Annotated in this window: 53 protein-coding genes, 1 tRNA gene and 1 pseudogene (2 of these 55 running past the window's edge); 52 read left to right on the forward strand and 3 right to left on the reverse strand. The window is 27.7% G+C overall.

Annotated features, from left to right (window positions below; translation table 11 throughout):
- The 14 genes from ACYUEW_RS07650 to ACYUEW_RS07715 all read left to right on the forward strand — a co-directional run.
- On the forward strand, window positions 1-122 hold the end of the coding sequence (locus ACYUEW_RS07650) for a M50 family metallopeptidase (RefSeq protein ID WP_043032248.1). Its footprint begins 730 nt before the window's first position; the window shows 122 of its 852 coding nt (coding positions 731-852); the start codon falls outside the window, past its left edge; it ends in the stop codon at window positions 120-122.
- A gap of 112 nt (window positions 123-234) precedes the next feature.
- Entirely contained in the window at window positions 235-2,085 is a 1,851-nt protein-coding gene (locus ACYUEW_RS07655; protein ID WP_003483907.1) for a TIGR03960 family B12-binding radical SAM protein, read from the forward strand.
- Window positions 2,063-2,776, forward strand: coding sequence for a TIGR03936 family radical SAM-associated protein (locus tag ACYUEW_RS07660; RefSeq protein ID WP_460276537.1), 714 nt, complete (start codon window positions 2,063-2,065; stop codon window positions 2,774-2,776). The genes ACYUEW_RS07655 and ACYUEW_RS07660 overlap by 23 nt, the downstream gene beginning before the upstream one ends.
- Window positions 2,777-2,944: 168 nt before the next feature.
- Window positions 2,945-4,384 carry an Rne/Rng family ribonuclease gene (locus tag ACYUEW_RS07665; RefSeq protein WP_003483911.1) on the forward strand — a complete coding sequence of 480 codons (1,440 nt, stop codon included), beginning with the start codon at window positions 2,945-2,947 and terminating at the stop codon, window positions 4,382-4,384.
- A gap of 123 nt (window positions 4,385-4,507) precedes the next feature.
- Window positions 4,508-4,822 (forward strand): 50S ribosomal protein L21, encoded by a 315-nt coding sequence (gene rplU, locus ACYUEW_RS07670; protein WP_003496805.1) that lies wholly within the window; start codon window positions 4,508-4,510, stop codon window positions 4,820-4,822.
- Between the two features lie 2 nt (window positions 4,823-4,824).
- A complete protein-coding gene (locus tag ACYUEW_RS07675; protein ID WP_003483915.1) occupies window positions 4,825-5,151 on the forward strand; it encodes a ribosomal-processing cysteine protease Prp in 327 nt (108 codons plus the stop codon).
- 2 nt (window positions 5,152-5,153) lie between these two features.
- On the forward strand, window positions 5,154-5,456 hold the full coding sequence (gene rpmA, locus ACYUEW_RS07680) for a 50S ribosomal protein L27 (RefSeq protein ID WP_003357774.1): 303 nt from the start codon (window positions 5,154-5,156) through the stop codon (window positions 5,454-5,456).
- Window positions 5,457-5,835: 379 nt separating this feature from the next.
- Entirely contained in the window at window positions 5,836-7,110 is a 1,275-nt protein-coding gene (gene obgE / locus ACYUEW_RS07685; RefSeq protein WP_003483917.1) for a GTPase ObgE, read from the forward strand.
- A gap of 26 nt (window positions 7,111-7,136) precedes the next feature.
- Window positions 7,137-7,430, forward strand: a complete 294-nt coding sequence (gene yhbY, locus ACYUEW_RS07690) for a ribosome assembly RNA-binding protein YhbY (RefSeq protein ID WP_003483919.1) — start codon at window positions 7,137-7,139, stop codon at window positions 7,428-7,430.
- 135 nt (window positions 7,431-7,565) lie between these two features.
- Window positions 7,566-8,171, forward strand: coding sequence for a nicotinate-nucleotide adenylyltransferase (nadD, locus tag ACYUEW_RS07695; protein WP_003483921.1), 606 nt, complete (start codon window positions 7,566-7,568; stop codon window positions 8,169-8,171).
- Between the two features lie 82 nt (window positions 8,172-8,253).
- Window positions 8,254-8,823: a bis(5'-nucleosyl)-tetraphosphatase (symmetrical) YqeK gene (gene yqeK / locus ACYUEW_RS07700; RefSeq protein WP_003483930.1), complete on the forward strand. Its 570-nt coding sequence runs from the start codon at window positions 8,254-8,256 to the stop codon at window positions 8,821-8,823.
- Window positions 8,824-8,833: 10 nt separating this feature from the next.
- Entirely contained in the window at window positions 8,834-10,108 is a 1,275-nt protein-coding gene (locus tag ACYUEW_RS07705) for an LCP family protein (RefSeq protein WP_003483932.1), read from the forward strand.
- A gap of 15 nt (window positions 10,109-10,123) precedes the next feature.
- Complete coding sequence (locus ACYUEW_RS07710; RefSeq protein ID WP_003483933.1) at window positions 10,124-10,504, forward strand: RidA family protein; 381 nt, start codon at window positions 10,124-10,126, stop codon at window positions 10,502-10,504.
- A gap of 245 nt (window positions 10,505-10,749) precedes the next feature.
- Complete coding sequence (locus ACYUEW_RS07715; RefSeq protein WP_460276538.1) at window positions 10,750-11,649, forward strand: RluA family pseudouridine synthase; 900 nt, start codon at window positions 10,750-10,752, stop codon at window positions 11,647-11,649.
- Between the two features lie 114 nt (window positions 11,650-11,763).
- On the opposite strand, the gene ACYUEW_RS07720 is transcribed toward ACYUEW_RS07715, so the two are convergent.
- The gene (locus ACYUEW_RS07720; RefSeq protein ID WP_003483937.1) at window positions 11,764-13,020 is read right to left on the reverse strand and encodes a D-alanyl-D-alanine carboxypeptidase family protein; all 1,257 of its coding nucleotides are present in this window, start codon (window positions 13,018-13,020) and stop codon (window positions 11,764-11,766) included.
- Window positions 13,021-13,208: 188 nt separating this feature from the next.
- Here ACYUEW_RS07720 and ACYUEW_RS07725 point away from each other — a divergent pair.
- The 12 genes and pseudogenes from ACYUEW_RS07725 to holA form a co-directional block, all read left to right on the forward strand.
- Window positions 13,209-13,409, forward strand: a pseudogene (locus ACYUEW_RS07725) (hypothetical protein); the annotation flags it as partial.
- A 93-nt stretch (window positions 13,410-13,502) separates the two neighbouring features.
- Window positions 13,503-14,111 (forward strand): helix-hairpin-helix domain-containing protein, encoded by a 609-nt coding sequence (locus tag ACYUEW_RS07730; protein WP_043032243.1) that lies wholly within the window; start codon window positions 13,503-13,505, stop codon window positions 14,109-14,111.
- A gap of 106 nt (window positions 14,112-14,217) precedes the next feature.
- A complete protein-coding gene (gene selD / locus ACYUEW_RS07735; RefSeq protein WP_093481300.1) occupies window positions 14,218-15,297 on the forward strand; it encodes a selenide, water dikinase SelD in 1,080 nt (359 codons plus the stop codon).
- 66 nt (window positions 15,298-15,363) lie between these two features.
- Window positions 15,364-16,752, forward strand: coding sequence for an L-seryl-tRNA(Sec) selenium transferase (selA, locus tag ACYUEW_RS07740; RefSeq protein ID WP_043032242.1), 1,389 nt, complete (start codon window positions 15,364-15,366; stop codon window positions 16,750-16,752).
- Window positions 16,753-16,770: 18 nt separating this feature from the next.
- Window positions 16,771-18,678 carry a selenocysteine-specific translation elongation factor gene (gene selB / locus ACYUEW_RS07745; RefSeq protein WP_042384390.1) on the forward strand — a complete coding sequence of 636 codons (1,908 nt, stop codon included), beginning with the start codon at window positions 16,771-16,773 and terminating at the stop codon, window positions 18,676-18,678.
- A 1,428-nt stretch (window positions 18,679-20,106) separates the two neighbouring features.
- Window positions 20,107-20,203 (forward strand) — tRNA-Sec (locus ACYUEW_RS07750).
- 536 nt (window positions 20,204-20,739) lie between these two features.
- Entirely contained in the window at window positions 20,740-22,008 is a 1,269-nt protein-coding gene (locus tag ACYUEW_RS07755; protein WP_242867258.1) for an MBOAT family O-acyltransferase, read from the forward strand.
- A 15-nt stretch (window positions 22,009-22,023) separates the two neighbouring features.
- Complete coding sequence (locus ACYUEW_RS07760) at window positions 22,024-23,421, forward strand: hypothetical protein (RefSeq protein WP_003483950.1); 1,398 nt, start codon at window positions 22,024-22,026, stop codon at window positions 23,419-23,421.
- A gap of 302 nt (window positions 23,422-23,723) precedes the next feature.
- Complete coding sequence (locus tag ACYUEW_RS07765; RefSeq protein ID WP_003483951.1) at window positions 23,724-26,318, forward strand: P-type ATPase; 2,595 nt, start codon at window positions 23,724-23,726, stop codon at window positions 26,316-26,318.
- A 104-nt stretch (window positions 26,319-26,422) separates the two neighbouring features.
- Window positions 26,423-26,653, forward strand: a complete 231-nt coding sequence (locus ACYUEW_RS07770; protein ID WP_030036445.1) for a hypothetical protein — start codon at window positions 26,423-26,425, stop codon at window positions 26,651-26,653.
- A gap of 11 nt (window positions 26,654-26,664) precedes the next feature.
- On the forward strand, window positions 26,665-28,452 hold the full coding sequence (locus ACYUEW_RS07775; RefSeq protein ID WP_003483953.1) for a ComEC/Rec2 family competence protein: 1,788 nt from the start codon (window positions 26,665-26,667) through the stop codon (window positions 28,450-28,452).
- Between the two features lie 28 nt (window positions 28,453-28,480).
- Window positions 28,481-29,512, forward strand: coding sequence for a DNA polymerase III subunit delta (gene holA / locus ACYUEW_RS07780; RefSeq protein ID WP_003483954.1), 1,032 nt, complete (start codon window positions 28,481-28,483; stop codon window positions 29,510-29,512).
- Between the two features lie 34 nt (window positions 29,513-29,546).
- Here the strand turns inward: holA and rpsT are convergent, their stop codons facing one another.
- Entirely contained in the window at window positions 29,547-29,813 is a 267-nt protein-coding gene (gene rpsT, locus ACYUEW_RS07785) for a 30S ribosomal protein S20 (protein WP_003483955.1), read from the reverse strand.
- A 209-nt stretch (window positions 29,814-30,022) separates the two neighbouring features.
- Between rpsT and gpr the strand changes: the two genes are divergently transcribed.
- From gpr to ppdK, 26 genes are all read left to right on the forward strand, one after another.
- On the forward strand, window positions 30,023-30,997 hold the full coding sequence (gene gpr, locus ACYUEW_RS07790; RefSeq protein ID WP_043032240.1) for a GPR endopeptidase: 975 nt from the start codon (window positions 30,023-30,025) through the stop codon (window positions 30,995-30,997).
- A gap of 172 nt (window positions 30,998-31,169) precedes the next feature.
- Window positions 31,170-32,261, forward strand: a complete 1,092-nt coding sequence (locus ACYUEW_RS07795; RefSeq protein ID WP_003483957.1) for a stage II sporulation protein P — start codon at window positions 31,170-31,172, stop codon at window positions 32,259-32,261.
- Window positions 32,262-32,331: 70 nt separating this feature from the next.
- Entirely contained in the window at window positions 32,332-32,727 is a 396-nt protein-coding gene (locus tag ACYUEW_RS07800; protein ID WP_003483958.1) for a hypothetical protein, read from the forward strand.
- 140 nt (window positions 32,728-32,867) lie between these two features.
- Window positions 32,868-34,676 carry a translation elongation factor 4 gene (lepA, locus tag ACYUEW_RS07805; RefSeq protein ID WP_043032239.1) on the forward strand — a complete coding sequence of 603 codons (1,809 nt, stop codon included), beginning with the start codon at window positions 32,868-32,870 and terminating at the stop codon, window positions 34,674-34,676.
- Window positions 34,677-34,702: 26 nt separating this feature from the next.
- Entirely contained in the window at window positions 34,703-35,845 is a 1,143-nt protein-coding gene (hemW, locus tag ACYUEW_RS07810; protein WP_042384395.1) for a radical SAM family heme chaperone HemW, read from the forward strand.
- Between the two features lie 200 nt (window positions 35,846-36,045).
- Window positions 36,046-37,077 carry a heat-inducible transcriptional repressor HrcA gene (hrcA, locus tag ACYUEW_RS07815; RefSeq protein WP_003483966.1) on the forward strand — a complete coding sequence of 344 codons (1,032 nt, stop codon included), beginning with the start codon at window positions 36,046-36,048 and terminating at the stop codon, window positions 37,075-37,077.
- A 30-nt stretch (window positions 37,078-37,107) separates the two neighbouring features.
- Window positions 37,108-37,743, forward strand: coding sequence for a nucleotide exchange factor GrpE (gene grpE / locus ACYUEW_RS07820; RefSeq protein WP_003483968.1), 636 nt, complete (start codon window positions 37,108-37,110; stop codon window positions 37,741-37,743).
- Between the two features lie 54 nt (window positions 37,744-37,797).
- Complete coding sequence (gene dnaK / locus ACYUEW_RS07825) at window positions 37,798-39,669, forward strand: molecular chaperone DnaK (protein WP_003483970.1); 1,872 nt, start codon at window positions 37,798-37,800, stop codon at window positions 39,667-39,669.
- Window positions 39,670-39,811: 142 nt separating this feature from the next.
- Window positions 39,812-40,957, forward strand: a complete 1,146-nt coding sequence (dnaJ, locus tag ACYUEW_RS07830; protein ID WP_003483972.1) for a molecular chaperone DnaJ — start codon at window positions 39,812-39,814, stop codon at window positions 40,955-40,957.
- A gap of 360 nt (window positions 40,958-41,317) precedes the next feature.
- The gene (gene prmA, locus ACYUEW_RS07835) at window positions 41,318-42,256 is read left to right on the forward strand and encodes a 50S ribosomal protein L11 methyltransferase (RefSeq protein ID WP_003483973.1); all 939 of its coding nucleotides are present in this window, start codon (window positions 41,318-41,320) and stop codon (window positions 42,254-42,256) included.
- A gap of 96 nt (window positions 42,257-42,352) precedes the next feature.
- Complete coding sequence (locus tag ACYUEW_RS07840) at window positions 42,353-43,111, forward strand: 16S rRNA (uracil(1498)-N(3))-methyltransferase (protein ID WP_042384401.1); 759 nt, start codon at window positions 42,353-42,355, stop codon at window positions 43,109-43,111.
- Window positions 43,111-44,409, forward strand: a complete 1,299-nt coding sequence (gene mtaB / locus ACYUEW_RS07845) for a tRNA (N(6)-L-threonylcarbamoyladenosine(37)-C(2))-methylthiotransferase MtaB (RefSeq protein WP_003483975.1) — start codon at window positions 43,111-43,113, stop codon at window positions 44,407-44,409. Before ACYUEW_RS07840 ends, mtaB begins: the two co-directional genes overlap by 1 nt.
- A gap of 56 nt (window positions 44,410-44,465) precedes the next feature.
- Entirely contained in the window at window positions 44,466-44,810 is a 345-nt protein-coding gene (locus ACYUEW_RS07850; RefSeq protein WP_042384404.1) for a histidine triad nucleotide-binding protein, read from the forward strand.
- Window positions 44,811-44,946: 136 nt separating this feature from the next.
- Window positions 44,947-45,123 (forward strand): 30S ribosomal protein S21, encoded by a 177-nt coding sequence (gene rpsU / locus ACYUEW_RS07855; protein ID WP_003357777.1) that lies wholly within the window; start codon window positions 44,947-44,949, stop codon window positions 45,121-45,123.
- A 42-nt stretch (window positions 45,124-45,165) separates the two neighbouring features.
- Window positions 45,166-45,612, forward strand: a complete 447-nt coding sequence (locus ACYUEW_RS07860; RefSeq protein WP_003483978.1) for a GatB/YqeY domain-containing protein — start codon at window positions 45,166-45,168, stop codon at window positions 45,610-45,612.
- Window positions 45,613-45,728: 116 nt separating this feature from the next.
- On the forward strand, window positions 45,729-46,025 hold the full coding sequence (gene yqfC, locus ACYUEW_RS07865) for a sporulation protein YqfC (protein WP_003483979.1): 297 nt from the start codon (window positions 45,729-45,731) through the stop codon (window positions 46,023-46,025).
- On the forward strand, window positions 46,015-47,175 hold the full coding sequence (gene yqfD, locus ACYUEW_RS07870; RefSeq protein ID WP_080333574.1) for a sporulation protein YqfD: 1,161 nt from the start codon (window positions 46,015-46,017) through the stop codon (window positions 47,173-47,175). The genes yqfC and yqfD overlap by 11 nt, the downstream gene beginning before the upstream one ends.
- 22 nt (window positions 47,176-47,197) lie before the next feature.
- Window positions 47,198-49,285, forward strand: a complete 2,088-nt coding sequence (locus ACYUEW_RS07875) for an HD family phosphohydrolase (protein ID WP_003483983.1) — start codon at window positions 47,198-47,200, stop codon at window positions 49,283-49,285.
- Entirely contained in the window at window positions 49,282-49,782 is a 501-nt protein-coding gene (gene ybeY, locus ACYUEW_RS07880) for an rRNA maturation RNase YbeY (protein ID WP_003483984.1), read from the forward strand. Before ACYUEW_RS07875 ends, ybeY begins: the two co-directional genes overlap by 4 nt.
- Window positions 49,783-49,822: 40 nt before the next feature.
- Window positions 49,823-50,521, forward strand: a complete 699-nt coding sequence (locus tag ACYUEW_RS07885) for a diacylglycerol kinase (RefSeq protein ID WP_003483985.1) — start codon at window positions 49,823-49,825, stop codon at window positions 50,519-50,521.
- Between the two features lie 83 nt (window positions 50,522-50,604).
- Window positions 50,605-51,003, forward strand: a complete 399-nt coding sequence (locus tag ACYUEW_RS07890; protein WP_003483986.1) for a cytidine deaminase — start codon at window positions 50,605-50,607, stop codon at window positions 51,001-51,003.
- 15 nt (window positions 51,004-51,018) lie between these two features.
- The gene (gene era / locus ACYUEW_RS07895) at window positions 51,019-51,909 is read left to right on the forward strand and encodes a GTPase Era (RefSeq protein ID WP_003483987.1); all 891 of its coding nucleotides are present in this window, start codon (window positions 51,019-51,021) and stop codon (window positions 51,907-51,909) included.
- Between the two features lie 21 nt (window positions 51,910-51,930).
- Window positions 51,931-52,674 (forward strand): DNA repair protein RecO, encoded by a 744-nt coding sequence (gene recO, locus ACYUEW_RS07900; protein WP_042384410.1) that lies wholly within the window; start codon window positions 51,931-51,933, stop codon window positions 52,672-52,674.
- 2 nt (window positions 52,675-52,676) lie between these two features.
- Entirely contained in the window at window positions 52,677-53,297 is a 621-nt protein-coding gene (locus ACYUEW_RS07905) for a DUF4342 domain-containing protein (RefSeq protein ID WP_003483989.1), read from the forward strand.
- A 510-nt stretch (window positions 53,298-53,807) separates the two neighbouring features.
- Window positions 53,808-54,449 carry a helix-turn-helix transcriptional regulator gene (locus ACYUEW_RS07910; protein WP_003483990.1) on the forward strand — a complete coding sequence of 214 codons (642 nt, stop codon included), beginning with the start codon at window positions 53,808-53,810 and terminating at the stop codon, window positions 54,447-54,449.
- 81 nt (window positions 54,450-54,530) lie between these two features.
- Entirely contained in the window at window positions 54,531-57,164 is a 2,634-nt protein-coding gene (ppdK, locus tag ACYUEW_RS07915; protein ID WP_003483991.1) for a pyruvate, phosphate dikinase, read from the forward strand.
- A 46-nt stretch (window positions 57,165-57,210) separates the two neighbouring features.
- On the opposite strand, the gene ACYUEW_RS07920 is transcribed toward ppdK, so the two are convergent.
- Window positions 57,211-57,671 carry the final stretch of a CotS family spore coat protein gene (locus ACYUEW_RS07920; RefSeq protein ID WP_003483992.1) on the reverse strand. It continues 610 nt past the right edge of the window, so the window shows 461 of its 1,071 coding nt (coding positions 611-1,071); its start codon lies off the right edge, out of view; the stop codon is at window positions 57,211-57,213.

A 57,671-nucleotide genomic window follows, 5' to 3' on the forward strand; every position in this document is an offset into this window, starting at 1 on the left:
CAGTGCTAGACGAAAATATGAAAATATTAGATACCTTATATGAAAATGAAATATTAGAAGCTTTAAAAAACTATGGTAATATAAAAATAGGTGAATTTATTAATATAAAAAGTAAAAAATAAATAAGAAGGTTTTTATAAGCATGGATAATACAATGGATTCTTTTGTAATTGTTTTTATTCATGCTTATGTGTTAAAATGTAATAATGTGATAAACCATGAGGAGGAAGTTTGATGAGCAGAATATCGGATGATGTACTATTCAGAGTAGAAAAACCTGCCAGATATATAGGAGGAGAATTAAATTCTTATAATAAAGATTTAAAGGATATAGACATAAGATATGCATTTTGTTTTCCAGATGTTTATGAAGTTGGAATGTCTCATTTAGGTATGAAAATACTTTATTACATATTAAATGAAAGAAAAGATACTTTCTGTGAAAGGGTTTTTGCACCTTGGCCAGATATGGAAAAAATAATGAGAGAAGAAAACATTTCACTATATGGTTTGGAAAGTAAAGATCCTATAAAGGATTTTGATTTTATAGGATTTACCCTTCAATATGAAATGAGTTATACTAATATATTAAATATGTTAGATTTAGCAGGAGTTACTATAAAAGCTTCAGAAAGAGGAGAAGAGGAACCAATAGTAATGTGCGGAGGACCTTGTGCCTACAACCCTGAACCACTTTATAATATAGCAGATATGTTTGTTTTAGGAGAAGGGGAAGAATTAAATAGTAAGATATTAGATTTATATAAAAAATATAAGGGCAAGGGAAAGAAAAAGGAATTCCTAAGGAAAGCATCTAAAATAAGAGGTGTATATATACCTTCTCTTTATGAAGTTACTTATAAAGAAGACAATACTATAAAAGAATTTAAACCTATATATGATGATGTTCCTAAAAAAGTAAAAAAAGTTATTGTTAATAATATAAATGATGTAGTTTATCCAGATAAGTTTGTTGTGCCTTATACTGATATAGTTCATGATAGAATAGTTTTAGAAACTTTTAGAGGATGTACAAGAGGCTGTAGATTTTGTCAAGCTGGAATGATATATAGACCTGTAAGAGAAAAGAAAACAGAAGCATTGTTAGAACTATCTGATAAATTAATAAAAAATACAGGATATGATGAAATAACACTGTCATCTTTAAGTATATGTGACTATTCAGATATACAAAACCTTGTATTTTCAATGGTGGAAAGACATAAAGAAGGTAAAGTAGGGGTAACATTACCTTCCTTAAGAATAGATTCTTTTTCAGTAGATTTAATAAAAGAAATACAAAAGGTTAGAAAAACAGGACTTACTTTTGCACCAGAAGCAGGAAGTCAAAGAATGAGAGATGTTATAAATAAGGGTGTAACAGAAGAGAATTTAATGACTTCAGTGAAAAGTGCTTTTGAAGCAGGGTGGTCTACTATAAAATTATACTTTATGTTAGGATTGCCTTATGAAACTCTAGAGGATGTTATGGGGATAGCAGAGTTAGGTCAAAAGGTTGTGGGAAAATATTATGAAGTTCCGAAGGAAATAAGAAAGAAAGGGCTTAAGGTTACGGTAAGTACATCTATTTTTGTACCAAAACCATTTACTCCATTTCAATGGGCACCACAGGATACCATGGAGGAAGTGAGAAAGAAAATAGAAGCGTTAAGAGGAAATATAAAAAGTAAACAAATAACCTATAACTGGCATGAATCCTTAGTAAGTTATATGGAAGCTATATTTGCAAGAGGAGATAGAAGACTTTGTGATGTTTTAATAAAAGCTTTTGAAAAAGGTGCTAGATTTGATGGTTGGAATCAATACTTTGACTTTAATATATGGAAAGAAGCCTTGGAAGAATGTAATGTAGATGGAGATTTCTATGCTTATAGACAAAGAGAATATGATGAAATACTTCCTTGGGATTTTGTAGATACGGGAGTTTCAAAGGAGTTTTTAATGAGAGAAAACGAAAGAGCTAAAAAGGCAGAAGTAACTCCAGATTGTAGACAGGGCTGCAAAAACTGTGGAGTAAATGTTAATTTAGAAGGAGAGTGTTTTGAAGGTGCGATATTTAATTAAGTTTTCAAAGGAAGGTAATATAAAATTTGTATCTCATTTAGACCTTCAAAGAACTCTACAAAGAAACTTTAAAAGAAGTGGATTACCTGTAGAGTATTCAAAGGGATTCAATCCTCATATAATTATGTCTTTAGCACAACCTTTAGCAGTAGGACTTTACTCTAAAGGAGAGTATTTAGATGTATCATTTATAGAAGATGAGGATGAGGACATAATTATAGATAAATTAAATAATACTGCTCCTTCAGGTATAAAATATTTTAAAGCTGTAAAATTAAAAGAGGGTACAAATAAAAAAGTATTTAAGTCTATGGCAGCAGTAGCAGCAGCAAAATATATAATAGAAATAAAATATAAAAATACGGAAAAGTTAAAAGATGAGTTAAAAACATTATTAAATATGGATAATTGGGATATAATTAAAAAAGGTAAAAAGGGAAGTAAAAATGTAAATATAAGACCTATGATTAAAAATATAGATTATTCTATAGAAAGTAATTTATTAAAAATAAATATTTTGGTAAGTTGTGGAAGTATACAAAATCTTTCTGCAGATCTTTTAGCCCAATTTATAAAGGAAAATACATCTGATATAAAAGAAAATAGTTTTGTAGATATAGAAAGACAAGAAATATACGGAGAATATGAAAATAAATTAGTAGCTCTTTCTGATTATGCTATGTATGTATAAACAGAGTTCTTAGGTTCAGAGGGAATTTTTACTCCCTCTAAAGCTTAGAAATCGTTATCCAGGGGCGTAGTCGCTCTTTGCTCCCACTTTAAAGAAGATGGGAGTATTAGAGCGAATAGTCATCGGATAAATTATTTTCTTTATTTAAAGAAGGGAAGTGCCTTTAAAGTGAAAGAAATATTTATAGAAAGGCAAAGGGAAAATGTAAGGATAGTTTTAAGAGAAAATAATCACATAAAAGAATTATTTATAGAAGAAGATAATAAATCTCCTCAAGTTGGAGAGATATATGTAGGTATGGTTAAAAATATAATTCCTGCTATAAAGAGTGCTTTTGTAGATATAGGTTGGAACAAAAATGCCTATCTTTATTTAGATAAAAAATTTAATAATACCCATATAAAAAAAGGGGACTATATTTTAGTAGAAGTAGTTAAAGAGGACTTAAATAAAAAAGGCCCTAAAGTAACTAATGCTATAACTATACCCGGCAGATATACAGTCCTTCAAATTTTAAATAATGAAATTACATTTTCTCATAAAATAAAAGATGAAAAAATAAAAAGAGAAATACAGAATAATATAGTAAAGCCTAAAGAGGTAGGAATTTTAATAAGAACGGAAGCCATAAATGCAAGTATAGAAAATATAAATGATGAAATAAGAAGGTTATCTGATGTATACAGTTCATTAATAGAAAAATCTAAATATAAAATGAATACAGGACTTCTATTTCAAAACGGAGGAATAGTAGGCAAAATACTAAGAGATAAATTAACTGATAATATATCAAAGATCTATTTAAATTCTAGAGAAGATTATGTTTATGTAAGTGAGTTTTTAAAGGAATACGGAGAAAACAATATAAAGCTAAATATTTATGAGGGAGAAAGAAATCTTTTAGATTATTATGCTATAGAAAAAGAAATACTTTCCCTTAGAAATAAAAAAGTTTATTTAGATTGTGGAGGCTATATTATAATAGATAAAACTGAAGCAATGTATGTGGTGGACGTTAACTCTGGTAAAAATGTAAAGGGCAATTCCATGGAGAAAACTATTTTTACTACTAATATGGAAGCTGCGGATGAAATTTGTAATCAAATTATACTTAGAAATTTAAATGGGATTATTGTAATAGATTTTATAGATATGAATAATGAAAATCTTAAAGAAAAAGTCTTAGATAAACTAAAACAAGGACTAAAAAGAGATAAAAATAAATCTGTTGTTTATCCCTTTACCGAATTAAATTTGGTTCAAATAGCTAGAAAAAGACAAGGTAAAACCATATATGATTATATAGAGCAGCCTTGTAAATGTTGTAGTGGAAAAGGTTCTATAGTTAGTTTTAGTTATATGAAGCTATTAATTAGAAATGAAATAATAAATATTTTAAATATGAGAGAGATAAAGGATATATATATAGAACTAAATAAAAGATATAAAGATTATATAGATAAAAATAGAATACAATTCATATCAGAAGTTGAAGCTTTAGAAAAAAATATTTATATAAATTATATAGATGCTGAAAATCAGTATAAGGTAGAACCATTAATATTTAAAAATCAAATAAAAGATGTGGAAGACCTTAAGATTTATTAATAAAATTTCTTTACAAAGCAGGGTTACTGTGGTAAAATGGCTTTTGTAGACCGCTCAGAAAAGGTATTAAACATGGTTTTCATGTACCTTAATTGGCGAGACTGGAATGAGGAGGTGTTTTTAATGTACGCAGTTGTAGTTACTGGAGGAAAGCAATATAAAGTTGCTGAAGGAGATGTACTATATGTTGAAAAATTAACAGCTGATGTTGATTCAACAGTAGAATTAGACAATGTTCTTTTAGTAGGAAAAGACAACGGAGAAACTGTCGTTGGAAAACCAATGGTAGAAGGTGCTAAAGTTACAGCTAAAGTATTAGCACAAGGAAAAGCTAAAAAAGTTGTTGTATTCAAATACAAACCAAAGAAAGACTACAGAAAGAAACAAGGTCACAGACAACCATATACAAAAATCCAAATAGAAAAAATTAACGCATAATTATGGTTAATGTAGTATTAAAAAAAGAAAATAATGATATAGTATTAGTTAAAATGAGTGGTCATGCAGAGTCTACAGACCAAGGGTATGACATGGTATGTTCTGCTATATCTGCTATATCAATTACAATAGCTAATGGTATAACAGAAGTATTAAAAATTAATCCTTTGATAAAAGAGGAAGATGGCTTTTTAAGTATAGATTTAAGATCCTGTATTAAAGAAGACATACATAAATGCCAAGTGCTTATGAATACTATGTTGTTAGGATTAAAAAGTATAGAATTTAATTATGGTGAATATATAAAACTTACAATGGAGGAGGTGTAGTAATGTTAGTAATGAACCTTCAACTATTTGCTCATAAAAAAGGGGTAGGTAGTTCAAAGAACGGAAGAGATAGTGAAGCTAAAAGATTAGGAGTAAAATGCTCTGACGGACAATTCGTTTTAGCTGGAAACATATTAGTTAGACAAAGAGGAACAAAAATCCATCCAGGTCTAAACGTTGGAAGAGGTGGAGATGATACATTATTTGCTAAAATCGACGGTGTAGTAAAATACGAAAGACTTGGAAGAGATAAGAAAAAAGCTAGTGTATATCCAGTAGAAGTTGAAGAAGTAGTAGCTGAATAATTAAAAGCACCCTTATAAAGGGTGCTTTTTTAGGATTCAATTAAATAATTTTTTATTTAGGAAAAGGTTCACTATTATAATACATACTTTACCTCTTATAGTTAAAAAATAAAATAATTAAAAAAATAATTATATAAATCATTAAAAATATATAAATATTTTATAAAATAATATTTATATGCATAAAATAAGATATAATAATAATTGATTTTAAATTAAGAAAACAACATTTATGTTAATATAAATATAAAATTTTCTGATAAATAATATGATAAAAATTATAGAATTAACACAATTGACTATATCTTTAAATTAGTATAGCTAAATTTTATAAAAAATATTATATATTAATTATCGAAATAAAGAGGAGTGAAAAACTTTGTTTATAGATACAGCCAAAATTTTTGTAAAATCAGGAAAGGGAGGAGATGGATCCATCTCTTTTAGAAGGGAAAAATATATAGCTTTTGGAGGACCAGACGGTGGAGATGGTGGTAAAGGCGGCAATGTAGTACTAGTAGTAGACCCTAATATGACAACTCTTTTAGATTTTACTTATAAAAGAAAATACAAAGCAGAACCAGGTGGAAATGGGGCTGGGTCAAAATGTTTTGGTAAAAATGGAAAAGATCTTTATATAAAAGTTCCTATGGGAACTATAGTGAGAGATGCAGAAACAGACAAAATAATGGCAGATTTATCAAAGCCAGAGGATTCTTATGTGGTTGCTAAAGGTGGAAGAGGTGGTAAAGGTAATTGTAGATTTACAACACCTACAAGACAGGCACCAGATTTTGCAGAACCAGGTATGCCAGAGGAAGAAAGATGGATTAGGCTTGAATTAAAGCTCTTAGCAGATGTAGGTCTTATAGGATTTCCTAATGTAGGAAAATCTACTTTGTTGTCAGTAGTATCTAAAGCTAGACCTAAAATAGCTAACTATCATTTTACTACATTAAAACCTAATTTAGGTGTGGTAAGTATTGAAGGTGTGACTAATTTTGTAATTGCAGATATACCAGGAATAATTGAAGGTGCTTCAGAAGGAGTAGGGTTAGGATTAGATTTTTTAAGACATGTAGAAAGAACAAGAGTATTAATTCATGTAATAGACATATCTTCTGTAGAGGGAAGAGATCCTTATGATGATTTTTTAAAGATAAATGAAGAACTAAAAAGATATAGTGTAAAGCTTTATGATAGACCTCAAATAATAGCTGCTAATAAATCTGATATGTTATTTGATGAAGAAAAGTTTGAAGAATTTAAAACAAAAATAGAAAAACTTGGTTATAATAAGGTGCTTAAGATATCAGCAGCTACAAAACAAGGGGTAGATGACCTTATGAAGGAAGCTGCAAGACTTTTAAGTACTATACCTGTTACAGAGCTAGAAATATCAGCAGAAGATAGATTTGTGGAAGAAGAAAAGAGATTTACATACTCTATAAGAAAAGAAGACAACACTTATATTGTAGAAGGAAGTTTTGTAGATAGACTTTTAAATGCAGTTAATGTAAATGATCCAGATGATTTAAGATATTTCCATAAAGTACTTAAAAATAAAGGCGTAATGGAAGAATTAATGAAAATGGGCATTGAAGATGGTGATGTTGTACGATTAAATGACTTTGAATTTGACTTTTTATTATAATATATGGCTTTAGGAGGAATACAATAATGATAACAACAAAACAGAGAAGCTATTTAAGATCTTTAGCTAATAAAATGGATGCTATATTTCAAGTAGGTAAAGATGGATTAAATGATAATTTATTAAAACAAATAGATGATGCATTAGAAGCTAGAGAATTAATAAAGATATCTGTTCTAAAAAACAGTTTTTATACAGCAAAAGAAGCCTCAAGTGAAATATGTGAGGAATTAAATTGTGAAGGGATACAATGTATAGGGAGTAAAGTGGTCTTATATAGAAAATCAAAAAAGAAACCTAAAATAGAATTACCACAATAAGTTAATTAGTTCTAAAACTAATTTTAGCTACCTATACTCTATATACAAAAAAATACTCAATAATCATTGAATATTTATCATTGAGTATTAGGTAGTTAATAATTATAAGTAGTTCATAATAATGGGGGCGTTTCTATGATTAATAAAGCTATACTTGGAGGCACCTTTGATCCTATTCATAATGCGCACATAAATGTAGCCTATGAAGCTCTTGAAAGATTTAATTTACAAGAGGTTATATTTATGCCAGCAGGAAATCCGCCACACAAGATAAACTTAAAAAAGACACCAGCCTATATAAGATATGAAATGGTTAAGATTGCAATAGAAAAAGAAAGAAGATTTAGTATAAGTGATTTTGAAATAAAAGCAGAAGGTCTAAGCTATACATACAAAACTTTAAAACATTTTAAAGAAAAGGAACCGGAAACAAACTGGTATTTTATAACTGGTGAAGATTGTTTATCCTATTTAGAACATTGGAAACATATAAATGAAATACTTAATATGTGTAACTTTGTTATATTTAGCAGAGAAGGATTTAAAAAAAGGGAAGAAATAATAAAAAAGAAAAAATCCATATTGGCGAAATATGGGAAAAAAATATTATTTATGGATGCTTCTATATTAGATATATCTTCTACAAAAATAAGAAATCGTATAAAAGAAAGAAAAGAAGTAAGTTTTTATATACCAGATGAGGTTTATAAATTTATTCTTAAAAATAATTTATATAAATAATAGGTTTAATATTAAATTATAATTATATTTATGCATAAATTTAATTTATGTGTTAATTATTTTCTTTGGGGAGGGGTAAAATATGTGGACTGAGGAACAAATCCATGCATATTTAAAAGAAAATTTAAAAGAAGATAGATATAATCATGTAATAAGTGTAAAAGAAACAGCTATAAAATTAGCAGAAAAATATAACATTGATGTATATAAGGCTAAAATAGCAGCTTTATGTCATGATTGTGCTAAAAATATGAGTGATAATGAATTATTAAATATGATAAAAGAACATAATATAAATTTAGATTGGATTTCATTAAAAAATTTACAAATAACTCATGGATTAGTGGCAACAATAATAATGAGAGAAAAAATGGGTATAGAGGATATAGATATATTAAATGCAGTAGAATATCATACTACAGGAAGAAATAATATGAGCATGTTAGAAAAAATTATTTATTTAGCAGACATAATAGAACCATTAAGGGAATTTAATGGAGTTGAAAAATTAAGAAAATTAGCATTAATAGATATAGACAAAGCTATGATAGAGTCTTTAAATTCAACAATACAATATGTGGTTGGCAAAGGAGAACTGTTACATATCAATACAGTGATAGCTAGAAATTGCTTAGTAAATGATAAATTGTAGGTGAAATGTTATGGGGAATGATATTAAAAAGAAAAAAAAGACTAGTAAAAGAAAAAAAAGTAGAAGTTTAAAAATTATCATTATACTCTTTTCTTTTATTATACTATTAGGAATATTAGGTTATTTTTACCTTTTGGGATTTACTAATAATTCAAAATTAGGAGAGGGTAAAATAAATACTAAGAAAGCAGAAGCAGGAGAACCTGTAAATATACTTGTAATGGGTGTGGATATTGGAGATCCTGGTTCTAAAGAAGCATCAGACCCTAAAAGAACAGATACTATGCTTGTAGTTAATTATAATCCTAAAACTAAAAATATAAATATGGTTTCCGTGCCAAGGGATACTCGTGTAACTATGAATGGCAAAAAAATAAAAATAAATTCAGCTCATGCTATAAATGGAGTAAACGGTTCTATAGCAGCTGTAGAAAACCTTTTAGGCATAGAAATAAATAACTATGCTAAGATAGATTATGAAGGATTTAGAAAGGTTATAGATGCTATAGGCGGAGTAGAGATGGATATAACAAGAAATATGAATTATGATGATCCATCTCAAAATTTACACATACATTTTCAAAAGGGTACTACAGTGCATTTAGATGGAAAAAAGGCAGAAGAATTTTTTAGATGGAGAAAAAATAATAATGGCACAGGTTTTGCAGATGGAGATTTAGGTAGAATAGAAAATCAACATAAATTTATATCAAAGGTAGTGGAAAAAGTCAAAAGCCCAAGTATAATACCTAAAATTCCAAATATATTAAGCACTATACCAGATTATGTGGAAACAGACATGTCTCCAGAAGAAATAATTAAATACGGGTATGCTGTAACTAAAGGGGATAAATCTAGCATTAACATGATTACTCTTCAAGGTGAAGCTAAATATATAGGTAATGTTTCGTATTTTATATATGATAGAGAAAAAAATAGAGATATAGTATATACTTTAAAAGCAGGAGGAACATCACAAAAGGATAACAATACGGAGATAGATAAAAGTGAAATTAAAATTAAAGTATTAAATGGTACAAAAGTTAATGGTTTGGCTGCTGATTGCGAAAGAAAGTTAAAAGAAATGGGATATAGTAATATTGTTACAGGTAATGGAGAAAGAAGAGATTTCACAAAAGTTCGTCTAAAAAAAGATAGTTCTATATCTACAGGAGAAATAGAGAATTATTTAAATATTCCAAATATAGAGAAAAATATCCAATCAGATGAAAACTTTGATATAATAATATTATTAGGAAAAGATTTTGCTAATAATAGGAATTAAGAGGAGGATTATTTTATGGAAAAAGTAGTTATAAGTACAAAAAAAGCTCCAGCAGCATTAGGCGCATATTCACAGGCTATAAAAATAGGAGATTTATTATTTACTTCAGGACAAATTCCACTAGATCCAGCAACAGGAGAATTAATTTCTGATGATATTACAAAAGCAACAGAAAGATCTATGGAAAACTTAAAAGCTGTTTTAGAAGAAGCAGGAACTTCTTTTGAGAAGGTTGTAAAGACAGTTATCTTCTTAAAAGATATGAATGATTTTGCAGCAGTAAATGAAGTGTATGCAAAATATTTTAAAGAAAATCCACCTGCAAGATCTTGTGTGCAAGTTGGTAAATTACCAAAAGATGCTTTAGTAGAAATAGAATTAGTGGCTATGATATAGCATACATAAAATGAAGGGAGTTTTTCCCTTCATTTTTTTTATAGAGATTGATAAAATCTTTAATTAGCGAGTATGGCTACAGTGTTTCATAATTCGCTAATAAAAAGTTTACTTAAAAGAAAAATAGATGTTATAAATTATTAGTAAGAAAGATTTGCATTTATAGCAATGTATGATTTTCTTTTACTTTGATGTTATAATACTATAGTAAAATATTATTATAGGACTTAAAAGGAGAAAAATTAATGAATAATAAATTAATTTTTGTAGTTAAAGAAATAAATCACAATATTGATATAAAAGATTATTTAAAAGAAATAGAAAATTTATCAGGAAGATTTGTTAGGAAAGCTGTTAGGGATGGAAGAATTTTTGTGAATGGGGAAAAAGTAATAAAGAAGCACAAATTGTCACAGGATGATTTAATAGAAATTTATATGCAAGAAGATGAGCATCAAAATATAGAGCCAGAAGATATAAATATAGAAATAGTGTATGAAGATAGTGACATTATAGTTATAAACAAAAAACCTGGTATAGTAGTACATCCTACTAAAAGTCACCCTACAGGAACTTTATCTAATGGAATATTATATCATTTTAAGAAAAAGGGAGAAAAATCTATAGTAAGATTAGTTAATAGATTAGATAGAGATACATCTGGGTTAGTAATATTAGCTAAAAATCAGTTTTCACATATGAGATTAGCTTCAGACATGAGTAAAGATAGTTTTAGGAAAATATATATAGCAGTAGTGCATGGAAGTATGAAAGAAAAAGAGGGAAGGATTAATTTACCTATATATAAAGAAGAAAATGAATCTATTAAAAGAATAGTAGATGAGAGAGGACAAGAAAGTATAACTACATATGAGGTTTTAGAAGAATTATCTAAAGGTAGTGTAGTTAAGTTAGAATTAGAAACGGGAAGGACTCATCAAATTAGAGTACATATGTCTCATTTAGGGCATCATCTTTATGGGGATTCCTTATATGGAATGGGAGAAGAAGAGAAAGAATACATAGAAAGGCAAGCCCTACACGCTTATAAATTAGAATTTCCACATCCTAGAACAGGAAATATTTTAAAATTACAATGTAGTTTACCAGAGGATATAAAAAAATTAATAGAAAGGATAAAATAAAAAAGCTATGTGAGAATAGCTTCTGCAAAAATTTTGAACAGTTACGATAAAAACATAAAAAATAAAAGCTATGAAATTAAGATGTTATTAAATCTATATTTCATAGCTTTTGTATTAAAAGTAGTATTTATTATTGTTTTTTTTGGACTTTGAATTTTTTTTTGTGATTTTAAATATCAAAAATATTATACAAAGGGATGCTAAGCATATTAAAATTATGTTTTTGGTATTTAAATGTTTAGTAATAACATTATTCTTGAATAAGTTAACCGATTCATGATCTACACCACTTTTTAAAGTTAAACTCCCTACACTATTAGAACCTCGACTTAAATTAGCACTTAAAACTACATCGCCTTTTTTAAATTTAAGATTTTTTAAATTCGTATTTTCTAATCTTAAATCAGGAGTTGTATTATCATCTTTGGGTTTTAAATAATAAAAGTCTTCTGAGGCATATAACGGAACTTTTAAGTTGTCATTTGTATAAGTAGTTACATAAGAGTCTTTAGAGTATAAAAGATTTAATGTAAAATTATTAAATCCGTAGTTAAATAGTTTTACTGCATCATCAAAAAAATTTTTTTCTTTATCATGAACAAGAGCTACTATAAGTCTATGATTATTTTTGTTAACACTAGCTACATAAGAATGATCTGATTGAACAGTATATCCTGTTTTCCCGCCTTCACAACCTTTATAATAAAAATTTGAATGTTTTTGTATTAGTCTATTTTCATTCCACAAAGGTCTCTTTTCTTTTGATTTGTTTGTAGGTGGAATATTGTAAGAAAGAGTTGTGGCTATTTTACTATATTCAGGTTGTTTAACTAGCTCATTCATAATAATAGCTAAATCTCTAGCAGAAGTTCTATGCTTATCATTATATAATCCACTAGGATTTACAAAATTAGTACTCGTACAGCCTAATTCTTTAGCTCGTTTATTCATATCTTTTGAGAAATTATCCAAAGATCCACTGAGATATTCAGCTAATGCTTCAGCACAATCGTTAGCTGAAGCTAGTAAAAGCCCATATAATAGATCTCTTACTTTAATTTTTTCGCCTTCCAATATGTATATTTTGCTTCCGTCTGCCAAAGGGGGCTTACGACCTATAGTGACGATGTCATCTAAGTTACCTCTTTCTAAAGTTAAAAGAGCAGTCATTATTTTTGTAGTGGAAGCTGGAGGATATGGTTTATCTGGATTTTTCGAATAAATTATTTTACCGGTTTTTGAATCCATTAATACAACACCATCAGCAGCTATTTTTAAGTTTTGTTTAGAATCCTTTGCTAGAGCTACATTGGGAAAAAATAAGGATAATAATAAAATGGAACATAATATTTTATAAAAAATGGGCTTCATTATATTAAGTAAACCTCCTGTTTCTACATAATAATAATTTTTATTATATCAAAAAAACCGTTAATATGCGAATTAAAATTATAAATATGTCAATAATTAGAATAATTAAAGGATTATATCCTATTTAGACACATTATAATATTTGACAAAGTGTAATATAAATAATCATATTATGGAGTAATAAGCATATGAAAGATAAGAAGAAGATAATAGGATCTATAGTAATAGTTTTCATTTTAGCAGTCAATTTCGTAAGTAATTTTAACAAAGGGAAGTTTCTAAAACTTTTATTACTTGTTTCATAGTTGTAAAATTTATATTTTACAGTAATAGGATATGTATTATCAAAACCAGAAAAAGCTAATATAAATGAAGAAGAAATATTTATATGAAATGTTAAAAGTACAGAAAAAGAAAATTTAAACATATATAATATTTTACAAAGTGTAATATAAATAATCATATTATGGAGTGATAAGCATATGAAAGATAAAAAGAAGATAATAGGATCTATAATAATAGTTTTTATTTTGGCAGTCTTTACAGTAATAGGATATGTACTGTCAAAACCAGAAAAAACTAATATAAATGAAGAAGAAATATTTGTAGAAAATGTTAAAAGTACAGAAAAGGAAAATTCAAAATCAGAAAAAGAGATAACTGTTTATGTAAATGGGGAAGTTAAGAATCCAGGTGTATATAAGCTCAATGAGAACAGCAGAGTAGAAGAACTTATAAAAATTTCAGGTGGATATACTAATAATGCAGATAAAGGTAAATTAAATTTAGCAAAAAAGCTTAAAGATGAGGATTATATTTATATAGAAAAAAAAGGAGAAAATAATGGAGGGGCAAATAATAGCACAGCACCAACTAATTCTGGAATTAGTGCAGAGGGAAAAGTAGATTTGAATACTGCATCTAAGGAAGAACTAAAAACCATATCAGGCATAGGAGATGTAACTGCGCAAAAGATACTAGATTATAGAGAAAAACAGGGAACTTTTAAAAATTTTGAAGATTTAAAAGCTATAGGAAGAATAGGAGATAAGACTATAGAAAAAATAAAAGAAAAAGCTGAAATAAGGTAGTATTCGTTATATTTCTTTTAAATTTTTACAAAATAATATATAATGAGTATTGAATAATTTATTATTTTTTAATGTAGTTGGGTTTTTAAAAAGAGAGGTGCTTAAAATGTCAAATAATATAAATATTAAAGAAGGGGAAGCTTGTTCTATAGAAAAAAAAGAGATAAGGCTTACAGAGCTTTCCAGAACATCAGGATGAGCGGCTAAGATAGCACCGGGAGTGCTCTCAAAAATACTTTCAAAATTGCCTAAAATGGAAAGTGAAAATTTAATAGTAGGAATAGAAACTGCAGATGATGCAGCCGTATATAAAATAAATGATGATACAGCTATAATACAAACATTAGATTTTTTTACACCTATAGTAGATGATCCATACATGTTTGGCCAAATAGCTGCAGCTAACTCTTTAAGTGATGTTTATGCTATGGGAGGTAAACCAGTAGTAGCGCTAAATATAGTTTGTTTTCCCTCCTGTTTACCTATAGAAGTTTTAGGGGAAATATTAAAAGGTGGAGCGGATAAAGTTATGGAAGCAGGAGCTGTAGTAATAGGAGGACATACTGTTGATGATAATGAGCCTAAATATGGTTTGTCAGTAACAGGTACTGTACATCCAGATAAAGTTTTAAAAAATTATGGATGTAGAGAAGGGGAAGTTTTAATTACTACAAAGCCTTTGGGAATAGGTATTATAAATACTGCAATAAAAGGAGATATAGCATCTAAAGAAGCAAGAGATGAAGCAGTGAAATCTATGAGCACTTTAAATAAATATGCAGGAGAAATAATAGCTAAATATAATGTAAGTGCTTGTACGGATATTACTGGTTTTGGTTTTCTAGGGCATGCGTATGAGATGGCTAGTGCATCAAATGTTACTTTAAAATTTAACCATGAGAAGATAGCATATATAAAGGAAGCAGAGGAATATGCTGAATTTGGATTAGTTCCAGCAGGAGCTTACGCTAATAGAGATCATATTGAAGGAAATTTTGAGTTTAAAGATGTTCCTGTATTTATGCAGGATATATTATTTGATCCTCAAACTTCGGGTGGACTATTGATTTCCTGTTCAAAAGAAGAGTCAGAAAAAATTATGGAAGAATTAAATAAATTAGAGTTAAAATCTTCTATTGTAGGAGAAGTTATAAAGAAACAAGATAAATATATTATAGTTGAATAAAATATTATACTATTTATAATGATAAGTACTGAATATATAATACGATTAAGAAATGGAGAATGGGGCATGGATAAAAAACAATTATTACGTAATCTACCCAAAATAGATGAACTTTTAAAAGAAGAGATTGTTAATAAGTATTTGCAAAGCAATTCTAGAGCCTTAGTAGTAGATAGTATTAGGCAATCCATAGATTACTATAGAAATGAAATTTTAAAAAGTGCCATAGAAAATTTTACTAAGGAAAATGTTATAAATTATTTCGAGGATATTTTAGAAGAGAATAAAAGTACTAAATTTAAAAAAGTTATTAATGCTACAGGTGTGGTAATACATACTAATTTAGGAAGATCCTTATTAGCTAAAGAGGCTATAGAAAATGTGGTAAAAGTGTCAGAAAACTATAGTAATTTAGAATACGATTTAAAAGAAGGAAAACGAGGGTCAAGATATAGTCATGTAGAAGAACTTATTAAGAAAGTTACAGGTGCTGAAGCTGCAATGGTAGTTAATAATAATGCAGCAGCAGTTATGTTAGCTTTAAATACTCTTTGTGAGGAAAAGGAAGCTATAGTATCAAGAGGTCAATTAGTAGAGATAGGAGGTTCCTTTAGGGTACCAGACGTAATGACGTTTAGTAGAGCTCATTTAGTTGAAGTGGGTACTACAAATAGAACTCATTTATATGATTATGAAAATAATATAAATGAAAATACAGGGGTTTTACTTAAAGTCCATACTTCAAATTTCAAGATAATGGGCTTTACAGAAGAGGTATCTTCAGAAGAAATGGTACAATTAGGTGAAAAATATAAGTTACCTGTAATGGAGGACATAGGTAGTGGTACCTTAGTTGATTTTTCTAAATATGGTTTTACTTATGAACCGACTGTTCAAAGCAGCCTTGAAAAAGGAGTAGATGTGGTAACCTTTAGTGGAGATAAAATGTTAGGAGGACCACAAGCAGGCATAATAGTAGGTAAAAAGAAATACATAGATAAAATGAAAAAGAATCAATTAACTAGAGCCTTAAGAATAGATAAAATGACTTTGGCAGCCTTAGAAGGAACCTTAAAATACTATATAGACGAAAAGGAAGCTATAGAAAATATTCCAACATTAAACATGATTTTAAGCTCTAAAGAAATCCATAAAAAGAGAGCTCAAAGATTAAAAAGAAGACTTCAAAATAATGTTAAAGATTTTAATTTTAAAGTATCAGAAGAGCTTTCTATGGTAGGTGGAGGTTCAATGCCAGGGGAAAAAATACCTACCTATGTAGTAAAAGTAAATAGCGATAAAATAACAGCAGAAAAGATAGAAGAAAAATTAAGATTAAGCAAAAATCCTATAATAGTTAGAGTAAGCAAAGATGAAGTAATATTAGACGTAAGAACTTTATTTGAGAGAGATTTTAATATAATAGTAGAAGAATTTAAAAAATTATTAAAATAATTGAAAATGGTGATGTTTATGAAGAACGTAATAATAGGAACAGCTGGGCATATAGATCATGGTAAAACCACTTTAATAAAAGCGTTAACAGGAAGAGAAACAGATACTCTTAGAGAAGAAAAAGATAGAGGTATATCTATTAATTTAGGTTTTACATTTTTTGATTTACCATCAGGGAAAAGGGCAGGAATTGTAGATGTACCTGGACATGAAAAATTTGTTAAGAACATGCTAGCCGGAGTAAGTGGTATAGATGTAGTTCTTATGGTTATTGCTGCAGATGAAGGTATTATGCCTCAAACTAAGGAGCACTTAGAAATATTGCAATTACTTAATGTTAATAAAGGTATAATTGTTCTTACAAAAACAGACATGGTGGATCCAGAGTGGTTAGACATGGTCAAAGAAGATTTAAGAGAAGAACTAAAGGATACTTTTTTAGAAAATGCAGATATATATCCAGTATCTTCAAAGACTAAAGAAGGAATAGGTGAATTAATAAAAGCTATAGATAACATGACAGAACATATAGAAACAAAGGATGTACAGGGGCACTTTAGATTACCTGTAGATAGGGTTTTTTCTATAACAGGCTTTGGAACTGTAGTAACAGGTACAGTAATTAGTGGTTCTATAAAAGAAGGACAAACTGTTCAGATTTACCCTTCAAAGGTTGTTACAAAGGTTAGAGGAATTCAAGTCCATGATGAACCAACTAAAATAGCAGAGGCAGGACAGAGATGTGCAATAAATTTATCTAATATAAAAAAGACCGAGGTAGATAGAGGAGATATAATATCTATAGAAAAGCTAATGGAACCATCCATGATGATAGATTGCAAGCTATATTATTTAAAAAGTGCATCAAAGCCACTAGAAAATAGACAAAGAGTTAGATTATATAATGGAACTAGTGAAATAATATGCAGAGTTGTTATATTAGACAAAGAGTGCTTAAATCCAGGGGAAGAAGGATATGTTCAATTAAGATTAGAAAAGCCTATAACTTGCCAGAGAAATGATAGATATGTTATAAGATCTTATTCTCCAATGGTAACTATAGCAGGAGGTTCCATAATAGATCCATTACCTAAGAAGGCAAAACGATTTAATGAAAAATATATAGAAGAATTAAAACTAAAAGAAAGTGGAGATACTTCTAATATAATAGAAAAAATTATAGAAAAATTAAGCTCTAAATTCCCAAATGAGGATGAAATATTAAAAGCATTAGGGAAAAATGAAGAAAACATATCAGATGAAATAGAAGAACTAATAAAGTTACAAAAGGTAGTATTTTTTAGTAATGGAGATAAAAGGGTATATACCCATATAAATTATATAGATAAAAAAGTAAAAGAAATGACATCTATATTAAAAGAGTTTCACGAAAAAAATCCTCTTAAATGGGGAGTATCTAAGGAAGAGCTAAGAATAAGGGTTTTAGGTAAGGATATAAAACAAAAGACATATGATAAACTTTTAGAACTTTTAGAGAATAAAGAACTAATAAAAATTCATGGGAAATATATTTCTGAGCACAATTTTAATGTGGAGTTTAACAAAGAACAAAAGTCTATTTATGATAGAATAATAGCTAAATATAAAAAAGGAAAATACAGTCCACCTAAATATGAAGAACTTATTTCCCGGGAACAAAATGCAATAGAATTTAAAAGAGTTTATGAAGCTATACTAGAAGAGGGAACTTTATTTAAAGTAAATGAAGACTGTATACTTTTAACATCAGATTATAATGAAGCCAAGGAAAAGGTGAAGAAATATATAGAGGATAATGGAAAAATAACAGTAGCCCAGTTTAGAGATACGATGGATACTAGTAGAAAGTATTCTTTAGCTATATTAGAACATTTTGACGGAATAAAATTTACAAAGAGAAATGGGGACGAAAGAGTCTTATATTAAGGAAGTTGTGACTTAAAAGTAAGTTTATCTACAGCCTATTAAAAAGGGATATGTGTCTAGAAAGATAACTCAATTCGCTAAGAGATTCTAATTTGTTTTTTCATAAAATATATTGGTAAAAACTGAAACTCGCTGAACGCTCAAACAATCAGTTTTTACCTAATATATTTTAAAAAAACAACTAAGAATCTCTAAGCTTTTTCGAATGTCTTTTACGCCACATATCCCTCTTTTTAATAGGCTGAAGATAGCATAACTTTTTAAAGATAATTTCCTATGGAACGGGATGTACCAAAGGAAGATTTTACTCCACTCTGTTATGTAAAATCCACAATTATATTCTTATTTTTAAGATTTTTATATCTTTATAAGTATATTAAAAATTTTTAGTTGTTTATATTCTTTTCATTAAGGATCTCAAAAAATTTTCGTTAGAAAATTGATGCATAGCATGTCAAAGGACTATATTTTTTATAATATTTATATAAATTAAATTTACACTCAAATCTATTTGCGTTAGCAAACAAATTTAATATGATAAAGGCAATAATCTCGTTAAGTTTTATTTTATATAAACTTAATGAGGTCGTTATATAAATATATTATTTTTAATTGGAATTCTTTAATGAAGAATATTTTTTAATCTTACACTATATGAAAAATCATCATAAATGCTTAACTAAAAGACTTCTGGCTACGCCGATTATTTTTGAGCAAGCAATGAAACTCTTGCTTAATTCTTCTCATCAGTAAGCAGCCATATCAAAATCAGAGATTTTGGATGCCTGATTAAAATTAAATACTAATTATTATAGAAAGTCTACGACTGTGTTATCGATTTTTCTGAAGTTATTTATATATTAAATTTAAAATGGATTTTATAATCTTTAAATTTAATAACTAACTTAGCATAAATATTATATTAAAGATTTTGTGTAGAAGAGTGGAACAAAATCATCCTTTTGTAGAGTTTTCTTTCAGTAGAAAATTATTATAACGGCCTTTAAAGGTATTAAAACAAAAGATACTTTTAGAGAAAATAGATATCTAGAGAAATAATCAGAATACTTTATTTGGCAACTAATATTTGAGTGTAAAGTAAATAGGACGTTTACTTAGCTCTAGCTCTACAGGACGTGGCATTAGAGCGTTAGCTTAAATATTAGGGCACAAACACAAATATTAGTATTATTTATTTTTATAGCTATCTATTGACTAAAAGTATTTCTTGTTTTAATTTTCAACCTCTAAAGGCTGTTAAGCCGTAGTTTACTTATATTTAGAAAGAAGAGCATTTTTATTTATATTTGATATTAGTAAAAAAACAACAAAAATATTGTATAATAAGTAGAAGTATGTGGAATTTTAATTATATATGTTGACTTTAACGAAAAGTTTATATATAATAGTATTCGGTCTTAAAAATATGGGAGTAGATAGGTGCTGGTGTGCCTGCCGGTCTTCAAAACCGAGTTGTCGTGCTAAGACCACGATGGGTGGGTTCGATTCCCACATATTCCCGCCAAAAAATGCTTTGAAGTAAGTATATCTTATTTCAAAGCATTTTTATTTTAAAAGAAATCAATATAGATCAATTTAGTGAGTATATAAAATTTAAATAATAGATTTCTTTATCTTAAAAGAGAACCTTAATAAATAAGGTTCTTTTTGCTATAAATATTTGCAGCAATTCATATGATTTGTTACTAAAATATGAATTGGGTATAAGCTAATAATACCAATAGTTATACAGTGTTTGGATTATTTTGTATTCATAAATATGGTCAAAATGAAATTTGTATAAACTTTATATTAAATATTTGCTTGAAATATAAAAAAAAAATTATAAATGCTATAATAACCAAGGGCAATTCATATTAAAAAGTTATATATTCTAGTACAAGGAGGAATAATATGGTATTTAGTTCTCAAATATTTATTTTTATATTTTTACCATTAACTTTAATTATTTACTATACATTAGGAAATATTCTTTCAAATAATATTTTAAAAAATTGTATTTCCCTCTTTGCAAGTCTAATATTTTATTCATGGGGAGGGATGAAATATTTACCAGTTCTTTGTAGTTCTATTTTTATAAATTATATTTTTGGATTAATTATAGACAAGCTTAAAGATAAAAAAAGATTTAAAAAATTTTTTTTGTTAATAGGTATAATTTTAAATTTAGTTTTACTTTTTTACTATAAATATTATGATTTTGCAATAGGAAATATTAATAGAATTTCCAATGCCACATTCCCATATAAGGAAATTGCATTACCTATAGGCATTTCGTTTTTTACATTTCAAGGTATGTCATACATAATTGATATATATAGAAAAGATGCAAGGGTTAATAAAAATATTTTTTCTGTTGCATTATATATATCATTTTTCCCTCAATTAATAGCGGGTCCTATAGTTAAATATAAGGATATAGATAATCAAATAAGAAAAAGAAAAGAAACTATGGAATATTTTAGTTATGGTATTGAAAGATTTGTTATAGGATTATCAAAAAAAGTAATTATTGCTGACACTGTAGCTGGGATAGCTGACACAATATTTTCACTTTCAAATGTAGGAATTGATCAGCCTACTGCATGGTTGGGAGCTATTTGCTATACTTTTCAAATATACTTTGATTTTTCAGGGTATTCAGATATGGCTATTGGGTTAGGGTATTTGTTTGGTTTTAAATTTATGGAAAACTTCAATTATCCATATATATCAAAATCTATAACCGAATTTTGGAGAAGATGGCATATATCTTTATCTACTTGGTTTAAAGAATATCTTTACATACCATTGGGAGGAAACAGAAAGGGTAATACATATTTAAATTTGTTTATTGTTTTTTTAGTTACAGGATTGTGGCATGGAGCTTCATGGAATTTTATTGCATGGGGAATATGGAATGGTGTATTTATAATTATTGAAAAAATTATAAATAAAAAAAGATGGTATATAAAAATCCCCTGTTTTATAAAAACAACAATTACTATGCTTATTGTTATATTAGGATGGGTGTTATTTAGAGCTAATGGCCTGATGGACGCAATAAATTATTTATCAATAATGTTCGGAATAAATAGAGCTACAACAGTTACATTCCAATTTAGTTACTTTGTTAATAAAAAAATAGTATTTTGGATGCTTATGTCAATTGTAGGATGCACTCCTGTAATCGGTAATACATTGAAATCACATCAAAACAAAAAAATATTTCAAATAGGAAAAACAATATTTATTGGAATTTTATTAATTATTACAATAATATTTATAGTTAATTCCACATATAGTCCATTTATTTACTTTCAATTTTAAAGGAGGTGTTAGTATATGAAAAAAATACATTTTTTTAGAATAATTTTATTTCTGTTTATAATTGCATTTCCTATATTTAGTATGAATTTAAAAAACAATCAAGTTTCAGATATAGATAATAGGAAACTTATTGAGCTTTCAGAAATATTTTCAGAAGGGAATATTATCCCCAATATAGAGAATTACATAGGAGACCGTATAGGATTTAGAACTCAAATGGTTAATATATATACTAAAGCTATGGATATATTATTTGATGAAATGATACATCCAAGTTATCAATATGGAAAAGATGGATATATTTTTGCAAAATTAAAAGAAAATGAAACAGATAGAGAGTTTCAAGAAGTTTATTCTAATTTTATATTAAATTTTCAAAATTACTGTATAGATAGAGAAATAAAATTTTTATATGCTACCGAACCTAGTAAAACAACAATATACTCAGAATTTTTACCACAGGGATATAATTATAACAATGGAAATCTAGAGTGTTTTTTAAGTCTTCTTAAAGATAAAAATGTTAATTATATATATACTGGAGAAGCTTTAATGGATGCTAAGAGTTCTAAACAAGTTTTTGATAAAAAATATGATGCCAATCATTGGAATGAAACTGGAGCTATTATTGGAATTTCATCTATATTAGACAGATTAAACGATTTAGACTCAAGAGTAGATAAGTTTGATATTAATAAATTTGGGCCTATAGAGTATACTAATACAACCCTTCCGGTTTCACATTTCGACATAAATGAAAAAACTACACACTATAATTTAAAAAAGAACAATTCTTTATCTATTACTGATTTCAGAAATGAGATTAAGCAATCTAAACAATTCACATATTTTGCTAATTATAAAAATCCTAATAATAAAGATGCTCCTAAGATACTTATTTTTGCTGGAAGTTATTTTCAAGGAAGAGATAAGTTTCTTACAGAAAATTTTTCAGAAGTAATTAGAATACATAATTATCATAATGTAATTGACTATGATTATTATATAAATGTTTTTAATCCAGATATAGTTTTATTTGAGTCTACAGAATATACTCATTCAGATTACTATTTCCCTGTAGAAGAAATGAAGAATACAACTTACAATAAGGAATTTAAATATTATTCTAATCTTCCAGAAAGTAAGTTTGCATATATAAAAGATAATACTTTTAAAAAATCAGATACTAATTTGATGAGTTTCTCTATTCCTATAGAAGGAGAAAAGTTATCTTATGCTTATGCTGATATTTCAAATAGGATACTAGATTGTAGAGTAAAGGAGATTAATGGAAAACAAGAAGTTGAATTTTCTATACCAACTTCAGAAATAGAAAATTTAAATAAATTTAGTTTATACTTAATTTCCGAAGATGAAAGTAGAATTGCAAAGCTCCCTTGTAATTTAAATTAATAAGTTTAGTTATGCAAAATAAAAATTGCAATTAGAAACAAATTTTATAAAACCTCCTATAATGCTATATAGGAGGTTTTATATATGTGGTAGATATATTTTGTATCTGATTTTATTTTATAGTAGTAACCAAAGTTATACTATAAGTATATAAAATATAAGAAGAAGCTATGGTAAAATAGTTAAATAGGATATAATTAAAGTATATAAGGAGTTAATTAATATTATATAAAGACTTAATTAATATATACGACAATAGAATTAGCAAAAGTATGTAGTTTGTAGCTTGGAGGTAGAGAACCTTGACCAATTTTTATAATTATACATGGGTAGATGTAGTGAAACACTTAAATAGTGATTCTTATTCAGGACTTTTAGAGAGCCAAATAGATTTACATAGAAAAAAATATGGTGTTAATGAATTTCATTTTGGTAAAAAGAGGAATATATTTTATCTTATACTAAAAGAAATAACACAATTATGGTTTATAAATATAATTTTATGTTCTATCTTATTCTTTATATCTAAGGAAATTATTTGTTTCTCTATATTAATTCTTATAGCTTTAATGAATTTAGTTTCTATAGTTTATATAGAATCAAAGGAGCTTAAAAATATAAATACTTTAGAAAAATTAAGTGTAACTGATTCTAGAGTGTTAAGGGGTAGTCTAAGTAAAAATATAAGTTCCACTGAATTGGTGGTAGGAGATATAGTTAGACTGAAACCAGGAGATATAGTGCCAGCAGATATAAGGATAATAGAAACTGAAAGGTTAAGAGTAAATGAGGCTGTAATTACTGGAGAAAACTATGCTGTAGAAAAATATTCTACTAAAGTAGAGGATAAGGAAATAACCACTTCAGAAATGAGAAACATATTATTTAAATCTTCAACTATAGTTTCTGGTGAAGCATTAGGAATAATAATAGCTGTAGGTGAAAATACGGAAGCTTTTAATATAATAAGTAAATCCTCAGAGGATGGGGAAGAAAAATTTTCTTTAAAAAATAAAATAACAAAGATAGCAAATAAGATATCCTTAATATTTTTAATATTAACTATTCTAGTATCTTCTATAAACTATGTAATGGGTAATGATTTACAGATTATAATAAGAAATAGTTCCATATTAATACTTTCATATATCCCAATTACACTTATTTTAATTATTATATTTAGTTCATTTATTATAATTAAAAAAATGAAAAAAGAAGGCATAGTTTTTAAAAATATATCTGTAATAGAGAAATTTGCTAAGGCATCTATAGTGTTTATAAATAAAACTGGAGCATTATCAGAAAAAACAATGTCAGTAAAAAAAATATATACTAATGGTAAATTTATTCCTTTAAACGAGGAAACCATAAAAATAGATAGAGAATTTAAAGAGGATCTAAATGTAACAAGGCTTTTACAAATAGGGATTTTATGTAATGATACAGATTTTAAAATAGGAGAAATAAAAAATATTAAAAGTGACTATGCAGAAATAGCTTTAACGGAGTTTGCCATGAGAAATGGTATAAATAAAAACTCTTTAGAAGAAGAAAATAATAGAGTATTTCAAATACCTTATGATACAGATAAAAGAATCATGACCACAATTAATAAAGTAGATGGAAATTACAGAGCAAATATAAAAGGGTCATTAGAAAGTATACTAAGTAAATGCACTCATATAATGAAAAATGGCATAGAAATGGAAATTAGTGAAGAAGATATAAATAATATAAAAATGGCTGATATGGAAATGTCCAAAGACAGTTTATCTGTTTTAGGACTTGCCTATAGAAGTTTTAATTATGAACCAAGTTCCAAAGAAAACGTAGAGAGTAACTTAGTTTTTGCAGGTATTATAGGCTTTGATAACCCTTTAAAAGATAATTGGGAAGAAGCTATAAATTTATCTAGATATCTTTGCGTATATCCTATAATAATTACAGAAGATAATAAACTTACAGCTTATTATACTGGAATAAAATTAGGTATATTAAGAAAAGTAAATCAAGTTATATCTGGTGTAGAAATGGATAATATGAAAGAAGAGGAAATTAAAGATAATATAGATAAAATAAAGATTTTTTCAAGAGTAAATTATAAACATAAAATAAAAATAGTTAATAATTACAAAGGTAAAGGTTATGTAACTGTTATGGAAGGCGCTAAGGTTAATGATTTACCATCGCTAAAATCAGCAGATGTAGGTATAACAGATTCCAGTAGTAGTTTACTTCAGAAATTTTCAGATATAGTATTAAAAGATTGGAGTTTGAAAAATTTACTAATGAGTATAGTGGATTGTAGAAAGATTTTGCAGGCTTCAAAAAATACTATAATGTATATAATAACAGTACTTTTATCTACATTTTTATTTTCTACAATAATTAATAATTTTTATTCTATTTCAGAATTAAAATTTTATATACTTTGGATTAATTCTATAACCATATTAATATCATCTTTAGCTCTTATGTTTCAGTATAAAGAAGAAGATTATTCTATAGACAATATAAAAGAAAAGCAAGATTTAATTAAACCAAATAAATGGAGAATAATTTTTACAGCTTTAATAATAGCAACTATTTCGTTTTTAAATTATAAGTTTTGTTATTCATACTCTAAAGAAACAGCTGGGATAAGTTCATTTTTTATATTAAATTTATTATCAAGCACTAGTATATATATATTTAGCAAAAAGATTGTATTTAAAAATAAAGTTTCTAATATGCTTGTAATTATAAATATATTTTTTCCTATAATTATAAGTGCTATATTGGATTATAGTATTTTATTTAAAATTTTTAATTTCCAATACTTAAAAATATTTTTAGGTATAATAGTTATATGGTTTATTACAATATTATTTAATAACTCAGGAAAAAAACTTTCWTAACATATTAATAACAATAATAGAATTTAAATATATATTAACCACCAATATCAATGATTAAAGAATCTTAGGATGGTTAAAATAATAATATGGAGGTGAAATGTTTCATGAGTTATAATATTTTTGAAACAGTTGTAAAAGGAAGCAATACAGTATTTTTAGATATACCTTCAGAACAATATTTTTCATATTATGATAGATTAGATAAAAAGTCAGCAGATAACATAGTTAAAGACTATTTTATTAACAGAGGAAATAAAAAAGATGCTGAAGTTATGGATATAGAATATAATGAATACACAAAAAGTGTTCAAATATTAGCAAAACTTCAAAGTTAAGGAGATAGTTTATGGAAAGACCATTAAGTTATTATGCTATTTCGGTTTTTTTAGGATGTATTTCTACCTTGTTATTATTTAATAATATATTATTAGGTGCAGTGTTTACTGCATCTTTTTTAATAATTATTTTTATAAACGAGGATAGCAAAAATTTTATTATAATTTTATTATTTTTTATTTTGGCTATGTTTAGTTTTTATAGTTATTTCACTATAGATGTTCCAGATAATATTAAAGTTAGGATTGTAAAAAAAGAAAAATACTATTGTTTTGGAGAATATAAAGGAAGAAATATTTTTATAATAGGAAAGACTAAAGATTTAAAAGAAGGATTAAAAACTACAATAGAGGGTGAATTTACAAAAGATATTAGATATAGCGGTGGATCTGTAGGGAGTTTTAAAGTAAAAAAAGTAAAAGGAAAAGAAGAAGATATAATATATAATATATATAATTTTAAGTCTATAGCCTATAATAAATTTAAAGAACATTTAGGAGAAAATAAAACTGCAATGGTAATGTCTTTATGCTTTGGAGAAACTAAATATATATCTAATACTGATAAAGACATATTAAAGAAATTAGGGGTTATACATGCAGTTAGTGTATCTGGTTTTCATATGGTAATAATATATAAGCTCCTAGAGAAGGTATTAGGCCTTACCTTAGCTATACCAGTGTCTTTTTTATATGTAATATTAACAGGTATGAAAGCATCAGCTATAAGAGCTTTTATAATGATTATAATATTAAAGCTTTCTAAAAATTTTTTTAGAAAGTATGATAGTTTATCTTCTATAAGTTTAGCAGCTATAATAATACTATTAAATAAACCACATTACATATTGGATATAGGTTTTATGTTATCTTTTTTATCTACCTTAGGTATATTATTGTATAATAAAAAGATATCTAGGATTCTTTATAAATTGCCACAGAGAATTAATTCCTGTGTAAGTCTTACGTTAAGTTCTCAAATATATACTTTCCCCTTTATGTGTTTTACCATTAAAAGCTTTGGGTTAGGTTTTATAATAGGAAATTTAATATTAGTACCTCTTTATGCTCCTATAGTATTATTAGGAAATTTAGCAATGATTTTAATAAAAATACCTTTTTTATTTAAGATTATAAATAAAATTATATATATATTTTTGATGATGGTAGAAGGAGCTCACTATTTACTCTCTAATATAACTCCGGATTGTATTTATATAGGAGAATTTGAGGGGATATGTTTTGTGGTTATATATATGAGTTATGTATTATACAAGCATGGTTATAAAAATGTAGAATATATGCCATTAAGTTGTATAATGCTTTTGATTTTATTCAACTATACTTTTTTTCCAAGTATAGATTTTTATAGAGAAAAAGATTATAATATTACAGTTGTAAGATATAAGTTTGATACTATCATGCTTTGTGATTATGAAAGTAATGCAAGTAAAAACATATTAAAAATAAAACATCAGGTAAAACCAGATAAAGTAGTTACAAATATAAAAAATAATACAAAGATAAATTTAGATAAAAATTTAAAAATCTATATTTTAAGTGGTGAAAAAGAACCTAATTGTTATAATGAAAGGTCAATAGAAAATAAGGAAGAATATAGTAATGTAAATATTTTATTAAAAAATAAAAACAAAAATATAATTTTTACAGAAAAGCCTATTAGATTAAAAAGTCCTAAAAATAACTATGTTATAATAAATTTAAAAGAAAAAAATTATACAGATATTTTAAATAAAAGATATATAGTAGTTTTTAATAAAATTTTATGTTTAAAATAAAGGAAATGTTAAATAAGGAGTGAACATTTTGTTAGATATACTAGAGTTTGAACAAAATACAAAGAAATATATAAATAATAATTGTTATATTTTTTGTGGACATCATGAACAATTGATAAAAGAAAATATAAAAAAAATAATAGATAGTAACGTAAATAATGATTTTAAAGATTTAAATTATGTTCAATTTGATGGATCACAATTAGAAGAATTTGATACAGTGTTTAATGCCTGTGAAACATTGCCTTTTATGAGTGAGAAGAAAGTAGTTTTAATTTATAGATCAGATTTTTTAGATGATAACAAAGGTGATAATAAAACTAAAAAATTATATAAAGATATAGACAATTATATAAAAAATATTCCATCCCATTGTATTTTTATTATGTATTATATTATGACTAATAAAAGAGATAAGGTTAGTTACAGAATAAAAAAATTAGATAATAAAGCCTGTATAATTACTATTGATAAAATTAAAGGAGCAAACTTAGAAAAAAGAGTAGAAAAATTCTTTAATGATAGAGGGAAAAAAATAGCTAAAATACCGTTAAAGGCTTTTATACAAACTATCGAAAATGAAAATTTAAGTTACATAGAAAATGAAGTTGAAAAATTATGTACTTATGCAATGTATGAAGAAATAGAGAAAAAACATATAAAAGAAATGTATGAAAGTATCAAAGATGAAGATATCTTTGATTTAATAAATTTTATATCTGAAAAAAAACCAAGAAAGGCTATAGAAATTTTAAATGAGTTAATGTACAAAGGACAAAAAATAAATCATATACTAGTTATGATAGAAAAGCAATTTAGAAATTTATATTTTGTAAAGATAGGTATGGAAGAAGGCAAAACTAAAGAAGAGTTAGCAAAAGAGTTAAAAATTCATCCTTATGGATGTAGTGTATTAATGAGCCAAAGTAAAAAGTTTACTTTAAAACAAATAGAGAAGTCCATAGAATTAGTTATAGAGACAGATAAAAAAATAAAAACTACCTCTGTTAATACGCAAACAGAAGTAGAATTACTAATAATAAATTCTATATGTGCTTAAAATAAATAAACCCGTTAAATACGGGTTATTTATTTTAAGCGTTTAATGCATTTAATTTTGCAGCTAATCTAGATTTTGTTCTAGCAGCTTTGTTTTTGTGGATTATTCCTTTTGAAACAGACATATCTAAAGCTCTAGCAGCTGTTTTGTAAGCAACTTTTGCTTCTTCAACGTTTTTACCTTCAACAACAGTTAAGAAGTTCTTTATTGTTGTTTTTAATGAAGATTTTAACATCTTATTTCTAAGAGTTTTAGTTTCTATAACTTTTATTCTTTTCTTAGCTGATTTTATATTTGCCATTTTTTCACCCCCTCGTGTTTTTATAGGGTTTTAGCAGTTTTGGGGAAATCTGCGTATGTAATAATCATTAAGATTTAACAAATGATATTATAACATTAATTATCATACACTTCAAGAGGATTTTATTATAAAAGAATAATTATAAAGAATCAGTAAAAAATATATTTAGAAGAAATATATTTTTTAAAGAAATTTAGGAGGATGTAAATATGTTTAATATAAGAACAGATCTAGCAATAGAAGCTAAGGAGATATATGAACAGGAAAATAAAAGTAAAATCGATGGGGTTCAGGTATTTGAATATAAAGAGGAAGATGTAGATATAACAGAGGTTAAAATAATAAATAATAATGGAGAATTAGCTATGAAAAAACCAAAAGGTTCTTACATAACTTTAAATGTACCGGAGTTTGCCCATTATGATAGTGAAACTTTAGAAAAGGTTAGTGAAATTTTAGGAAAAGTTTTAAAAAAGATTGTAAAAATAGATAAAAGCATGACAGCTTTAGTAGTAGGGTTAGGTAATTGGAATGTTACTGCAGATGCTCTAGGCCCTAAAGTAGTGTCTAAAATAATGGTTACAAGACATCTAAAAGAATTAGTACCAAATCAGATAGATGAAAATGTAAGACCAGTTTGTGCTATATCACCAGGGGTTTTGGGGATTACTGGTTTAGAAACTAGTGAAGTTATAAAAGGGATAGTACAAAAAATAAAGCCTAATTTAGTAATATGCATAGATGCTTTAGCTTCAAGAAAAACAGATAGGGTTAATAATACAATACAAATAGGAACCACAGGAATTTCTCCAGGAGCAGGGGTTGGAAATAAAAGAATGGAGCTTAGTGAAAAAACTTTAGGAGTTCCAGTTATAGCCGTAGGGGTACCTACTGTAGTAGATGCAGCAACACTCGCAAATGATACTATTGATATGGTGCTAGAAGATATGATTAACAACTCTGAAAAGGGTGGAAAATTTTATGAAATGCTAAAGTCTGTAGATACAGAAGATAAACTAGGCATGATAAAAGAGGTTTTAGATCCTAGATTAGGTAATCTTATAGTTACTCCAAAAGAGGAAGATATGCTTATAGAATCATTATCTAAAATAATAGGAAATGGGATAAATATGGCTTTGCAACCAGCCTTTCAATTAGAAGAAATAAATAAGTATTTAAATTAAAGAATATAATAAACAAATAAATATTTTAAATAACTAAAAAGCTGAATGATTTAAATTGTTTTTAACTAAGAGGTTAAAAGCAAAATGATTCCAAAAATTATTTTATAAATATAGTAATAAAACAGTTTTTTCTCTCATAAAATTATATATAAGCAGAATAGGGGGAGGAAAAATGAATTACAAAAGTATAAAGCCAAAAACAAATCAAAGTCATGGGAAAACATGGATAATTATATTCATGATATTAATTTTTTTTGTAGGAACAGTGCCCTGTGTGGCAAAAGCAAAGTCAAAAGTTAATTTTAATAAGAGAAATATGTTTTATGTCCAAATATTAAACTATGCTATGCCTACAGTAAAGGCTATTTCCTTTAATGAAGAAGATATGGCAGAAAATAAGTTCAGTTTTAAAAATCTTGTACTTCAGATGATAGGATTAAATATACATAATCCTATATCTTTAGTAGAAAAAGAAATGCCTGTTTTATGCCTTAATTCTTCAAAAGAAGATACGAAGGATAAAAGTATGGCATTAGACCCTTTTAAATTAGAAGAAAAAGAAGTATCAAAATATAAAGCAGAAGAAATGAAAGATGGAAAAGAAGATTTGAATTTGGAAAATAAAGTAGTAAATGTTCAAGAACCCAAATTAAAAAAGAAATTAAATCCTAAAAAACCAGAGGTGCTAATATATCATACTCATACTACAGAAAGTTACAAGCCTGGAGAAGCAAGTAATTTTGATAATGATAAAAATGTTTGTGCAGTAGGACAGGAACTGGCAAAAGAGCTTATGGACAATTATGGTATAAATACATTACATGATAAAACTGTACATGACGCTCAGGCCTATACACAAAGTTATGCAAGATCATCAGTTACAGTGGATAAGCAGCTAAAACAACATGGTGATTTTAAACTTATAATAGACCTACATAGAGATGCTGGGAGTAATAAAAAGGCTTTTGTAACAAAATTAAATGGAGAAAATGTAGCAAAATTTATGATGGTAATGGCAAAAAAGAATCCTCACTTTAATAAAAATAATAATATGGCTACAAATATAATGAATACTTCCAATAAATTATTTCCGGGATTTTGTAAGGGGATATATTATTATAACTATGGCACAAGATATTTTAATCAAGATAAAAGTAACAATGCAGTTTTAATAGAAGTAGGTGCAGATATAAACACTACAGGGGAGTCAAAAGCTTCAGCAAAATATTTAGCTAGAATTATTGCAGAATGTTTAAATAAATAACAAAATTGAATAAATATAGAAAAAATAGTACATCCTTATAGTAAGAATAAAAAAGGGGTGTACTTTTTTTATGGAAATAATAAAAAAGAAAAGAAAATTTAAATTAAATTGGAACAAATATAAGACAGTTATATTATTAAGTTTTTTAATAGCTGCAAGTGGATTTTTTATGGTAAGCAATACTATGCCTAAATTTGTAAAGGATAGGTCAAAGGTAGCTATTTATTTTACTAAAAGGCCTTTGGATATTAGATTTAGAACTGAAAACTATACAGTTTATATAAATGAAAAAATTTTAAATGATATAGGAGATAAAACCTATAAAACCTTCAATAATATGAAAAATTCTACAAGTAATTTTGTTAACAATATTAATAAAAGTCACAGTTTAAATAAAATAGGTAATGTGTTTTATAAAATAAAAGAGGAAGTGCTAGGAGTTTTTAATGGAAGAGGTGTAAAATAATAATAAAGAAGTAGAGATTTTCCCTTTTAGTTGACATATCACCGGAGTTTTATGTTATAATTTACAGTGATTATTTTTACAATTTTCGAGTTGAAAGTTTGTTATTAAAAACCTATATGTTATTTGGGGGTAAAGATATAATGCAAAGTGAAAGACAAAAATATATAAGAAATTTTTCAATAGTAGCACACATAGATCATGGAAAATCTACATTAGCAGATAGATTGATAGAAGCAACAGGAACACTTACAGAAAGAGAAATGGATACTCAAGTATTGGATAATATGGATTTAGAGAAAGAAAGAGGAATAACTATAAAGTCTCAAGCTGTAAGATTAATTTATAAAAGGGATACTGGGGAAGAATATACACTTAATCTAATAGATACTCCAGGACATGTAGATTTTAACTACGAAGTTTCTAGAAGTCTAGCAGCCTGTGAGGGAGCTATACTAGTAGTAGATGCTACACAAGGCATACAAGCTCAAACATTAGCTAATTGTTATTTAGCCTTAGATAATGATTTGGAAATAGTTCCGGTAATAAACAAAATAGATTTGCCAAGTGCTAGACCAGAAGAAGTAAAACATGAAATAGAAGATGTAATAGGTATAGAAGCGGAAGATGCACCTTTAGTTTCAGCTAAAACAGGATTAAACATAAAAGATGCACTAGAAGCTATAGTAGAAAAAGTACCAGCACCAGAAGGAGATGAAAAAGCCCCTTTAAAGGCTCTTATATTTGATTCATACTATGATAGTTATAAAGGTGTAGTTTGTCATATAAGAGTAAAAGAGGGCACAATAAAAGAGGGTACAGAAATAAAACTTATGAATACAGGAAAGGTTTATGAAGTAGTAGAGGTAGGAGTTTTTGTACCAAACTATATGCCCGTAGATGAATTAAAAGCAGGAGATGTTGGATATGTAACTGCATCAATTAAAAATGTTAGAGATGCCAGAGTAGGAGATACTATAACAGAGGCTAAGAGACCTGCTAATGAAGCGTTATCAGGATATAGACCTGCAGTGCCAATGGTATTCAGTGGGATATACCCAGTAGATGGAGCCAAATATGAAGAATTAAAAGAAGCCTTAGAAAAGCTTCAAGTAAATGATGCAGCATTGTCTTTTGAACCAGAAACTTCTATAGCCTTAGGTTTTGGATTTAGATGTGGATTTTTAGGTCTTTTACATATGGATATAATACAAGAAAGATTAGAAAGAGAATTTAATTTAGATATTATAACCACAGCGCCATCTGTTATATATAAAATAACAAAAACGGATGGAACTTTAATAGAGTTAACAAATCCAACTAATATGCCAAGTCCTTCAGAAATAAAGCTTATGGAGGAACCTATAGTTAAGTCATCTATAATAACACCATCAGATTACGTTGGTGCAGTTATGGATTTAGCTCAAAACAGAAGAGGAATATTTAAAGATATGCAATATTTAGATACTACTAGAGTATCTTTAAATTACGAGATCCCTTTAAATGAAATAATTTATGACTTTTTCGATGCTTTAAAATCAAGGACAAGAGGTTATGCCTCCTTTGACTATGAATTAATAGGATATAAAGATGCGGATCTTGTTAAACTAGATATATTATTAAATGCGGATATTGTAGACGCTTTATCTATGATAGTGCCAAGAGAAAGAGCCTATGCTAAGGGAAGAAATATGGCCCAAAAACTAAAGGAAATAATACCAAGGCAAATGTTTGAAATACCAATACAAGCAGCAGTAGGAGCTAAAATAATAGCTAGAGAAACAATAAAAGCTATGAGAAAAGACGTTCTTGCAAAATGTTATGGTGGAGATATCTCAAGAAAAAGAAAACTTTTAGAAAAACAAAAAGAAGGAAAGAAAAGAATGAGACAAGTGGGATCTGTAGAAGTACCACAGGAAGCATTTATGGCAGTATTAAAAACAGAGGAATAATAATATATAACTTAGGAGTGTTAGTTTTGGATAGAGAGGATAAAAACAAGGAAGTTTCACTGTATATACATATACCTTTTTGTATGCAAAAATGTTTATATTGTGATTTTACATCTTATGGTAAAAAAGAAGATCTAATGATGGACTATATTAAAGCCCTCTCTAAAGAAATTGTTGATAATACAAAAAATAAGATAATAAAAACAATATTTATAGGTGGGGGTACCCCCACCTATTTATCTTTAGAGGCTTTAAATATTTTAAAAGATACCTTAAAAACTATAGATAAAAAAGAAAATATAGAATTTACAGTAGAGGGTAATCCGGGAACTTTTACAGAGAAAAAACTAAAACTACTAAAATCAATGGGAGTAAATAGATTAAGTATAGGACTTCAAAGTTCTAAAAATACCCTATTAAAAACATTAGGTAGAATTCATAGTTTTGAAGATTTTGTACATAGCTTTAAAATGGCTAGAAAGGAAGGATTTAATAACATAAATGTAGATTTAATGTTTGCTCTTCCAAATCAAAGTTTAGATGATTGGAAGGAGACTTTGCTAGAAGTAGTAGATTTAAATCCAGAACATTTATCCTGTTATAGTTTAATAATTGAAGAGGGAACAAGTTTTTATAATTTATATAAAAACTCATTGCTAAAACTTCCTAAAGAAGAAGAAGAAAGAAAAATGTATGAGTATTGTATTGATTTTTTGAAAGAAAAAGGGTATTTACAGTATGAAATTTCAAATTTTGCTAACCCTAATAAAGAGTGTAAACACAATTTAGTGTATTGGGATTTGGAAGAATATATAGGTTGTGGAGTAGGGGCTCATTCTTATATAAATAATCAAAGATATGAAAATACTAATTCCATAGAAACATATATAAAAGAAATAAATTCTAATAATATTACTCAGATAAATTTTCATATTAATTCACAAAAAGAAAATATGGAAGAGTTTATGTTTATGGGACTTAGAAAGACAAAAGGTATATGTATGGATGATTTTCAGGAAAGATTTGGTCAAAATATAATAGACATATATGGAAGTGTAATCAATAAATATAAAAAATTAAATTTATTAATGGAAAAGGAAAGCAGGATATATTTATCTAAAGAGGCTGTAAGTATTTCAAATACTATACTTTCCGATTTTTTATTATAAGAGTTAAAAGAAAAATAAAGAAATTCTAAGAAAAAGTGAGATTTTAAAAAATTAATATAAGTTTTTTCAAAATATAAAGGTTAAACAAAGTTAAATATCAAATAGATAGGTTGACAAATAATTTGTACAATGTTAGATTTTAATCATAGTAATTAGCACTCATTGCTAGTGAGTGCTAATAAAAGAGGTGTCAATATGATATGGATGAGAGAAAAATCAGGATACTTCAAGCTATAATAAAAGATTATATTAATAGTGGAGAACCCGTTGGATCAAGAACTATTGCTAAAAAATATGATTTAGGAGTAAGTTCAGCAACTATAAGAAATGAGATGGCAGACCTAGAAGATATGGGATATTTAGAACAGATTCATAGTTCATCTGGAAGAAAACCATCAGATAAAGGCTATAGACTATATGTAGATAAGCTTATGACATTAACAGCTCTAACAGAGCAGGAAAAAATGCTCATAAAAGATCAAGCTATAGATTCAGCCTTATATGAAATAGATAAAACCATAAGACACTCTATAAGTATATTATCTGAAATAACTAAATTAACTTGTTTAGTAAAGACTCCATCTATGATAAAAAGTAGATTAAAATCAATACAAATAATTAAGGTTGATAAGTATAATTTATTATTGATTGTTATAACAGATAATGCCATGATAAAAAATACACTATTAAGAGTAACAAAAGAAATAGATGAAGGCTCCTTAATAAAAATAAATAATTTATTAAACCAAAAATTAAAAGGACTAAGTCTAAGAGAAGTAAATTTAGAATTATTAAATGAATTAAAAAAAGAAATGATAGGATATGGTGATATATTAAAAAATATTTTATCCTCCATATATGAAGCACTTACGGATATAGAGGATGCAGAAATATATATGGAAGGAACCACAAATATATTCAATTATCCTGAATACAATGATGTAGATAGAGCTAAAGAATTTCTATCTATGTTAAATGATAGAGAAAAGGTAGAAGAATTATTATATGTAGATTCTGATATTGCTGTAAAAATAGGAAAAGAAAATTTTGTAGAAGATGCAAAACAATGTAGTGTTATTTCAGCAGTATATAGTATAGGAAAGACACCCATAGGAACTATAGGAGTTATAGGACCTACAAGAATACCTTATGAAAAAATAATATCAGCTGTGGCTACAATAGTTAAGGCAATAAATGATACCTTAACTGATGACAAAAATATTCATAAATAACAAGCGGATAGATAGAATGGAGGTATATAATTGGAAAAAGAATGCAAGGATGCTAAACATATTAACATGGAAGAGGATTGCTGCTGCTCTAATAAAGAGAGTGAAAATAAAGAAGAAGATAAAGGCAAAGAAGAGGACTTAGAGTTTGAAGAAATAGAAAAAGAAGAAATAATAGAAGACTCTAATGAAGCAAAGATAAAGGAATTAGAAGATATGAAAAATAAATTAAAAGAAGAAAATAAAAAATTAGAAAATCAGATGGAAGAAATAAAGGAAAGATTAGTAAGAACAGTAGCAGAATATGATAATTTTAGAAAAAGAACAGCTAAAGAAAAAGAAGATTTATATGTTAGTGCCTGTGAAGATGTTTTAAAAGAGCTTCTTCCAGTTTTAGATAACTTAGAAAGAGCAGCAACTGTAGAAGGCTCTGTAGAAGATATTAAAAAAGGAATAGATATGACTGTTAAACAGTTTGAAACTTCTTTAGAAAAATTAGGAGTAGAAGAAATATCTACAGAAGTTGCTTTTGACCCTAATATTCATAATGCAGTAATGCATGTGGAGGATTCCAATTGTGGAGAAAAGGAAATAGTAGAAGTATTCCAAAAGGGATATAAAAAGGGTGAAAAAGTTATAAGATATAGCATGGTAAAAGTAGCAAACTAGATAAAAATTTATTATAAAAACCTAACAAATTACAAACTAGGAGGGAATATTAAAATGGCAAAAATAATCGGAATTGACTTAGGAACAACAAATTCTTGTGTATCAGTTATGGAAGGTGGAGAACCAGTAGTTATACCAAATGCGGAAGGTTCAAGAACAACTCCTTCAGTAGTATCTTTCCAAGCTAATGGAGAAAGATTAATAGGTCAAGTAGCAAAAAGACAAGCTATTACAAATCCAGAAAAGACTATAATTTCTATAAAAAGATATATGGGAACAGATCATAAGGTTAATATAGATAACACAGAATATACACCACAACAAATATCAGCTATGGTACTTCAAAAATTAAAAGCAGATGCAGAGGCGTATCTTGGAGAAAAAGTAACTCAAGCAGTTATAACAGTGCCAGCTTATTTTAATGATAGTCAAAGACAAGCGACAAAGGATGCTGGAAAAATAGCTGGACTTGAAGTTTTAAGAATAATAAATGAACCAACAGCTGCATCATTAGCTTATGGTTTAGATAAAATGGATACAAATGAAAAAATATTAGTTTATGACCTAGGTGGTGGTACTTTTGACGTATCGATATTAGAACTAGGTGATGGAGTATTCGAAGTTAAGGCTACTAATGGAGATACAAAATTAGGTGGAGATGACTTTGACCAAAAATTAATAGATTATATAGCTGAAACATTTAAAGCTGAAAATGGAATAGATTTAAGAAATGATAAAATGGCTATACAAAGATTAAAAGAAGCTGCAGAAAAAGCTAAAATAGAATTATCATCAGCAACACAAACAAATATAAATTTACCATTTATAACAGCAGATGCAACAGGTCCAAAACACATAGACATGAACTTAACAAGAGCTAAATTCAATGAATTAACTCATGATTTGGTACAACGTACATTAGAACCAATTAAAAAATCATTAGAAGGTTCAGGATATGCAATGTCTGATATAGATAAAATAATAATGGTTGGTGGATCAACAAGAATACCAGCTGTTCAAGATGCAGTTAAAGACTTCACAGGAAAAGAATTAAGTAAAGGGGTTAACCCAGACGAAGTTGTTGCAATGGGTGCTGCTATTCAGGCAGGAGTTTTAACAGGAGAAGTTAAGGATGTATTACTTTTAGATGTTACTCCATTAACACTAGGAATAGAAACATTTGGAGGAGTTTCAACTACGTTAATAGAAAAAAATACAACAATACCTACAAGAAAGAGCCAAGTATTTTCTACAGCAGCAGACGGTCAAACATCAGTTGAAATACACGTAGTACAAGGTGAAAGATCAATGGCAGCTGATAACAAGACATTAGGAAGATTTACTTTATCAGGGATAGCTCCAGCTCCAAGAGGAATACCTCAAATAGAAGTAACTTTTGATATAGATGCTAATGGGATAGTTAATGTATCTGCTAAGGATAAAGGAACAGGAAAAGAAGCTAATATAACAATAACAGCTTCAACAAATTTAACAGATGATGAAATAGAAAAAGCTGTAAATGAAGCTAAGAAATTTGAAGCAGAAGATAAAAAGAGAAAAGAATCTATAGAAATTAAAAACAATGCAGATCAAATAGTATATCAAACAGAAAAAACATTAACTGATTTAGGAGATAAAGTGTCAGCTGAAGATAAAGCTACTATAGAAGAAAAAGTAAAAGCAGTTAAAGATGTTAAAGAGGGAGAAGATTTAGAAGCTATTAAGAAAGCAACTGAAGATTTAACTCAAACATTCTATGGAATATCTTCAAAGATATATCAACAAGCTAACCCAGAAGGAGCTCAAGGTGCAGGTTTTGATCCTAATAATATGGGTGGAGCAAATGCGGGCAATGCTTCAGCAGAAAATGACAAAAAAGATGATAATGTAGTAGATGCAGATTTTAAAGTTGAAGATGATAAATAAAAAATAAATGACAAATACTAAAAAATTGTATAATATATAATAGGTATGACTTAAGGGAGGGAGTTTGTACTCCTCCCTTAATTTAAGTACAAAAACAATTTTAAATTACATTCAATTAGATATTAGGTGGTGAAAAAGAGGAATGCCAAGCAAGGATTATTATGCATTACTTGGATTAGAAAAAGGTGCTAGTGAAGAAGACATAAAAAAAGCTTTTAGAAAATTAGCTATAAAATATCATCCGGATAAAAACAAAGGTAACAAAGAGGCTGAAGAAAAATTTAAAGAAATAAATGAAGCTTATCAGGTACTTTCAGATCCTCAAAAGAAAGCTCAATATGATCAATTCGGAACTACAGATTTTAATGGAGCAGGGGGATTTGATCCATCAGGCTTTGGAGGTTTCGATTTTTCAGATATGGGAGGCTTTGGAGATATATTTGATTCCTTCTTTGGAGGGGGATTTTCTTCTGGTGGGAGAAGAAAAAATGGACCTCAAAGAGGTGCGGATATAGAAACTGCTATTAATTTAACCTTTGAAGAAGCGGTATTCGGAGCGGAAAAAGAAATATCTGTAAATAAACATGAAAATTGTGATAATTGTAATGGAACTGGTGCAAAACCAGGAACAAGTGCAAAAACTTGCGATAAATGTGGTGGCACTGGAAGAATTAGAATTCAAAAGAACACTATATTAGGAAGCATGGTAACAGAAACTTCCTGTGACAAATGTGGTGGGAATGGAAAAGTTATAGAAAATCCATGTAATAAGTGCCATGGAAAAGGAAAAATTAGAAAAAATAAAAAGATTAAAGTTAAAATACCAGCAGGGGTAGATACAGGAAATGTTATTCCACTAAGAGGTCAAGGTGAACCAGGAAATAATGGAGGACCAACAGGAGACTTATATATAAATATAAGAGTAGATTCCCACCCTACCTTTAAGAGAAAAGGCTTTGATGTTTATATAGAAAAGCATATAAGTTTTGCTCAAGCTGCTTTAGGTGTTGAGATAAAAGTACCTACAGTAGATGGAGATGTTAAATACGAAGTACCAGCGGGAACGCAACCAGGGACTGTATTTAGGTTAAAAGGTAAGGGAGTACCAAGAATAAATAGTACAGCTAGAGGAAATCAATATGTTACTATAATAGTAGATATACCAAAGAAATTAAATAACAAGCAAAAGGAAGCCCTAGCTATGTATATGGATGCTAGTGGAGAAACTGTAGAAGGAAAAGAAAAGGATACTATTTTTGAAAAGATAAAAAAAGGATTCAAAGATTAATATAAGGAAAGTGCAGTGCACTTTCCTTATATTTTGTGGTGGATTTTCAGATTTTTAGGTATAATATATTAATAGTGTTAGAGAAAATTTTATCCGATGACTACCCGCTCTAATACTCCCATCTTTTTCAAAGTGGGAGTAGAGAGCGGCTACGTCCCTGGATAACGATTTCCCCTAAAGGATAACGACTTCTAAGGAGTAAAACTCCTAAGAATTCTGTTAATAAGCTTTAGGGGGAGTGAAAACTCCCTCTGAAACCAAGAACTATGTTTATGAAGTGATTTTTAGTTTCACAAGTAGAGTTTGCTTAAAAGGAATAGTTGGCTAATAATAGCTTTTTATTTTAAGGAGGAATTTTTTATGGATAAAGAATGGTTAGAGGTTTGTATATATACAAGTAGCGAGGCTTTGGAAGCTATATCAGGCATATTATACAATACAGGTGTAAAAGGAGTTTCAATAGAAGATCCTAAGGATATTGAGTTTAAAAAGAAGCATCCTGGAGATTGGGATTATTTTGATGAAACTTTATTAACAGTTAAGGATACTGCTATAGTAAAGGGATATTACAAAGAGGATGATAAGTTTAATGAGTATTTAGATTACATAAAAGAATCTATAAGTAACTTAGGTCAATTTGGGATAGACAAAGGGGAAGGGTTAGTAGAAGTTCACAAGGTAAATGAAGAAGATTGGGAAAATAATTGGAAAAAATATTATAAACCAACTAAGGTTTCAGATAAAATAGTTATAAAACCTATTTGGGAAAATTATGATAAAAAAGAAGAGGAAATAATAGTACAGTTAGATCCAGGTATGGCTTTTGGTACAGGAACTCATGAAACCACAAGAATGTGTATAAATGCTTTAGAAAAATACATAAAAGAGGATAAAACTGTGTTTGATATAGGTTGTGGATCTGGAATACTATCTATAGCATCAGCAAAATTAGGGGCTAAACATGTAATAGGTGTAGATTTGGATCCAGTAGCTGTTAAATCCTCTAAAGAAAATATTAAATATAATAATTTAGACAACATAGAAATATTAGAAGGTAATTTAATGGAAGTAGTAGAGGGCAGAGCAAATATAGTAGTAGCTAATATAATAGCAGATGTCATAATATTTTTAACAGAAGGTGTTAAAGCGTTTATAGAAAAAGACGGGTATTTTATAGCTTCTGGTATAATAAATTCAAGAAAAGAGGATGTTATTAAAAAGTTAGAAGAAACAGGTTTTGTAATAGAAGAAGTAAAAGAAGAGGGAGAATGGGTTTGTATAGTATCTAAAATAAACTAAAATTATTTTAATAATTTTATAAAAAGTGTATTTTAGAATATAAAAATTTGTATTTGGGGTTCCCTTTACAAAAAAATATTAAAGTAGGTGATTATTGTGCATAAATTTTTTGTGCCCGCTGAAAATATAATTGATAAAAAGGCTATAATTGATGGTGATGATGTTAAACATATATATAAGGTATTAAGGTTAGAATGTGGAGATTCTATAAACATAAATAATTGCCAGGGAAAAGAATATAAAGGTAAAATAGAAAGTATAGATAAAAAATCTGTTGTTGTAAAAATATTAGAGCAGGTTAAAGTAAATAATGAAAGCCCTTTAAATATTTATTTATATCAAGGTCTTCCTAAATCTACCAAAATGGATTTGATAGTTCAAAAGTCTACTGAATTAGGTATAAAAGAAATAATACCTATTATAACAGAAAGAGTTGAGATTAAAACTTCATTAAAGGAATTTAAAAAATTAGATAGATGGAATAGAATTGCACTTGAAGCATGTAAACAATGTAAAAGATCTTTAATTCCAAGTGTTAGAGAACCCTTAAAATTTAATGATTTGTTGGAAGAGATAAAGGACATGGATTTAATAATTGTGCCTTATGAAAGTAAAGAAAACTATGGTATAAAATCTCTTATAAAAAATATACAATATGAAAAAGAAAATATTAAAAACATAGGTATAATAATAGGACCAGAAGGTGGCTTTGAAGAAAGTGAAATAAGACTTTTAGAAGAAATAAAAGCTCAGATAGTAACTTTAGGACCTAGAATATTTAGAACAGAAACAGCAGGTATAGTATGTGCTTCAATAATTTCATATGAATTAGGAGATTTAGGAGGAAATATATAATGAAAGTTGCTTTTTCTACATTAGGATGTAGGGTAAATGTATATGAAACAGAAGCTATGACAGAAAAATTTATAAAACAAGGCTATGAAGTAGTGGATTTTAATGAAGTGGCTGATGTATATGTAATAAATACTTGTACTGTAACTAATATGGGTGATAAAAAATCAAGACAGATGATAAGTAGAGGAAGAAGACAAAATTCTAAGGCTATAATTGCAGTAGTAGGTTGTTATTCTCAAATAGCTCCAGAAGAAGTAGCCAAAATAGAGGGCGTAGATGTAGTTTTAGGTACTAGAAATAAAGGTGATATAGTTTATTGGATAAATAGAGCTATGGAAGAAAAAAATCAAGTCATAGAAGTTAAAGATGTTCTTAGAAACAAAGAATTTGAAGAATTAAATATAGAAGAGTATAGGGATAAAACTAGAGCCTTTTTAAAAATACAGGATGGATGTAATAGATTTTGTTCTTATTGCTTGATACCTTTTGCAAGAGGAGCTGTATGTAGTAAAAAACCGGAAAAGGTTATGGAAGAGGTTAGAAAACTTTCTAAACATGGATTTAAAGAAATAATTTTATCCGGAATAGATATAGCTTCTTATGGTTTTGATTTAGAAGGAAAGTACAATTTAACATCTATATTAGAAGATATAGATAAAGTAGAAGGTATTGAAAGAATAAGAATAGGTTCAATAGACCCAACCTTTTTTACAGAAGAAGAAATAATAAGAATAAGTAAATTAAAAAAATTCTGTCCACATTTCCATTTATCTCTTCAAAGTGGATGTAACGAAACCTTAAAAAGAATGAATAGAAAATATACTGTAGAGCAGTATAAAGAGATAGTATATAATTTAAGAACAAACATAGAAGCTGTTTCTATAACTACAGATATAATAGTAGGATTTCCAGGAGAAACAGAAGAAGAGTTTAATAAAACCTATGAATTTTTAAAAGACATAAAACTATCTAAAATGCATGTATTTAAATTCAGTCCAAGAAAAGCTACTAGAGCAGAGAAAATGGAGAATCAAGTAGATGGTAACATAAAAGAAGAAAGAAGTAATAAAATAATAAATTTAGATAAAGCTCTTGAAAAAGAATTTATGAATAAATTTATTGAAAAAGAAATGCTAGTATTATATGAGCAGGAAACTAAAGAAAAAGGAATTTTTGAAGGGTATACTCCAAACTACATAAAGATATATGCTAAAAGCTTAAAAGATATTACTGGAGAAATAATAAGTACCAAACTGAAAGAAGTTTCTAAGGATTTTATTAAGGGAGAAATTTATTAGAGTAGAAGGATTTTTAATCTATTTATTGAATATTTCACTTAATGGGAGGTGATATAATGGAAAATTGTATTTTTTGTAAAATATTAAGGGGAGAAATACCAAGTTCTAAAGTATATGAAGATGAATTAGTATATGCTTTTAATGATATAGATCCAGTGGCACCACATCATATTCTTATAATCCCTAAAGAACATATAAGTTCTTTAAATGATTTAACAGAAGAAAATAGCAAGGTTATAAGTCATATATTTATGGTAGCTAAAAAATTAGCTAAGGATCTTAATATATCAGAAGAAGGCTTTAGAGTAGTTTCGAACTGTGGTGAATCAGCAGGACAGACTGTTTTTCACATACATTTTCACTTAATTGCAGGTAGGAATTTACAATGGCCTCCAGGTTAAAAAAACTTATTAAAGTTAGAATATTAAGTTGTTGACAGTTTCCCAAAATATGTTGTATAATAGCTAGTGTGTTATTTAGCCCGCAATTAACTGCTTTGTTTTTACTAAATTGAACTAGCGGAGGGAGGGAGAAAACATGTCAGAAATAAAAGTTGGAGAAAACGAATCATTAGAAAACGCATTAAGAAGATTTAAGAAAAAATGTGCAAGAGCTGGTGTTTTATCTGAAGTAAGAAAAAGAGAACACTACGAAAAGCCAAGTGTAAAGAAAAAAAAGAAATCTGAAGCTGCAAGAAAGAGAAAATTCAAGTAGTTACAATTAATAGATTTCTTTGAAAGAGGGTATTAGATAATAATGTCTCTTAAGGAAACACTACAAGACCACTGGAAACAAGCCTTAAAAGCTAAAGAGAAAGAGAAAGCTAATACTATAAGTATGGTTAGAGCTGCTATTCTTTTAGCAGAAAAAAATTCAGGGAAAACTCTTGAAGATTCAGAAATAATTGATATTTTATCTAAAGAGATAAAACAGCGCAAAGAAGCGTTAGAAGACTTCAAGAAGGGAAACAGACAAGACTTAGTAGATGCAACTAATTTTGAAATAGAAGTTTTGCTAAAATACCTTCCTCAGCAGTTGACAGAAGAGGAAATTACAGAAATAATTGAAAAAGCAGTTAATGAAACTGGTGCAAATAGCATGAAACATATGAAAAATGTCATGAGTATAGTTATCCCTAAAACTAAAGGTAGAGCAGATGGTAAACTTGTAAGTGAAAAAGTAAAAAATATATTGAGTAAATAGTAAAAGCTGAGTAAAACTCAGCTTTTTATATTATATACATAGACTCATATTTGTCATTTATTAAAAAATGCTTTCATAAATTAATATGAAAGTATTTTTTTTATTTGAGGTGAAAAATGAGTAAAAAATTTTATAATGCAAGGGAAACTGTAGCGGAAAAGTTAGATCTACCAAGAGATATAATTTTAAATCAACCAAAGATAATAGTTACAGGCAATGAGGAAATAACTATAGAAAATCATAGAGGAGTAGTTGTTTTTGAAGAAAAGGTAGTGAAAATTAATTCTGGATCTGGATTGATATCTATTTATGGAAAAGATTTTGAGATATTGTTTATGGGGGGAAGTACTATTACTTTAGGAGGAAAATTTAAATCTATAGAATATGAAGGGTCTGAAACAAATGAAGTTTGATAAGTATAAAAATGCTACTATGACTATAGAAATTCAATCTATGATACCAGAGAGATTTATTAACCTTTTATGGAGAAATGGTGTAAAAGTTAAAAATGTAGTTAAGATAAATGTAACTACATTTGTTTTGAATATAGACTTAAAAGATTATGCTGTTATGGATGATATAGCTAGGAGAACAGGAACAAAAGTAAAAATAGTAAAAAGAAAAGGAATCTCTTTTTTAGTTTTATTTTTAAAAAGAAGATTTTCATTAGTAATAGGTATATTTATTTTTTCTTTTATAATATATTTTATGTCTACATTCATATGGGATATAGATATAACATCAACTAATGGCGTGACACCCTATGAAATAAGACAACAATTAAAACAATATGGAGTAAAGCCTGGAATAAATAAAAATGCTATAGATGTTTATAAGATAGAAGAAAAATTGGTTAAAGATATAGACAATATAATGTGGGTAAAAGCTAGAATTGAAGGAGGGAAACTTGTAATAAAGGCTGAAGAGAGGCAGTCTCCTCCAATTATAGTTAAGGAGGATGAACCTTGTGATTTAGTAGCTAAAAAGGATGGTGAAATACAAAGGGTATATACTACTTCAGGAAGTGCTATAGTACAAAATGGAGACATAGTAAAAAAAGGTGATATTTTAATTAAAGGTGAACAGGGAAAAGAAGGCGAAACTTATGAAGTTCATTCAGAAGGAAAGGTTTTTGCTAGAACTTTTTATGAAGAAATTAAAACCATAAATACCTATAGAATAAAAAGAAAAAGAACGGGTAAAAAAATAGAGAGGATATATATTAATTTTAAGGGGAAAAAACTATATTTGAAAAAAACTATCAATAAATTTAAAAAATATGATAGAATAGAAAATAATAAGCTGTTTATAACAAAGGAAACATTATATGAAGTGAAAGAAACAAAAGAAGATATTAATTTGAAAAAAACTATAGATGAGGAAAATGAAAAAATCTATAAAAATATAACTAAAAACTTAGATAAATCTGTTAAGATTGTAGATAAAATTACGAATTACTCTCCAGAAGGAGAGAGCTGTAAAATTAGAATGCTAATTATAGCAGAAGAAGATATAGCTGTTCCACAAAAGATAGAAATTACGGATAAAGAAGAAGACAGCTAAAATAAAGGTGGTATTATAATATATGAAAAAAATTACCATGGAAGAAATAAAAAAGGATAATAAACTAAAGAGAGTATTAGTTTTTTTTATTACATTTTTATTTATGTATGTGGTGCTTGTTACATCTTTTGTTACAAAAAAATATGACCTACAAGAGGGTGATATAGCTAAAGTTGATATAAAAGCCCCAAGAGAAATAAAGGATGAAGTATCTACAAAAGCTAGACTTCAACAAGCTTTAGAGGCAGTTCCTATACAGTATACTAAAAGGACAGAAGTTAAAACAGAAATTTTAAATGAAGTAAATAGTTTTTTTTCACAGGTAGATTCTCTAAAAGATAAAAGAATAGATGAAAAGCAAAAGGTTCAACAATTAGATCAAAATGGAAAAATAAATATATCAGAAAGAGAATTAAGCCAAATATTAAATTTAGATAAAGCAGAACTTAAATCCCTGCAGGATGTGCTTATTAAAGTTATATCTGATGTTTATGAAAATGTAAATATAAGTGATGATTCTCAAAAGGATAATGCACAGGATATAAAAAAAGCACAGGAGTATGTGTACTCAAAAATAAAAATGTCTAAAATAACAAATTCTTTAAGGCAATTAGCAATAAATATAGCTTATTCAGAAATAAAGCCTAATTTTTATTATGATAAAGAAAAAACAGAAGAATTAAAGAAGGAAACTTTAAAAAATACTCCACCGGTTATGATAAAAAAAGATCAAACAATAGTTAAAGAAGGAGAACCAGTATCTAAATATCAATTAGACTTGTTAAAGGATGTAGGCTTATTAAATAATAATAATAATTTTGAGTGGTATATTTTTATTGGATTAGGAGTTCTAATAGCTTTAGTACTTTTTATACAGTATGTATATATATATAAATTTTATAATGAAGTGTTTAATGAGTTAAATAGTTTGGTTTTAATAAGTTTAAATAATTGTATAGCAATACTTTTAGCTAGGAGTATGTATACAATATCACCTTTTTTAATTCCTTTAGCATCTATACCTATGATATTGACTTTATTACTAAATTATAAAATATCTTTATTCACTAGTCTTGTAAACTGTATTTTAATAGCCGTAGCAGTAAATTTTGAAGTAGAAATTATTTTAATAGCTATAATGAGTGCTGTTTTAGGTTCTACTATATTAAGAAAGATGCAAGAAAGAAATGATATACTGTATGCATCATCTTATATAGCTATTATAAATGTAATACTTACTTTTTCAGCAGGCTTTCTTTTAAGTAATAGTGTTATAGATGTAAGTAAAAAAGCATTATTTACTCTTATAGGAGGGGTATTATCAGCCATATTAACCATAGGACTTCTTCCTTTATTTGAAAATTTATTTGGTATAGTTACTACTATTAAACTTTTAGAACTTTCAAATCCTAATAATCCATTACTTAAGAAGTTATTATTAGAGGCGCCAGGAACTTATCATCACAGTATATTAGTAGGCAACTTAGCTGAGGTTGCAGCAGAAGTTGTAAATGGAAATCCAGTGTTAGCTAGAGTATCTGCGTATTATCATGATATAGGGAAGACTAAAAGACCTTATTTCTTTAAAGAAAATCAAATAGGTAAAGAAAATCCTCATGGTAAAATATCTCCTAATTTAAGTACCTTAATAATTACTTCTCATGTAAAGGATGGGTTAGAATTAGCGAAGGAATATAAAATACCTAAAGTTATACAGGATATAATACAACAACATCATGGTACATCTTTAGTAAAATATTTTTATATAACTATGAAAAACAATAGTGAAAGACCTGAAGATGTAAATGAAGAAGATTTTAGATATCCAGGTCCTATACCTAAAAGTAAAGAAGCTGCTATAATAATGCTAGCAGATGGGGTGGAAGCTGCTGTAAGATCTATAAATGAACCAACTAAGGGTAAAATAGAAGAAATGGTAAATAAAATAATAAAGGCAAGATTGGATGAAGGACAGTTAGATGATTGTGATCTTACATTAAAAGAAATAGGACTAATAAGAGATGCTTTTTTAAAGGTTCTTATAAGTATATATCACCAAAGAATAGAATATCCAGAGGATAAATGGATAAAAGATAGGAGGATAAAATGATATATATAGATAATAGACAGGATGAAATCAAAGTAAATGAAGAGTTTGAAAATAAGATAAAAGAAATAATAGACTATGCATTAAAAGAGGAAAGGGTAAATATAGATTATGAAATAAGTGTAGTGTTTATAGATAACAACAGTATAAAAGAAATAAATAAAGACTATAGAAATATAGATAAGGTTACAGATGTATTATCTTTCCCAATGTTAGATTATGAAGAAGGAAAAGTTTTTAAAGATATATATTTAAACTATGAATTTGATGAAAGTGATCTAGATGAAGGAAATTTAGTTTTAGGTGATATAGCTCTTTCTTTAGAGAAAGCAGAAGAGCAAAGTAAAGAATTTGAGCACAGTTTTTTAAGAGAAACTTGTTATTTAACAATACATTCAGTACTGCATCTTCTAGGATATGACCATATAAAAGAAGATGAAAAAGCTATAATGAGACAGAGAGAAGAAGAAATATTAAAAAACTTTAATTTACAAAGGTAAAAATTCATTTGTTTTAACCTGTAAAGGATGGTGTTTAGCCATGAAAGTAAATAAACTTTTGGATAGTTTTAATTATGCTATAGATGGAATAATACATGCAGTTAGAACCCAAAGGAATATGAGAATACATATGCTCTCTGCTCTTTTGGTTTTAACTGCCTGTTTTTTCTATGATTTATCAAAGATAGAATTGGTAGTTGTATGTATAACAATAACCTTAGTTATTTTTGCGGAACTTATGAATACTGCTATAGAATTTGCGATAGATGCTACTACGAATTATTATCATCCCTTAGCTAAGGTTTCTAAAAATGTAGCAGCAGGAGCAGTTTTATTAACAGCTATAAATGCAGTAGTAGTTGGTTATATTATATTTTGGGATAAACTAAAATATATAAATTTCGTTTTAATAACTAAAATAAAAAATTCAAATCCTTATGCTATATTTATTATATTAGCTATAGTTTGTATAGTTACGGTAGTGGTAAAAGCCATATATGGTGAAGGAACTCCTTTAAAGGGAGGAATGCCCAGTGGACATAGCACCATGGCATTTTCTATAGCCACAATAATAGCTCTTATAACTAAGGAATTTCCTGTAGTTATGTTAAGTTATTTTTTAGCTTTTATAGTAGCTCAAAGTAGAGTTGATTCAGAAGTCCATTCTATATTAGAGGTAATAGTGGGAGCTTTATTTGGAATTTTATTTACTACGCTTTTATATAAAATATTTGGATAGTTGAAATAATGTAAAATAATGCTATAATTTATTTACACAATGATTTGTAGAGTAAATAGTTTATCCAAACAGGAGGATTTATAATGAAATATGACGAAATTATAAAAAAAGCAATAGAAGCCAGAGAAAATGCTTACGTTCCTTACTCAAAATTTAAAGTAGGAGCAGCTTTATTAACAGAAGATGATACAATATATACAGGATGTAACATAGAGAATGCCTCTTATGGTGCTACAAATTGTGCAGAAAGAACAGCTATATTTAAAGCTATATCAGAAGGACATAAGAAAATAAAAGCCATTGCAGTGGTAGGAAGTTTTGAAGAATATACTTATCCATGTGGTATATGTAGGCAGGTTATAAGTGAATTTGCAAATGGAAATATAGACATAATAATAGTAAAAGATAAAAATAATTATGAAATAAAGAAACTAGATGAAATTTTACCAGGAGCCTTTACTAAAAAAGATTTAATAAAATAGACGAGGAGATAAAATATGTTTAAATCAGGATTCGTAACCATAGTAGGAAGACCTAATGTAGGAAAATCAACGTTGTTAAATGCCATAATGAAAGAGAAACTTTCTATAGTTTCATGCAGACCTCAGACCACAAGAAATAATATACAAACCATATTAACAGAAGATAATTACCAACTTGTATTTGTTGATACGCCAGGAATACACAAACCTAAGCATAAGCTAGGAGAATACATGGTAAAATCAGCATCAGATGCTATGAAAGATGTAGATTTAGTACTTTTCTTAATAAATCCAGATGAAAAACCTGGCAGGGGAGATTTGTTTATAATAGAACAATTAAAAGAAGTAAAAGTACCAGTATTTTTAGTTTTAAATAAAATAGATGAAAATCCACAAGAAAAAGTAGCAGAAACTTTAAAAACATATTCAGAACTTATGGAGTTTCAAGAAATAATACCTATATCTGCTCTGAAAGGAAAAAATGTTGATTTACTTAAAGAATTAATGTTTAAATATATACCAGAGGGTCCACAATACTATCCAGAAGATATGATAATAGATCAAAATGAGAGGTTTATAGTGGCAGAGATAGTAAGGGAAAAAGCTTTAAGACTTTTATCAGAAGAAGTGCCTCATGGTATAGCTGTAGAAATACTTCAAATGAAGAAAAATGAAAAAGGCACTTATCATATAGAGGGTAATATATTATGTGAAAAGAATTCTCACAAACCTATAATTATAGGTAAAGGTGGCAGTAAATTAAAGAAAATATCTCAATATGCAAGACAGGATATAGAAGCTTTTCTTCAGAGCAAAGTATATATAAGACTTTGGGTTAAAGTAAAAGAAGAGTGGAGAGATAACCAAAGTTTGTTAAAAGAATTAGGTTATAAAAAAATGAAATAAATAATATAGGGAGTTGATTTTCTGTCACTATATAAAACTAGAGCTGTAGTAATAAAAACTCAAGAATTTAAAGAAGCAGATAAATTAGTTTGGTTATATACAGAAAAGTTAGGTAAAATAACTGCTATAGCAAAAGGTGCTAAAAAAAATAGAAGTAAATATTTATCTAATACATCACCCTTTTGCTATGGAGAATATGTATTATATAAAGGGAAAAGCTTATTTAATTTATCAGAAGTCCAGTTAATAGATTCATTTCAGGACTTTTTAAGGGATTTAGATACATTAACTTATGGATCTTATTTTTGTGAACTAATAGATATATGCACAGAAGAAAAAGAAAGCAATAGAGAATTATTTCAGGAGTTAGTTAAAAGTTTATTCTTAATGAAAAATAAAGTGATAGATATTGAGATTTTGGCTAGAGCTTTTGAAATGAAAGTATTAAAATACACCGGATATGCTTTAAATTTTAATTATTGCTTAGAGTGTGGAAGAAAAATAGAAACCTCAAATTATATAAGTTTGCAAAGTTTAGGTGGAATATGCAGTTATTGTAACAAGGCAAATGGTATAGGAGTAACTTATGCTACTTATAATATATTAAAATATATATATGAAACTCCATTAGAAGAGCTTTATAAGCTCTCTGTTCATACAGAAACTAAAAAAGATATTTATAAAATTTTAAATATCATAATAAATCAAAATTATTTGAAGAAACCTAAAAGTCTCCAAATATTAAATTATATAAAGGAGGAATAAAAATGGAAATAACATTAGAAAAAATTGATATCATAAGAGAAAGGACAGGAGCAACTTACACAGAGGCTAAAGAGGCCTTAGAGGCTTGTGAAGGAAATGTAGTGGATGCCTTAGTATACATGGAAAACAAAGTGAAAGAAGAAAAGGAAGAATTGTATACTACAAAAGATGAACTAGTAAAATGGATAAAAGATATTATAAAAAAGGGCAATATTACTAGAATAAAAGTGAAAAAAGAAGATAAAGTTATAGTAGACATACCAGTTAATGCTGGATTAGCAGCTACAGCTGCAGCAGCAATTATTTGGGCTCCTATATTATTAGCAGCTTTAGCAGCGGCTATAGTAACTAAAGTAACTATAGAAATAACAAAAGAAGATGGTAGCGTAGAAGTAGTTAATAAAATAATAAAAAGTACAGCTCAAGATATAAAAGAAAAAGTAGATTACACTACTTCTGATATAAAAGAAAAATTTTCTAATAAATTTGATAATGAATCAGATGGAGAAGATAATAATTTTTATAGTTATACCGTTAATTTTGAAGATGTAGAAAGTGAAGAAGATGATAATTGTAAAGAGTGCAAAAAAGAAGATTCTTCAGAAAAAAAAGAAGAACAATAATATAATAATTAATAAATAATATGAGGGTGTAAATTTATAAGAAAAAAATAAAAAACGCCTTGCTAAACAATAAGTTTTTATATTTGTAAAATTTTATTTGTAAAAGCTATACTGTTGCAAGGTGTTTTATCAATTTATAAGTGGGACATAAATTGATGCAGCAGTATAAAATAAGACCAGCCTTAATAATAAACAGTAAATTAAAGTAAATAATAATGTATAAGAGCATAAATGTTAATTATTATTTATATGTAAAATAACATATAAATATAAAAATTACATATTATAAAAATAATTATAATAAAAAGTATAACAAATTCCTCTGTAAAATGAAAAAATAAAAGAAATAAAGAAATATTGAGAAAGTATTAATAAGTATAACATAAATTTAAATAAATTAGCACAAATAAAGAAAAGTGATATACTATTTAGTCTGAATTAGTGATATAATATATATAGTTTAGTTTTATAATTTAAATGTTTAATATCTATTTATAATAAAGGAAGAGGGTGAAGGCAATTAAACTATCTGAAAGACAGGAACAAATAGTTGAACTAGTAAAAAATAATGAACCAATAACTAGTGAAAATTTAGCAGGGTGTTTAGGGGTAACAAGAGCAGCCCTAAGACCAGATTTAGCAATATTAACTATGATAGGGATATTAGAGGCAAAACCAAAGGTAGGATATATATATTCTCATAAGCCTTCATATAGTTTGCTACAAGACTATATAAATGACATAAAGGTTAAAGATATAATGTCTAAGCCTGTAATGGTGAATGAAAATACTACAGTATATGATTCAATATTACATTTATTTTTAAATGATGTAGGAACATTATTTGTTCACAATGAAGAAATATTAGTTGGAGCAGTATCTAGAAAGGACTTTCTTAAAGTTGCTATGGGTGGTACTGATATGCATAAGGTACCTGTAGGAATTATAATGACAAGAATGCCAAACATAGTATGTGTAAGCATAGAAGATTCTGCTTATTATGCAGCACAAAAGATAATAGAACATGAAGTAGACAGTTTGCCTGTAGTAGAAAAAGTAATAAAAAATAATGTAGAAGAATTTAAAATTATAGGAAAAGTATCAAAGACTAATATCACAAAGTTATTTGTAAAGGTTGGAGAAAAAGTTTAAAGTAAAAGTTTTAAACAGATAATTAATTATCTGAATATATAAATTAAATCACAAAGAAATTTTACAGAGGGGATGTTTATTATGGAAAATAAGAAGCATGTATATCTTTTTAGTGAAGGAAATGCATCAATGAGAGAATTGTTAGGGGGAAAGGGTGCTAATCTAGCAGAGATGACTAATTTAGGAATCCCTGTTCCAACAGGATTTACAGTAACTACAGAGGCTTGTATAAAATATTATAAGGATGGCAAAAAATTAACAGATGAAGTAGTACAGCAAATAACAAATGCCATGGAGGAAGTGGAAAAGAAAACTAATAAAAAATTTGGAAGTGAAGAAAATCCTTTATTAGTTTCAGTAAGATCAGGAGCTAGAGTTTCTATGCCAGGAATGATGGATACTATATTAAATTTAGGGTTAAATGATAAAACAGTAGAATCATTAAGCAGACTTACAAATAATGAGAGATTTGCTTATGACTCCTATAGAAGATTTATTCAAATGTTTTCAGATGTAGTTATGGGCATAGATAAAAGAGATTTTGAAGATGTATTAGACCAAGTGAAAGAAGAAAAAGGTGTTGAGTACGATACAGATTTAACATCAGAAGATTTGAAAAAAATTGTAGTTAAATTTAAAGAAATATATAAAAAAGAAATGAGAGAAGATTTTCCACAAGAACCTAAAGAACAGCTATTGGCAGCTATTACGGCAGTATTTGGTTCATGGGATAACCCAAGAGCTATAGTGTACAGAAGACTAAATGATATCCCAGGAGATTGGGGTACAGCTGTAAATGTACAATCAATGGTATTTGGAAATATGGGAGAAACTTCAGGAACAGGAGTTGCCTTTACAAGAAATCCTGCCACTGGAGAAAATGAAATATTTGGAGAATATTTAATAAATGCCCAAGGTGAAGACGTTGTTGCAGGAATTAGAACACCTCAACCTATAGCAAAATTAAAAGAAGATTTATCAGAATGTTACGAAGAATTCATGGGTATTGCTAGAAAACTTGAAAAGCATTACAAGGATATGCAAGATATGGAATTCACCATAGAACAAGGCAAATTATACTTTCTTCAAACTAGAAATGGTAAAAGAACTGCTCAATCTGCATTAAAAATAGCTGTAGATTTAGTAGAAGAAGGAACATTACAAAAAGAAGAAGCCTTATTAAAAGTAGATCCAAAGCAATTAGATACATTATTACATCCTAATTTTGATGAAAAGGAATTAAAAGCTGCAGAAGTTATAGCTACTGGTCTTCCAGCATCTCCAGGAGCAGCTTGTGGAAGAGTTTATTTTACAGCTGAAGAGGCTAAAATTCATCATGAAAAAGGAGAAAAGGTAATATTAGTAAGACTTGAAACATCCCCAGAAGATATAGAAGGAATGGTAGCAGCAGAAGGTATATTAACAGCAAGAGGTGGAATGACATCTCATGCAGCAGTTGTTGCTAGAGGTATGGGAACATGTTGTGTAGCAGGATGTTCCGAAATAACTATAAATGAAAAAGAAAAATATTTTCATGCAGCAGGAAAAACTTATACAGAAGGAGAGTATATATCTCTAGATGGAAGTACAGGAAAAGTTTATGGTCAGTGCATAAAGACTGTAGCACCAGAAATAAGTGGATACTTTGGAACTTTCATGGAATGGGCAGATAAAGTAAGAGTATTGAAAGTTAGAACTAATGCAGACGCTCCAAGAGATGCAGCTCAAGCAGTTACATTTGGAGCAGAAGGAATAGGCCTTTGTAGAACAGAGCATATGTTCTTCCAAGAGGAGAGAATACCCGCTGTTAGAGAAATGATACTTGCTAAAACAGAATCTCAAAGAAGAAAAGCTTTAGGTAAACTATTACCAATGCAAAGAGAAGATTTTGTAGGAATATATGAAGCAATGGCAGAAAGACCAGTGACTGTAAGATTACTAGATCCACCTTTACATGAGTTCTTACCAAAAGATGATGAGGATATAAAAGAATTATCAAAAGAAATGGAAGTAAGTTTTGAAGAATTAAAGAATACTGTACTATCATTACATGAATTTAACCCAATGATGGGACATAGGGGTTGTCGTTTAGCTGTATCTTATCCAGAAATAGCAGAAATGCAAACTACAGCTATAATAGAAGCTGCTATAGAAGTTACAAGAAATAAAGGAATAAAAATTAAGCCAGAAATAATGATACCATTAATAGGAGAAATAAAAGAAATGGCTTATGTAAAATCTATAGTTGTAGAAACAGCGAATAAGGTATTAGAGAGAGAAAATGTAGAAATGGAATATCAAGTTGGAACAATGATAGAAATTCCAAGAGCTGCACTTACAGCTGATGAAATAGCTAAAGAAGCAGAATTTTTCTCTTTTGGAACAAATGATTTAACACAAATGACTTTTGGATTTTCAAGAGATGATGCAGGTAAATTCTTAAATTCTTATTATGATAAAAAAATATATGAATTTGATCCATTCCAAAGAATAGATCAAACTGGTGTTGGAAAACTTGTAGAAATGGCGGTAAAATTAGGTAAACAAACAAGACCAAATATAAAATTAGGAATATGTGGAGAACATGGCGGAGATCCATCATCTATAGAGTTCTGTCACAATGTAGGATTAAACTATGTGTCTTGTTCACCATTTAGAGTACCTGTAGCAAGATTAGCTGCAGCACAAGCTCAAATAAAAAACCCAAGAAAGTAAAGCTATAAGGGATGTAAGCCTAATGTAAAATTGGCTTACATCTTTTTTAACATATTAAATTTTCACCAAATTTATATTCTATATGTTTCCCAAATAAATATACAAATTTGCTCTGATTGTCTATATCTTCCACAGAACTTTTTAAGATTTTTTGGAAAGACTTTTTATTGCATTTATTTATATTTTTATAATAGTCTCTAGATATTTTCCAAAATTTTTGAGGAAATGATAGATAACTTAATATATATTTATATTCATCTAGATTTAAAGGAATAAATTTATCGTAGTATTCTAAGATTTCAGTTGCTAATTTTGCATCCCAGTTTGTATTTTTTCTTCTTAAAAGTCTTCTCAAAAAATAACCTATATCATGTACTCTGTAGTCTATAGCACATTTATCAAAATCTATGACCCATATATCATTATTAGGGGATAGTATAATATTTTTATTAACGTAATCTAAATGACATAAACATCTATGCAAATTTTTATTATTTATACTGTGGG

This window comes from Clostridium sp. CTA-1 (assembly GCF_054768215.1).

Excerpts from the sequence above, each read along its gene's own strand:
- ACYUEW_RS07655 (WP_003483907.1), top strand. The coding sequence starts at position 235 with ATGAGCAGAATATCGGATGATGTACTATTCAGAGTAGAAAAACCTGCC.
- rplU (WP_003496805.1), top strand. The coding sequence starts at position 4,508 with ATGTACGCAGTTGTAGTTACTGGAGGAAAGCAATATAAAGTTGCTGAA.
- ACYUEW_RS07675 (WP_003483915.1), top strand. The coding sequence starts at position 4,825 with ATGGTTAATGTAGTATTAAAAAAAGAAAATAATGATATAGTATTAGTT.
- rpmA (WP_003357774.1), top strand. The coding sequence starts at position 5,154 with ATGTTAGTAATGAACCTTCAACTATTTGCTCATAAAAAAGGGGTAGGT.
- yhbY (WP_003483919.1), top strand. The coding sequence starts at position 7,137 with ATGATAACAACAAAACAGAGAAGCTATTTAAGATCTTTAGCTAATAAA.
- nadD (WP_003483921.1), top strand. The coding sequence starts at position 7,566 with ATGATTAATAAAGCTATACTTGGAGGCACCTTTGATCCTATTCATAAT.
- yqeK (WP_003483930.1), top strand. The coding sequence starts at position 8,254 with ATGTGGACTGAGGAACAAATCCATGCATATTTAAAAGAAAATTTAAAA.
- ACYUEW_RS07705 (WP_003483932.1), top strand. The coding sequence starts at position 8,834 with ATGGGGAATGATATTAAAAAGAAAAAAAAGACTAGTAAAAGAAAAAAA.
- ACYUEW_RS07710 (WP_003483933.1), top strand. The coding sequence starts at position 10,124 with ATGGAAAAAGTAGTTATAAGTACAAAAAAAGCTCCAGCAGCATTAGGC.
- ACYUEW_RS07715 (WP_460276538.1), top strand. The coding sequence starts at position 10,750 with ATGAATAATAAATTAATTTTTGTAGTTAAAGAAATAAATCACAATATT.
- ACYUEW_RS07720 (WP_003483937.1), bottom strand. The coding sequence starts at position 13,020 with ATGAAGCCCATTTTTTATAAAATATTATGTTCCATTTTATTATTATCC.
- ACYUEW_RS07730 (WP_043032243.1), top strand. The coding sequence starts at position 13,503 with ATGAAAGATAAAAAGAAGATAATAGGATCTATAATAATAGTTTTTATT.
- selA (WP_043032242.1), top strand. The coding sequence starts at position 15,364 with ATGGATAAAAAACAATTATTACGTAATCTACCCAAAATAGATGAACTT.
- selB (WP_042384390.1), top strand. The coding sequence starts at position 16,771 with ATGAAGAACGTAATAATAGGAACAGCTGGGCATATAGATCATGGTAAA.
- ACYUEW_RS07755 (WP_242867258.1), top strand. The coding sequence starts at position 20,740 with ATGAAATATTTACCAGTTCTTTGTAGTTCTATTTTTATAAATTATATT.
- ACYUEW_RS07760 (WP_003483950.1), top strand. The coding sequence starts at position 22,024 with ATGAAAAAAATACATTTTTTTAGAATAATTTTATTTCTGTTTATAATT.
- ACYUEW_RS07770 (WP_030036445.1), top strand. The coding sequence starts at position 26,423 with ATGAGTTATAATATTTTTGAAACAGTTGTAAAAGGAAGCAATACAGTA.
- ACYUEW_RS07775 (WP_003483953.1), top strand. The coding sequence starts at position 26,665 with ATGGAAAGACCATTAAGTTATTATGCTATTTCGGTTTTTTTAGGATGT.
- rpsT (WP_003483955.1), bottom strand. The coding sequence starts at position 29,813 with ATGGCAAATATAAAATCAGCTAAGAAAAGAATAAAAGTTATAGAAACT.
- gpr (WP_043032240.1), top strand. The coding sequence starts at position 30,023 with ATGTTTAATATAAGAACAGATCTAGCAATAGAAGCTAAGGAGATATAT.
- ACYUEW_RS07795 (WP_003483957.1), top strand. The coding sequence starts at position 31,170 with ATGAATTACAAAAGTATAAAGCCAAAAACAAATCAAAGTCATGGGAAA.
- ACYUEW_RS07800 (WP_003483958.1), top strand. The coding sequence starts at position 32,332 with ATGGAAATAATAAAAAAGAAAAGAAAATTTAAATTAAATTGGAACAAA.
- lepA (WP_043032239.1), top strand. The coding sequence starts at position 32,868 with ATGCAAAGTGAAAGACAAAAATATATAAGAAATTTTTCAATAGTAGCA.
- hrcA (WP_003483966.1), top strand. The coding sequence starts at position 36,046 with ATGGATGAGAGAAAAATCAGGATACTTCAAGCTATAATAAAAGATTAT.
- dnaK (WP_003483970.1), top strand. The coding sequence starts at position 37,798 with ATGGCAAAAATAATCGGAATTGACTTAGGAACAACAAATTCTTGTGTA.
- dnaJ (WP_003483972.1), top strand. The coding sequence starts at position 39,812 with ATGCCAAGCAAGGATTATTATGCATTACTTGGATTAGAAAAAGGTGCT.
- prmA (WP_003483973.1), top strand. The coding sequence starts at position 41,318 with ATGGATAAAGAATGGTTAGAGGTTTGTATATATACAAGTAGCGAGGCT.
- mtaB (WP_003483975.1), top strand. The coding sequence starts at position 43,111 with ATGAAAGTTGCTTTTTCTACATTAGGATGTAGGGTAAATGTATATGAA.
- ACYUEW_RS07850 (WP_042384404.1), top strand. The coding sequence starts at position 44,466 with ATGGAAAATTGTATTTTTTGTAAAATATTAAGGGGAGAAATACCAAGT.
- rpsU (WP_003357777.1), top strand. The coding sequence starts at position 44,947 with ATGTCAGAAATAAAAGTTGGAGAAAACGAATCATTAGAAAACGCATTA.
- ACYUEW_RS07860 (WP_003483978.1), top strand. The coding sequence starts at position 45,166 with ATGTCTCTTAAGGAAACACTACAAGACCACTGGAAACAAGCCTTAAAA.
- yqfC (WP_003483979.1), top strand. The coding sequence starts at position 45,729 with ATGAGTAAAAAATTTTATAATGCAAGGGAAACTGTAGCGGAAAAGTTA.
- yqfD (WP_080333574.1), top strand. The coding sequence starts at position 46,015 with ATGAAGTTTGATAAGTATAAAAATGCTACTATGACTATAGAAATTCAA.
- ACYUEW_RS07875 (WP_003483983.1), top strand. The coding sequence starts at position 47,198 with ATGAAAAAAATTACCATGGAAGAAATAAAAAAGGATAATAAACTAAAG.
- ybeY (WP_003483984.1), top strand. The coding sequence starts at position 49,282 with ATGATATATATAGATAATAGACAGGATGAAATCAAAGTAAATGAAGAG.
- ACYUEW_RS07885 (WP_003483985.1), top strand. The coding sequence starts at position 49,823 with ATGAAAGTAAATAAACTTTTGGATAGTTTTAATTATGCTATAGATGGA.
- ACYUEW_RS07890 (WP_003483986.1), top strand. The coding sequence starts at position 50,605 with ATGAAATATGACGAAATTATAAAAAAAGCAATAGAAGCCAGAGAAAAT.
- era (WP_003483987.1), top strand. The coding sequence starts at position 51,019 with ATGTTTAAATCAGGATTCGTAACCATAGTAGGAAGACCTAATGTAGGA.
- ACYUEW_RS07905 (WP_003483989.1), top strand. The coding sequence starts at position 52,677 with ATGGAAATAACATTAGAAAAAATTGATATCATAAGAGAAAGGACAGGA.
- ppdK (WP_003483991.1), top strand. The coding sequence starts at position 54,531 with ATGGAAAATAAGAAGCATGTATATCTTTTTAGTGAAGGAAATGCATCA.